This window comes from Massilia aquatica (genome assembly GCF_011682045.1).
GTDB classification, from domain to species: domain Bacteria; phylum Pseudomonadota; class Gammaproteobacteria; order Burkholderiales; family Burkholderiaceae_D; genus Telluria_A; species Telluria_A aquatica.
Window position 1 is genome coordinate 57,672 of record NZ_VVIW01000013.1, and the last position, 56,659, is coordinate 114,330.

54 protein-coding genes and 1 pseudogene (2 of these 55 only partly in view) are annotated in these 56,659 nt (G+C 64.8%); 23 read left to right on the plus strand and 32 right to left on the minus strand.

From position 1 onward, the window contains the following. Positions 1-803: the 3' portion of an alpha/beta fold hydrolase gene (locus F1609_RS20535; RefSeq protein WP_229421968.1), read on the plus strand. Its footprint begins 256 nt before the window's first position; only the last 803 of its 1,059 coding nucleotides appear in the window; its start codon lies beyond the left edge, outside the window; the stop codon is at positions 801-803. Positions 804-848: 45 nt separating this feature from the next. Beyond that, a complete protein-coding gene (locus tag F1609_RS20540) occupies positions 849-1,031 on the plus strand; it encodes a hypothetical protein (protein ID WP_166875558.1) in 183 nt (60 codons plus the stop codon). 42 nt (positions 1,032-1,073) lie between these two features. Here the strand turns inward: F1609_RS20540 and F1609_RS20545 are convergent, their stop codons facing one another. Together F1609_RS20545 and F1609_RS20550 are read right to left on the minus strand one after the other, a co-directional pair. Further along, complete coding sequence (locus tag F1609_RS20545; RefSeq protein ID WP_167078522.1) at positions 1,074-2,054, minus strand: chemotaxis protein; 981 nt, start codon at positions 2,052-2,054, stop codon at positions 1,074-1,076. 312 nt (positions 2,055-2,366) lie between these two features. Further along, complete coding sequence (locus F1609_RS20550; RefSeq protein ID WP_167078523.1) at positions 2,367-2,519, minus strand: hypothetical protein; 153 nt, start codon at positions 2,517-2,519, stop codon at positions 2,367-2,369. A gap of 36 nt (positions 2,520-2,555) precedes the next feature. Here F1609_RS20550 and F1609_RS20555 point away from each other — a divergent pair, with 36 nt between their 5' ends. Next, positions 2,556-4,397, plus strand: a complete 1,842-nt coding sequence (locus F1609_RS20555; RefSeq protein ID WP_167078524.1) for a sensor domain-containing phosphodiesterase — start codon at positions 2,556-2,558, stop codon at positions 4,395-4,397. On the opposite strand, the gene F1609_RS20560 is transcribed toward F1609_RS20555, so the two are convergent. After that, on the minus strand, positions 4,351-5,604 hold the full coding sequence (locus F1609_RS20560) for a PQQ-dependent sugar dehydrogenase (protein WP_167078525.1): 1,254 nt from the start codon (positions 5,602-5,604) through the stop codon (positions 4,351-4,353). The genes F1609_RS20555 and F1609_RS20560 overlap by 47 nt on opposite strands. Before the next feature lie 258 nt (positions 5,605-5,862). Here F1609_RS20560 and F1609_RS20565 point away from each other — a divergent pair, with 258 nt between their 5' ends. Beyond that, on the plus strand, positions 5,863-7,434 hold the full coding sequence (locus tag F1609_RS20565; protein ID WP_167078526.1) for an oleate hydratase: 1,572 nt from the start codon (positions 5,863-5,865) through the stop codon (positions 7,432-7,434). A 25-nt stretch (positions 7,435-7,459) separates the two neighbouring features. On the opposite strand, the gene F1609_RS20570 is transcribed toward F1609_RS20565, so the two are convergent. From F1609_RS20570 to F1609_RS20630, 13 genes are all read right to left on the minus strand, one after another. After that, on the minus strand, positions 7,460-7,945 hold the full coding sequence (locus F1609_RS20570) for a GNAT family N-acetyltransferase (RefSeq protein WP_229421969.1): 486 nt from the start codon (positions 7,943-7,945) through the stop codon (positions 7,460-7,462). A gap of 4 nt (positions 7,946-7,949) precedes the next feature. Further along, positions 7,950-8,279 carry a DHCW motif cupin fold protein gene (locus F1609_RS20575; RefSeq protein WP_167078527.1) on the minus strand — a complete coding sequence of 110 codons (330 nt, stop codon included), beginning with the start codon at positions 8,277-8,279 and terminating at the stop codon, positions 7,950-7,952. 142 nt (positions 8,280-8,421) lie between these two features. Next, positions 8,422-9,243 carry a Crp/Fnr family transcriptional regulator gene (locus tag F1609_RS20580; protein ID WP_370661650.1) on the minus strand — a complete coding sequence of 274 codons (822 nt, stop codon included), beginning with the start codon at positions 9,241-9,243 and terminating at the stop codon, positions 8,422-8,424. A 227-nt stretch (positions 9,244-9,470) separates the two neighbouring features. Further along, the gene (locus F1609_RS20585) at positions 9,471-9,848 is read right to left on the minus strand and encodes a DUF2195 family protein (protein ID WP_229421970.1); all 378 of its coding nucleotides are present in this window, start codon (positions 9,846-9,848) and stop codon (positions 9,471-9,473) included. Further along, entirely contained in the window at positions 9,841-10,362 is a 522-nt protein-coding gene (locus F1609_RS20590) for a tlde1 domain-containing protein (protein ID WP_167078529.1), read from the minus strand. Before F1609_RS20590 ends, F1609_RS20585 begins: the two co-directional genes overlap by 8 nt. Before the next feature lie 68 nt (positions 10,363-10,430). After that, the gene (locus tag F1609_RS20595; protein ID WP_167078530.1) at positions 10,431-10,901 is read right to left on the minus strand and encodes a hemerythrin domain-containing protein; all 471 of its coding nucleotides are present in this window, start codon (positions 10,899-10,901) and stop codon (positions 10,431-10,433) included. A gap of 128 nt (positions 10,902-11,029) precedes the next feature. Beyond that, positions 11,030-12,049: an AAA family ATPase gene (locus tag F1609_RS20600; protein WP_167078531.1), complete on the minus strand. Its 1,020-nt coding sequence runs from the start codon at positions 12,047-12,049 to the stop codon at positions 11,030-11,032. Continuing rightward, a complete protein-coding gene (pnuC, locus tag F1609_RS20605) occupies positions 12,046-12,609 on the minus strand; it encodes a nicotinamide riboside transporter PnuC (protein WP_167078532.1) in 564 nt (187 codons plus the stop codon). Before pnuC ends, F1609_RS20600 begins: the two co-directional genes overlap by 4 nt. After that, positions 12,606-13,532 carry an ADP-ribosylglycohydrolase family protein gene (locus F1609_RS20610; RefSeq protein WP_167078533.1) on the minus strand — a complete coding sequence of 309 codons (927 nt, stop codon included), beginning with the start codon at positions 13,530-13,532 and terminating at the stop codon, positions 12,606-12,608. Before F1609_RS20610 ends, pnuC begins: the two co-directional genes overlap by 4 nt. Next, entirely contained in the window at positions 13,529-14,587 is a 1,059-nt protein-coding gene (locus tag F1609_RS20615) for a bifunctional nicotinamide-nucleotide adenylyltransferase/Nudix hydroxylase (RefSeq protein ID WP_167078534.1), read from the minus strand. Before F1609_RS20615 ends, F1609_RS20610 begins: the two co-directional genes overlap by 4 nt. Positions 14,588-14,592: 5 nt before the next feature. Next, positions 14,593-16,290, minus strand: coding sequence for an NAD+ synthase (locus F1609_RS20620; RefSeq protein WP_167078535.1), 1,698 nt, complete (start codon positions 16,288-16,290; stop codon positions 14,593-14,595). A 33-nt stretch (positions 16,291-16,323) separates the two neighbouring features. Continuing rightward, positions 16,324-17,514: a nicotinate phosphoribosyltransferase gene (gene pncB, locus F1609_RS20625; RefSeq protein WP_167078536.1), complete on the minus strand. Its 1,191-nt coding sequence runs from the start codon at positions 17,512-17,514 to the stop codon at positions 16,324-16,326. A gap of 39 nt (positions 17,515-17,553) precedes the next feature. After that, positions 17,554-18,423 (minus strand): cysteine hydrolase family protein, encoded by an 870-nt coding sequence (locus tag F1609_RS20630; RefSeq protein WP_167078537.1) that lies wholly within the window; start codon positions 18,421-18,423, stop codon positions 17,554-17,556. Between the two features lie 165 nt (positions 18,424-18,588). On the opposite strand from F1609_RS20630, the gene F1609_RS20635 reads away from it, so the two are divergent. The 7 genes and pseudogenes from F1609_RS20635 (at position 18,589) to F1609_RS20660 (ending at position 23,626) form a co-directional block, all read left to right on the plus strand. Next, complete coding sequence (locus tag F1609_RS20635) at positions 18,589-19,254, plus strand: NUDIX hydrolase (protein WP_167078538.1); 666 nt, start codon at positions 18,589-18,591, stop codon at positions 19,252-19,254. Positions 19,255-19,388: 134 nt separating this feature from the next. After that, on the plus strand, positions 19,389-19,940 hold the full coding sequence (locus F1609_RS20640; RefSeq protein ID WP_167078539.1) for an RNA 2'-phosphotransferase: 552 nt from the start codon (positions 19,389-19,391) through the stop codon (positions 19,938-19,940). A gap of 319 nt (positions 19,941-20,259) precedes the next feature. Continuing rightward, entirely contained in the window at positions 20,260-21,852 is a 1,593-nt protein-coding gene (locus F1609_RS20645) for a GGDEF domain-containing protein (protein ID WP_167078540.1), read from the plus strand. Positions 21,853-21,932: 80 nt separating this feature from the next. Then, the gene (locus F1609_RS35385) at positions 21,933-22,088 is read left to right on the plus strand and encodes a GNAT family protein (RefSeq protein ID WP_167078541.1); all 156 of its coding nucleotides are present in this window, start codon (positions 21,933-21,935) and stop codon (positions 22,086-22,088) included. Positions 22,089-22,097: 9 nt separating this feature from the next. Continuing rightward, positions 22,098-22,268 (plus strand): annotated as a pseudogene (locus F1609_RS35390) (GNAT family N-acetyltransferase); the annotation flags it as partial. Positions 22,269-22,460: 192 nt separating this feature from the next. Then, complete coding sequence (locus tag F1609_RS34700; RefSeq protein WP_229421972.1) at positions 22,461-23,102, plus strand: TetR/AcrR family transcriptional regulator; 642 nt, start codon at positions 22,461-22,463, stop codon at positions 23,100-23,102. Further along, complete coding sequence (locus F1609_RS20660; protein WP_167078543.1) at positions 23,099-23,626, plus strand: hypothetical protein; 528 nt, start codon at positions 23,099-23,101, stop codon at positions 23,624-23,626. Before F1609_RS34700 ends, F1609_RS20660 begins: the two co-directional genes overlap by 4 nt. A gap of 22 nt (positions 23,627-23,648) precedes the next feature. On the opposite strand, the gene F1609_RS20665 is transcribed toward F1609_RS20660, so the two are convergent. After that, on the minus strand, positions 23,649-24,908 hold the full coding sequence (locus F1609_RS20665) for a gliding motility protein GldB-related protein (RefSeq protein WP_167078544.1): 1,260 nt from the start codon (positions 24,906-24,908) through the stop codon (positions 23,649-23,651). Between the two features lie 97 nt (positions 24,909-25,005). Continuing rightward, entirely contained in the window at positions 25,006-25,575 is a 570-nt protein-coding gene (locus F1609_RS20670; protein ID WP_167078545.1) for a hypothetical protein, read from the minus strand. Positions 25,576-25,792: 217 nt separating this feature from the next. On the opposite strand from F1609_RS20670, the gene F1609_RS20675 reads away from it, so the two are divergent. The 5 genes from F1609_RS20675 to cphA all read left to right on the plus strand — a co-directional run bounded on the left by F1609_RS20675 (position 25,793) and on the right by cphA (position 32,739). Then, complete coding sequence (locus F1609_RS20675; protein ID WP_167078546.1) at positions 25,793-26,662, plus strand: isoaspartyl peptidase/L-asparaginase; 870 nt, start codon at positions 25,793-25,795, stop codon at positions 26,660-26,662. Positions 26,663-26,767: 105 nt separating this feature from the next. Next, positions 26,768-28,246, plus strand: coding sequence for an iron-containing redox enzyme family protein (locus F1609_RS20680; RefSeq protein ID WP_229421973.1), 1,479 nt, complete (start codon positions 26,768-26,770; stop codon positions 28,244-28,246). A 23-nt stretch (positions 28,247-28,269) separates the two neighbouring features. Next, positions 28,270-29,280 (plus strand): methyltransferase, encoded by a 1,011-nt coding sequence (locus tag F1609_RS20685; protein WP_167078547.1) that lies wholly within the window; start codon positions 28,270-28,272, stop codon positions 29,278-29,280. Continuing rightward, entirely contained in the window at positions 29,277-30,131 is an 855-nt protein-coding gene (locus F1609_RS20690) for a cyanophycinase (RefSeq protein WP_167078548.1), read from the plus strand. Before F1609_RS20685 ends, F1609_RS20690 begins: the two co-directional genes overlap by 4 nt. A gap of 16 nt (positions 30,132-30,147) precedes the next feature. Further along, on the plus strand, positions 30,148-32,739 hold the full coding sequence (gene cphA / locus F1609_RS20695) for a cyanophycin synthetase (RefSeq protein WP_167078549.1): 2,592 nt from the start codon (positions 30,148-30,150) through the stop codon (positions 32,737-32,739). Positions 32,740-32,758: 19 nt separating this feature from the next. On the opposite strand, the gene F1609_RS20700 is transcribed toward cphA, so the two are convergent. Continuing rightward, on the minus strand, positions 32,759-33,319 hold the full coding sequence (locus tag F1609_RS20700) for a DUF805 domain-containing protein (RefSeq protein ID WP_167078550.1): 561 nt from the start codon (positions 33,317-33,319) through the stop codon (positions 32,759-32,761). Positions 33,320-33,441: 122 nt separating this feature from the next. Then, on the minus strand, positions 33,442-34,554 hold the full coding sequence (locus tag F1609_RS20705; protein ID WP_370661651.1) for an ABC transporter substrate-binding protein: 1,113 nt from the start codon (positions 34,552-34,554) through the stop codon (positions 33,442-33,444). A gap of 221 nt (positions 34,555-34,775) precedes the next feature. Here F1609_RS20705 and F1609_RS20710 point away from each other — a divergent pair, with 221 nt between their 5' ends. Together F1609_RS20710 and F1609_RS20715 are read left to right on the plus strand one after the other, a co-directional pair. Continuing rightward, the gene (locus F1609_RS20710) at positions 34,776-36,203 is read left to right on the plus strand and encodes an RtcB family protein (protein WP_167078551.1); all 1,428 of its coding nucleotides are present in this window, start codon (positions 34,776-34,778) and stop codon (positions 36,201-36,203) included. Positions 36,204-36,311: 108 nt separating this feature from the next. Then, entirely contained in the window at positions 36,312-36,629 is a 318-nt protein-coding gene (locus tag F1609_RS20715; protein ID WP_167078552.1) for a hypothetical protein, read from the plus strand. A 33-nt stretch (positions 36,630-36,662) separates the two neighbouring features. Here the strand turns inward: F1609_RS20715 and F1609_RS20720 are convergent, their stop codons facing one another. The 6 genes from F1609_RS20720 to F1609_RS20745 all read right to left on the minus strand — a co-directional run bounded on the left by F1609_RS20720 (position 36,663) and on the right by F1609_RS20745 (position 42,493). Next, entirely contained in the window at positions 36,663-37,106 is a 444-nt protein-coding gene (locus F1609_RS20720) for an Hsp20/alpha crystallin family protein (protein WP_167078553.1), read from the minus strand. A gap of 205 nt (positions 37,107-37,311) precedes the next feature. Beyond that, positions 37,312-38,157 (minus strand): universal stress protein, encoded by an 846-nt coding sequence (locus F1609_RS20725; protein WP_167078554.1) that lies wholly within the window; start codon positions 38,155-38,157, stop codon positions 37,312-37,314. A gap of 115 nt (positions 38,158-38,272) precedes the next feature. Continuing rightward, entirely contained in the window at positions 38,273-40,555 is a 2,283-nt protein-coding gene (locus tag F1609_RS20730) for a xanthine dehydrogenase family protein molybdopterin-binding subunit (RefSeq protein WP_167078555.1), read from the minus strand. After that, entirely contained in the window at positions 40,552-41,580 is a 1,029-nt protein-coding gene (locus tag F1609_RS20735; RefSeq protein ID WP_167078556.1) for an FAD binding domain-containing protein, read from the minus strand. The genes F1609_RS20730 and F1609_RS20735 overlap by 4 nt, the downstream gene beginning before the upstream one ends. Next, positions 41,577-42,131: a (2Fe-2S)-binding protein gene (locus F1609_RS20740; protein ID WP_167078557.1), complete on the minus strand. Its 555-nt coding sequence runs from the start codon at positions 42,129-42,131 to the stop codon at positions 41,577-41,579. The genes F1609_RS20735 and F1609_RS20740 overlap by 4 nt, the downstream gene beginning before the upstream one ends. Positions 42,132-42,262: 131 nt before the next feature. Next, the gene (locus F1609_RS20745; protein ID WP_167078558.1) at positions 42,263-42,493 is read right to left on the minus strand and encodes a hypothetical protein; all 231 of its coding nucleotides are present in this window, start codon (positions 42,491-42,493) and stop codon (positions 42,263-42,265) included. A 223-nt stretch (positions 42,494-42,716) separates the two neighbouring features. On the opposite strand from F1609_RS20745, the gene F1609_RS20750 reads away from it, so the two are divergent. Continuing rightward, positions 42,717-43,082 (plus strand): hypothetical protein, encoded by a 366-nt coding sequence (locus F1609_RS20750; RefSeq protein WP_167078559.1) that lies wholly within the window; start codon positions 42,717-42,719, stop codon positions 43,080-43,082. Positions 43,083-43,093: 11 nt separating this feature from the next. On the opposite strand, the gene F1609_RS20755 is transcribed toward F1609_RS20750, so the two are convergent. Both F1609_RS20755 and F1609_RS20760 read right to left on the minus strand, forming a co-directional pair. Continuing rightward, positions 43,094-46,387, minus strand: a complete 3,294-nt coding sequence (locus tag F1609_RS20755) for an amidohydrolase family protein (protein WP_167078560.1) — start codon at positions 46,385-46,387, stop codon at positions 43,094-43,096. A 134-nt stretch (positions 46,388-46,521) separates the two neighbouring features. Then, the gene (locus tag F1609_RS20760) at positions 46,522-47,313 is read right to left on the minus strand and encodes a DUF4261 domain-containing protein (RefSeq protein ID WP_167078561.1); all 792 of its coding nucleotides are present in this window, start codon (positions 47,311-47,313) and stop codon (positions 46,522-46,524) included. Between the two features lie 326 nt (positions 47,314-47,639). Here F1609_RS20760 and F1609_RS20765 point away from each other — a divergent pair, with 326 nt between their 5' ends. After that, complete coding sequence (locus F1609_RS20765; RefSeq protein WP_167078562.1) at positions 47,640-48,047, plus strand: hypothetical protein; 408 nt, start codon at positions 47,640-47,642, stop codon at positions 48,045-48,047. Between the two features lie 78 nt (positions 48,048-48,125). On the opposite strand, the gene F1609_RS20770 is transcribed toward F1609_RS20765, so the two are convergent. The 4 genes from F1609_RS20770 to F1609_RS20785 are packed head-to-tail and all read right to left on the minus strand — an operon-like array spanning position 48,126 to position 52,477. Continuing rightward, positions 48,126-50,264 (minus strand): TonB-dependent receptor, encoded by a 2,139-nt coding sequence (locus tag F1609_RS20770; protein WP_167078563.1) that lies wholly within the window; start codon positions 50,262-50,264, stop codon positions 48,126-48,128. After that, positions 50,264-51,916, minus strand: a complete 1,653-nt coding sequence (locus F1609_RS20775) for a PepSY-associated TM helix domain-containing protein (protein WP_167078564.1) — start codon at positions 51,914-51,916, stop codon at positions 50,264-50,266. Before F1609_RS20775 ends, F1609_RS20770 begins: the two co-directional genes overlap by 1 nt. Further along, positions 51,913-52,218, minus strand: coding sequence for a hypothetical protein (locus tag F1609_RS20780; protein WP_167078565.1), 306 nt, complete (start codon positions 52,216-52,218; stop codon positions 51,913-51,915). The genes F1609_RS20775 and F1609_RS20780 overlap by 4 nt, the downstream gene beginning before the upstream one ends. Then, a complete protein-coding gene (locus F1609_RS20785) occupies positions 52,211-52,477 on the minus strand; it encodes a hypothetical protein (RefSeq protein ID WP_167078566.1) in 267 nt (88 codons plus the stop codon). Before F1609_RS20785 ends, F1609_RS20780 begins: the two co-directional genes overlap by 8 nt. 282 nt (positions 52,478-52,759) lie before the next feature. Between F1609_RS20785 and F1609_RS20790 the strand changes: the two genes are divergently transcribed. The 3 genes from F1609_RS20790 to F1609_RS20800 all read left to right on the plus strand — a co-directional run. Continuing rightward, positions 52,760-55,429: a sensor domain-containing diguanylate cyclase gene (locus F1609_RS20790; protein ID WP_187363085.1), complete on the plus strand. Its 2,670-nt coding sequence runs from the start codon at positions 52,760-52,762 to the stop codon at positions 55,427-55,429. A 519-nt stretch (positions 55,430-55,948) separates the two neighbouring features. Beyond that, positions 55,949-56,188, plus strand: a complete 240-nt coding sequence (locus tag F1609_RS20795; protein WP_229421974.1) for a flagellar biosynthetic protein FliQ — start codon at positions 55,949-55,951, stop codon at positions 56,186-56,188. A 10-nt stretch (positions 56,189-56,198) separates the two neighbouring features. Continuing rightward, positions 56,199-56,659: the 5' portion of a flagellar biosynthetic protein FliR gene (locus F1609_RS20800; RefSeq protein WP_167078568.1), read on the plus strand. Its footprint extends 301 nt past the window's final position; the window shows 461 of its 762 coding nt (coding positions 1-461); the start codon lies at positions 56,199-56,201; its stop codon lies off the right edge, out of view.

The following is a 56,659-nucleotide window of genomic DNA, read 5'->3' on the forward strand; positions in this document are numbered from 1 at the left end:
TGCATTCGGACGACTTTGCGCTCAGCGGCCTGCTCGACGCGGCGGCCGAATCGCATCGCGTGATCGTATTCGACCGCCCGGGCTTCGGCCACAGCGAGCGTCCCGCGGATACCGGCTGGACCCCGGAAGCGCAGGCGCGCCTGATCTATAAAGCCTTGCGCGCGCTGGGCGTGGAACGGCCGGTGATCGTCGGGCATTCCTGGGGCACCCTGGTGGCCCTGGCGCTGGCGCTGGACTACCCGCGCTACGTGCGTGCCATCACCCTGGTGTCCGGCTATTACTATCCGACCATGCGCCTCGACGCGCCGCTGGCGTCGGCGCCCGCCCTGCCGCTGCTGGGGCAGGTGTTAAGGCATACCGTGGCGCCGCTGCTCGGACGGCTGATGTGGCCGGCGCTGGCGCGGCGCATGTTCGGCCCGGCGCCGGTACCGGCGCGCTTCAATCAGTTTCCAGAATGGATGTCGCTGCGGCCGGCGCAACTGGGCGCCAGCGCGGCCGAAAGCGGCATGCTGGTTTCGGCGGCGGCGCGCCTGTCGCAGCGCTATGCCGAACTGCGCTTGCCGATCGCGGTACTGGCCGGTTGCGAAGACCGGGTTGTCAGCACCGAGGCGCATGCACGACGTTTTCACCACGATGTTCCCCACAGCGACTTGCAGCTCGAAGAAGGCTGCGGCCATATGCTCCATTACGCCCGTCCCGAGGCGATCATGGCCGCGGTGGCCAGGCTCGAAGTCGGGGCGCGGGCGGGCTACGCGCACATTCCCGCGTGGGCCAGACAAGATACGGGTGCGACGCTGCACTAGGCGGCGCACCGAACAGGTTTATTCACTGCCACAAGGAGATTCACCATGACCCAATCAACATCGACCGACACGCAAAACAAGCAATCCGGCAGCCCAGAAACCGAAGCGGACGTCAATTCGGCGGCCGGCAAGAAGGATGACAAGAGCAGCCACGATGCCAAAAGCCGCGTGAAGGCAGGCAGTGACGAAGGCGCCGGTGGTGGCGCCAAGCAGAAGCAAAACCACTAAGCGTAGCAAGTCCGGTTGCGCCAGCGGCGCAACCGGCACGCTTTAGCCGCGCTTTTGCGGCGTCGTATTTTTGGCCAGCGTCTTGCGCAGCAAGGCCGCCAGTTCGATCGGCACGAACTTGGCAATATACGCGTCGGCGCCCACGCCATTGACATGGTTCTCGTTGGCCGCGCCCGACAGCGACGAGTGAATGATCACGGGAATGGTCGAGAAACGGGCGTCCTGCTTGATATTGCGCGTCAAGGTAAACCCATCCATCTCCGGCATTTCCAGGTCGCTCAGCACCAGCGCCACCTTGTCGCGCGCCGTCTTGCCCTCTTTCTTGGCGGCGATATCGATCGCTTCCAGCTTGTCCCAGGCCTGCTTGCCGGAATTGGTCATCACGTACTTGGCGCCCATCGCCTGCAAGGCGTTTTCGATCAGCGCGCGCGCGATCACGGAGTCGTCCGCCGCCAGGATCACCTGCCCGTCGGGCAGGTTGAGCGGTGCACCCATGCTGTCGACATCCACATCCGGCTCGTCATTGCTATGCAGCTGGCGCAGAATCGATTCCACATCGAGCACCTGCGCCAGGCGCGTGTTCGGCACGTCGCCATCGACCTTGGCGATGCTGGTCACCAGCGCGCCGCTGGCGGTTTTGTCGCCCGGCAGCACGGAAGTCCATTCCAGGCGCACGATTTCTTCCACCGCTTCCACTGCGAAGGCTTGCGTGGTGCGGGCAAACTCGGTAATCAGCAACAGCTTGAGTCCGGCCGTCGGAATGCATCCCACCACCGCCGGGAGATTGATGACAGGAATAATCTGCTCTCGCAAATTTACAACACCCAACATATGCGGATGAGAATCCGCAATCGGCGTGACGTGCGGCATCGCGACGATTTCGCGAATCTTGAATACGTTGATCGCATACAGCTCGGAGTGGTTGCCCTCGGCATCGCCACCCAGGCGGAACAGGAGCAATTCCAGCTTGTTGAGACTGGTGAGATTGCTTCTTTCGTCGATATCCTGTTGAACGTTATTCATCTTTTCCTTTTCCCTGCGCCCGGCCTGACGGCGGCTGGCGGCAACGGCAACTGTATGAGCGCGTCGTGCTGCGACGGCGCGAACCTGGCGTTCTGATGCATCGGCGGGCTTGGGCCGACAGGCGGAGCTGGTCGATCCCGGGGGATGGGGGATCAGGGTGAGAGGTGAAGCATAAAAATGACGCATGAAGCGCGGGCACAGCGGCGCTCCCTTCCAATCAATTATACGTGTAAATATTCCTCCAGCATCATCGGCATTCACGCTAACCGAGCCGGTTTGTTGCGCCGTTCGTACGTTTAATGCCGCAAAGCATTAATTTTCTTTCGATGCTACAATTGTTCCACGAGCCATGACCCGCTCGTCCCTGGCCTGTGCGGCCTGACTGATGCTTTTCCCGATGCCCATTTCCTGCATCATTCCTTTGTTAACAGTGACGACGAGCGCGCCGAGCGAGATTGCGTTCACGATGGTGCCCAGCGCACGGGGCAAAAAGGCATGATTATGACGACCTGCAATGAACCTGACCGCCTGCTCGCGCTGCGCAAGCTGAACCTGCTCGACACCGCACCCACCGAAGCGTTCGACCGCATCACCCGCATGGCGGCGCGCGTGTTCGGCTTGCCGATCGCTGCCGTGTCGCTGACCGACAGCGACCGCCAGTGGTTCAAGTCGCGGGTCGGCGTCGTCCATACCTCGATTCCGCGCATCAAGGCGCCCTGCGCCACCGTGAGCGGCAGCGGCGACATGCTGGTGGTAAATGACCTGCAAGAAGACCCGTTCTTCCGCGACAGCCCCCTGGCCCACAGCGGCGTGCGTTTCTACGCGGGCGCGCCGTTGATCACCAGCGACGGCTTCAACCTCGGTGCCATGTGCGTGCTGGGCCTGGAGCCGCGCAGCATCAGCAGTACCGAGCGCGACGCGCTGACCGACCTGGCGGCCATGGTCATGTCGCAGATCGAGCTGCAGCACACCCTGGGCCGGGTCGATCCGCTCAGCGGCATGCCAAACCGCAAACAATTTATCGAAGACTACGCCGACCTGCAAATGGACCGCCCGCATGGCGAGCCGCGCGTGGCGGTGCTGGTCAACATGGCCAACCAGGAGCAGTTGAACAATGCGGCGCGGGTGATGGGCGCCTCGTACTTCGACGACCTGATGAACGAGGCGATCGTCTCGTACCGCGCCGTCATGGGCAGCGAGCACAAGGTGTACCAGCTGGCGGCGACCCAGTTCATCACCATCGCCCCGCCCGGCACCGATGATGGCGCCGGCGAAGGCAGCTACCGGGCGCGCCTGGCGCACTGGCTGGACAGCCGCGGCGCATGGAGCACCTCGCGCTTCGTGACCACGCCGGCGATCGGCATCGCGCCCTTCCTGCTGGGCCGCACCGATTGCCTGGACGTGCTGCGCATTGCCCAGAACGCCATGCAGGACGCGCACCAGACCGGCCAGTTGATCGGCAGCTATTCGTCCGCCCAGGATGACGCCTACCGCCGCCGCTTTACCCTGCTCAACGCCTTCGACGCGGCGCTGGCCGATACCAGCCAGCTGCGCCTGGTCTACCAGCCGCGCATCGACCTGGCCAGCGGCCGCTGCATCGGCGCCGAAGCCCTGCTGCGCTGGCGCCATCCGGAACTGGGCGACGTGCCGCCGGGCGAATTCATGCCGGTGGTGGAACAGACCTCGATGGTGCGCGCCGCCACCAGCTGGGTGATTCGCGAAGCGGTGCGCCAGCTGGCCGCCTGGCATGCGGCCGGCCTGCAGTTGCAGATGTCGGTCAACGTCTCGGCCGCCAACCTTCTCGAAGCCGATTTCGTCAGCACCGTGACGGCGCTGCTGAACCAGCACCGCATGGCGCCGGGCTGGCTGGAACTGGAAGTGACGGAGAGCGCGATCATGGAAAACCAGGGCACCGCGCTGGCCACCCTGGCCGCGCTCGACCAGGCCGGCGTGCGCCTGGCGATCGACGACTTCGGCACCGGTTACAGCAGCCTGTCGTATTTGCAGAGCATGCCGGCGCACGTGGTCAAGATCGACCAGAGTTTTGTGCGCAACATGGCCGGCGGCGAGCGCAACCGCACCCTGGTAAACACCATGATTTCACTTTCGCACGAGCTGGGCTTTCGCGTGGTGGCCGAAGGCATCGAAACCGATGATGTCCGGCAGTTGCTGCACGACCAGGGCTGCGACGAGGGCCAGGGTTATCTGTTCGCCCGCCCGCTCGCGCCCGACGACCTGTTCGCCTGGTGCGCCCGGGCCGAGGCCAGCGAAGCCGCCCCGCGCAAGCCGTGGGCGCCTATTTGCGCGGCGCTGCCATCCCTGGCGCCACATACTGCAGCCTGACAACCCGTCCGCTACGGTCCTCGACCAGGTAAATCGCCCCATCCGGGCCCTGCTTGACATCGACCGGCGCGCCGCCGGGCTGGTCTGGCTTGGCGCTCCAGTCGCCGATCAGTTCGATCGACTTGCCCAGCGGCGCACCCTGCGCATCCGGCAGCAGGGCCACCAGCCGGTGGCCGTGCGCGCGGTAGCCGTGGTAACCGACGATCAGGCTGTTCTTGTATTGGGCGGGGAACATGGTACCGGTATAAAAGGTCATGCCCAGCGGCGCGGCGTGGGCCGGCAGCAGGCGCAGCGGGGCGCGATAGGCGGCGCACCTGGCGTCCGGATACTCCGGGCTGGCTACGTTGTTGTCGTAGCAGTAAGGCCAGCCGTAGTTGGCCTTCGCTTCGATCAGGTTCAGCTCGTCGTGCGGCAAGTCGTTATCGTTCTTCAAGCCTTTGATGGCGGCCTGGATCGCGTCGCGCGAGTTTTCACCCTGCCATAACGCCTGGGTGGTCGGGTGCACCGCCAGCGCCATCGAATTACGCAGCCCGGTGGCATGCACTTCCCAGCGCTTGACGGTGCCGGCCGGCCATTGCATCGTGTACTTGCGCAGCACGCCCAGCGCGTTCGCCCCGGTCGTCTCAGGGCAGGGCTTGGCCGAGTCCGGCGCCTTGCCATCCTTGTCTTCGCAATGGTCGCTGCCCGAACCGACATTCACATACAGGTCGCCCCTGGCGTCGAAACGCATCGCGGTCAAGGGGTGGCGCCCGATGCCGGGCAGTCCCGGCGTGCCGGAGTTGCCGCCGATGACATCCTTGGCGGTGCCTTCCGGATCGCGCGGATCGAAGCGGAAAATGCGCTTGATCGCGCCCACGTACACCAGCCCGTCGGGACCGAGCACGATGCCGTTGGGGCGGTCGACTTTCTTCATCAAGAGGGTTTTCTGGAAGCCGCCGGCGCCCGGCTTTAACAGCCACACGCTGCCCTGGTTCTTTTGCCAGCCGCCCAGATCGACCACCAGCACGCTGCCGTCCGGCATCGGCTGCACCCCGCGCGCGAACTTGAATCCCTGGCCGATGATGCCCGCGCAAAAGCCCGCCGGCGTGGCCACGGCCAGGCGCGGCGCGCCGCCGCACGTGTCGGCGGCGGCGGCGCTGCCGCCCATCAGGTACAGGGCGGCGGCCAGCGCCGGGCGAAGGAGATTACGTGAGTCAAAAGTCGTCATGCTGCATCCAGTCAGAAAGGTGCTGGAATTATAGAGGATTGAATCCACGCGGCATTTCCATTCGCAATACTTGAACGCGCCCTCTATTATTGCTTTGGCAATTTTGATGTACATCAATTTTTTTCGGACGCGTGCATGCGATTCTGCATGCCTCCGGACGCATGCCGCGTCGCAACACCATGCATGATGCAAATGTCGTCCGGAACTGCCTGTCCGGATCGCACCGGACACCGATGCACCTTATTGGACGACCCCTATATGAATACCAACGTACACGCCCACCTGATTGGCGGCGGTATTGGCTCGCTCGCCGCAGCCGCCTTTATGATCCGCGACGGCAACGTTCCCGGCGCAAACATCCGCATCTATGAAGCGGCCCCCCTGCTCGGCGGCAGCCTGGACGGCGCCGGTTCGCCCGAGCACGGCTATTCGCTGCGCGGCGGGCGCATGCTCACCTTCGACAACTACGAGTGCACCTGGGACCTGTTCAAGTCGATTCCCTCGCTCACCGACGAAAACAAGAGCGTCTTCGACGAAACGGTCGACTTCAACGAACTGCACAAGTCCCATTCGCAGGCGCGCCTGGTCGACAAGCGCCGCGCCAAGGTGCCGGTGACGTCGATGGGGTTTTCGATGCACGACCGGGCCCAGCTGCTCAAGCTGAGCCTGGCCGACGAAGACACGCTCGGCGTCGATGCCATCAGCGACTGGCTCGACCCGTCGTTCTTCGAGACCGAATTCTGGTACATGTGGGCCACCACCTTCGCCTTCCAGCCATGGCACAGCGCGGTGGAATTCAAGCGCTACCTGCATCGCTTCATGCTGGAGTTTTCGCGCATTGAAACCCTGGCCGGCGTGCGCCGCACGGTCTACAACCAGTACGATTCGCTGGTGCGTCCCTTGCAGGAATGGCTGCAAAGCCAGGGCGTGCAATTCATCCTCGATTGCAAGGTGACCGACATCAAGCACGCCACGGTCGATGCCAAGTTCGTCGTCACCGGCCTCGACTGCCTGCGTGGCGGCAACAGCGAGCACGTGGATGTGCCTGCCGGCGACCTGGTGTTCTTCCAGAACGGCTCGATGACCGATGCGTCGAGCCTGGGCAGCATGACCAGCGCCCCGGAAAAACTCGACAAGACCGACAGCTGCGGCTGGACCTTGTGGGAAAAGCTGGCTGCCGCCCAGCCTGGCTTTGGCAATCCGGCCGCGTTCAACAGCAGCATTGCGGAATCGTACTGGGAGTCGTTCACGGTGACCTTGCAGGATCCGGCTTTCTTCGACAAGATGCAGCAGTTCAGCGGCAATGAAGCCGGTACCGGCGGCCTGGTCACGTTCAAGGATTCGAACTGGTTCATGTCGATCGTGCTGGCGCACCAGCCGCACTTCGCCAACCAGCCGGCCGGCGTGCAAGTGTTCTGGGGCTATGCGCTGTCGCCGGACCGGATCGGCAATTTTGTCGCCAAGCCGATGTCGGACTGCACCGGCGAAGAAATCCTGCGCGAGCTGTGCGGCCATCTGCGCTTCGATCTCGATGTGGTGGAAACGGCCAATTGCATCCCTTGCCGCATGCCCTACATCACCAGCATGTTCATGCCGCGCGCGCACAGCGACCGTCCGCTGCCGGTACCGAAGGAATCGAAGAACCTGGCGTTTATCAGCCAGTTCGTCGAAGTTGCCGATGATGTGGTGTTCACGGTGGAGTATTCGGTGCGCGCCGCGCAGATGGCGGTGTACCAACTGCTCGATATCAAGCGCGAAGTGCCGCCGATCAAGCAGCACGATCACGCATTGAGCACGCAGTTCGAGGCGCTGTTCAAGGCCTTGAAGTAATCGGCAACTGGCGTAAAGCGACCTGTCACTTTACGCCAGTCAGGAATTTTTCCATTTCCACGCAGTCCAGCGCAACCCCGCTCGGATGCGCATACACCGCATTGCGCAGCGCGACAAATCCGGCAGCCCGATAAAACACCACTGCATTGAGCGAGGCCGACAGATGCAAGCGCTTGCAGCCACGCGCCATCGCCATGCGCTCCAGCGCGGCCAGCATCGTTTTTCCAATTCCTCGTCCGCCTGCCGCAGGATCGACAAATACCGCGTCCACCTCGCCCGTTGCGATATCAAGAATTGCATATCCCAGCATCGCGCCCTGCTCTTCCGCGATCACGGCGCCACAGCTGTGCAGCAGTGCGGGATACGAGCGCGGCACCGGCGAGGCGGACCACGGCTCAATCACCTCGGACGGATAATGGCCGGGACAACCGTGCCGGATGGCGCGCGTGCGCAGCGCCCACATGGCGTCGATATCGGGCAGCGTGGCCGTCCGCAATGTCGGCATGGCCATCTCCTCAATCGACGATGAACAGCTTGGCGCCGAGGCGCGTGCTGGAACGATGCGCTTCGGCGTGATCGGCCACCTGGTAACTGACGCCCGGCGTGAGCACGAATGTGCGGCCGTCGGCCAGCTCGGTGTCGAGCTGGCCATCCAGGCATAACAGGATATGGCCCTTGCTGCACCAGTGATCGGCCAGATAGCCAGCGCTGTATTCGACCATGCGCACACGGACGGCGCCAAACTGGCGCGTCTGCCACCAGGCCATGCCGGTCTGGCCGGGATGCCCGGTGCGTTCCACGCCCGGCCACTCGGTAATGCCAAAGGGAATATCGGAGATGTTCATGCACATGCCTTTTTATCTACCAGGACGGCATAAAATAGCATGGCATCGGCAATTGCGCCCGGGCCGGCCCCGCAAGGGGCAGGCCGGCGTGTGAGGATGGCAGTGCGGGCGGTGATGTGCTGCCCGCGCCGCCAGGTAACTATTAAGCGTTGCTCCAGGCGGTAGCGTGCATCTGCTCGAAACCGATCTTGCCGGCGCGGTAGCAGGTGCCGGCGCACTCTTCCAGGCCGGCGCGGTCGATGATGGCGACGGTGCCGCGGCGATATTGAATCAGGCCGTCCGCTTGCAGCTTACGCGCGGTCATGGTGATGGTTTCGCGGCGCACACCCAGCATCGTGGCCATGGTGTCTTGCGTGACCTTGATTTCGTCCGACAGCGAACGGTCGAGGCGGTCCAGCAGCCAGCGGCACAGTTTCTGTTCAATGGTGCAGTGACGGCCGCCGACGACGTTTTGCGCTAGCTGGGCGAACATGGCGAAGGTGTAGCGCATCAGCAGCTGGGCCATGGCGCCGCCGGAAGCGACCAGTTCGCGCAGCACGCTGCTTTTGAGGCGGTAAGCGTAACCGGCGGTTTGCACCACGGCGCTGCAGGTAGCGCGTTCGGCTTCGTACATCGCCACGCCCAGCACGCCTTCGCGGCCGACCACGCCGATTTCGGTGGTGGCGCCGTCTTCCATGACATACATCAGCGAGACGATGGCGTTGGTCGGAAAGTAGGCGTAGTCGAACTTGCTGCCGAAGTCATACAGATGCTTGCCGGCCGCCATTGGCACCAGTTCCAGGTGCGGGAACAGGGCTTCCAGGTCGGTGCGGGACAAGGCACGCAACAATTCGTTCTGCTGGGCGCCGGCGACGCTGATCATCGGCTTGGCGGCGGCCGGCTTGGCAGCGGCGGCGCCCAAGGCGATGGTGCGGATAGCGTTGGTGGCGTTGCTGTTCGAATCGATATTTTGCGTGCGGTACATGGTATGCCTCTGTGTTGTTAGGTTCAACTCATCAATGGCTCTACTGTAAGGCTTGGTATCAAACGCAACCATCGGACCAGTGGATGGCTTCCTGTAGGCATCAACAATGACGCTTTGTCATCTAAGTCCTACGCGGCGTAAGACTGAAACGCGGGCCGGACGGGCGTCCGGCAATGAATGGGGGCGAACAGCCGGCTAGACGATGAATGCTTACCCCATGAAAATACCTACAGGGGACCGGCGCAGGACAATGTCACCTGCACCTTCCTGTTCGCGACCAGAGCCGGATCGGACGCCAGCACAAATGTTCTCGCGCCGCCAATGTCAAGCCCAATCAATCCGCTCTGCAATATTTGCCTCACTCCGCCCACCTCGACACTGCTGGTATAGCTTGCCAGGGCCGAGAGACATCTGCAATCGGCGATGGTTTTGCTCAACTTAATATCTGTGTTTGCCAACACCAGATTCGATTGCGTCGAGATTTTTACTGCCGTGATCGCGGCGCAGGCGCGCAAATCATTCTGAAACGTCACTTCACCAGCATGCGCGCTGCTAACAGCGGCGACACCGCTTAAGGCTGCCAGTATTATGCGTAATTTATTCAAGGGTTCCCCCATTCGTCACCCGATTGCCAACGTACTTCACTTTCAGAATGAAATAATTACGGGAACGGCTGCTTTTCGCCCGCGATTGCAACGCCGCGAAGAAACTTGTCTCAACTTCGATGCAACCGTGGCTGTAGCCCTTGGTTGAATCGTGCAGATAGAAACCAGATCTTTCGGTCGCGCAAGCGTTGCGCGTCGCGGGGTCAGCCGCTATCATCATTGCCCGGTTTCTTCCCCAGTTCGCCCAATACTTTTCGCAACTTCCGGCCTGCGCCCCACGTGGAATTGTCTGGACGCCCCATCCCGGTATCAAGGCGCATTTTCCCGTACCGTCATCTTGTGCTGCGCCACGATCGGTGAAAAGCACCTTGTAGACTCCCTCAGGAACAGGCCCTTTATCCTTGACACATTGGTCCTTTGGCACCTGATTATCAGGAAGCCCACTCGTCGCTTTGAATCTACCGGAACCATTCCACGTCAAGACCTGCCCATCAAACTCCATATCGACAACCATAAACACTCTCCTTATTCAAGCCATGCGGTATGTACATTTTAACACCTCATGTAGTAGAATTGAAATGTTTATATTTTTACATTATGCAGCGCGATGTCAACCGTCTGGCGGTACGCCATCATGCGCGCGCCGAGCGCCATCAGGTCCAGCTTGCTCTTGCGCAGGCGCGGGAACATCGTCTCTTCCTCCTCGCGCGCGTGGCGTGTTACCTGGTCCCACAGCACTTTGACCGTGGCGTCGAACAATTCGTTCTCCGGCTCCATGACGCGGATGCGCTCGATCAGTTCGCACGCACTGGCATGTTCGACGATGGACTGGGCGATCAACTCGCCTTCCTTGAGGACGGTGCGCACCGCCGGATAGAAAATGTCCTTCTCCAGCGCGGCGTGCACCGTCAACGCATCGCAGATGTCGGTCGCGATGCGCCTCTTGCTCTCTGTTGAGCGCGCACTGAGGCCGCGAAATTGTTCGAACAGCGCGGTCACTTCCTCGTGCTCGATAATCAGGATGTCGATGGCGTTGTCGTGCATGGATTCCATGGCGGGCTCCGGAGTAGGCTCAATTTTCCAAAATGATACCAAAAGTAAGGCCAAGGACCGAGCAGAATCGCCGCACTGCGTGGCGATATTTGCAACAATGGTGGAGTTTGCCCGGCCCGCGCCGTCGCTCAGGCGGCGTCAAGCAAGGCCAGCGCCTGGCTCAGGCGCTGCGCCAGCGGGCCGTGCACCAGCGTCCAGGGCAGGCCACGGCGCGCCAGTTCGCCTACGTACCAAGCGTGCTGGCGCTGGCGGAAGCCATCGTCGCGGCGCGTCCCATCCTGGACAAAGGCAAAGTCCGGGGCGCACAGCAGCGTCACATCGTAAGGCTGCGCCGCGAGCGCCACCAGGGCCGGATCGGCCTGGCCGAACATCTCCATGCTGTAAAACATGGTTGTCAGCGGACTGGTGTCGCACACCAGGGCGCGCGTGGCGCGCGGCAGCAGCGCCGCTTCGCGCGCCAGCTGGGCGCGGCCGATGGCAAGCATGTCGCCGAACACCAGCGCGCCATCCTTCTCGACCCACAGTTCGCGCCCGAACTCCGGCGCCCACACGCTGCCGAGCTCCTGCGCCAGCGCGGCGGCGAGCGTGGTCTTGCCGCTCGATTCGCCCCCGAGCACGCACACCTTGCGCACGAAGCTGGCATACACCAGCGGATGCAGAAAGGCGCGCATGGCGTGCGGATCGGCGCGGATCGCCGTGCCGGACACCGGCACCAGCGTGCGCGCACGGTCCACCGGGACATGCGCTACCTGTGGGCCCGGCCCGCGCCGCGCATCGAAAAACGCGCTCAGCGCCAGCGCGAAGCCGTCGCCATAGTCTTCACTGGTAAATACCGCGTCCACCGTCACGCCCAGCACGTCCAGGCACAGCGATGCGCAGAAATCGCGCTGCAGCGCATCCGGCGCGTCGTTGCCGGGCACACTGCCGGCGTCCAGCACCAGCAGGCGCACCTGCGGGTACAGCGCGCGCAGCCACGCCTCGCGCACTGCCGGGCCGCAGCCGGCGAATTCGGGCCGGGTGTAGCTGATGACGACCACCTCCTCGCAGGCGGCCAGCGCGCTGTCGATCACCAGCATGTGGCCACGGTGCAGCGGGCAGAATTTGCCGACCACGAGGCCGCGCCGCCACTGCTTGACAGGCGCGTTCATGCCGCCTTGCGCGCCAGCCGGCGCCACCACAGCCACGAGACGATCGCGTTGACCCAGTAGCAGGCGTACAAAAAGGCCGTCAGGTACAGGCCGCGGCTGGCGTACAGCGGCACGGCGACTGTGTTTACCAGGATCCAGAAGGCCCAGTTCTCGACCTTGCGCCGCATCAGCAGCAACTGCGCCACGATGCTGAACACCAGCACCGCCGAATCGATGAACGGCGCGTAGGCATTGGTAAAGTAGTGCAGCAGCGCGCCGTAGGCGGCGGTGGCGGCCACGCCGGCCGGCACCAGCCAGGCCAGCGACGTCACGCTGGCGTGGGTAATCGGCAGTTCCGCGCCTTGCGCGCCACGGCGCCATTGCAGCCATCCGACGACGCCGGAAACGATGAAAAAGCCTTGCAGCGCCACGTCCGCATACAGATTCGACTGATAGAACAAGACGGTGAACAAGGCGCAGCCGACGATGCCGGTCCACCAGGTATGCACGCTGTTGCGCCCCGCCAGCAGGATGCAGGCGGTGGCGCCCACGTTGGCCGCGATTTCAAGGGGACCGATCACGCCATGCGCTCGCGGTTCACAGCATGAAACCGGTCGTACAGGCGGCAGGCCATGTCGTCGATCTCGGCGCGCATGGTGATCTGGTCCAGCCAGCGTGCAGGAATGGCGTCCACGCCGTACCAGGCGCCGGCGATCTGGCCGGTGATGGCGGCGGTGGTGTCGGCGTCGTCGCCCAGGTTGGTCGCGCGCAGGACCGCCGCTTCGACACTGTCGGTATGGAAGAAGCACCACAGCGCCGCTTCCAGCGAATCGACGGCGTAGCCGGTGCCCTGGATAGCACTGTCGGTCTTGTCGAGAAAGGCGCCGCCGGCCAGCGCCGCCAGTTTGGGTTCGGTCGGCATGAAGCCCGCGTTGGCCAGCAGCGCGCTTTTGGGCTGGCCGTCGAGCGCCGCGCTCAGGATGCCGGCAAACAGCTGGCAAGCCTGCACCGCTTCCGGCGCGCCGTGGGTGGTGCGCGAGCTGTCGGCCGCATGCTGCAATACGCCGGCGCGGTCGGGATACGCGAACAGCACCGCCGGAACGAGCCGCATCAGCGAGCCGTTGCCGGCGCTGCGCGGATTGGTCGAGCCGCTGTAGGGATTACCAGTGACGGCAAAGCGCGACAAGGCATCCTGCACCGTCATGCCGATGTCGAAACAGGCACCGGTCGAACTCAGGTAACCCCACTGGTGCCAGTTGCGGTAGCGGTTGATCTGGTCGAGCGGGTCGAATTCGCCCTTGGTCAGCAAACTCTCGGCCAGGCACAGCGCCATGGAGGTGTCGTCGGTCCACTGCCCGGGCTTGAGCATGAACGGCCCGCCCCCAAGCATGTCGGTGACCGGCGCGAACGAGCCGCGCGGCGAAAACTCCACGGTGGTGCCGACGGCGTCGCCGCAGGCCAGTCCCAGCAAGCTGCCCCGGTAGCGGTCGCGTAGGGCCGTCATGCGCCTTGCTCGCTCAGCGACAGGAACGAGTCGAGAATGTGGAAGTGGTCTTCGAAAAACTGGTCTTCCATGCCGGCCAGCTCCACGATCGGAATCCAGGCCGCATGCGAAGCGTCGTCGGATGCTTCCACCGGCGGCAGGTTCTCGGTTTGCAGGTCGAAAAAATGGGCGTGGGTGATGGTGCGGCCACGCTGGCTGCGGTCCGGATGATCGAACACCTTGACGTCGACCAGCATCCCTTCGAGTGTGGTGCCGAGCAGGGCCAGCTTGGTTTCTTCGGCCAGTTCGCGAATGGCGGCGTGCAGCAGGCGCTCGCGCTGTTCCACAAAGCCGCCCGGCACGGCCCACTGCCCTTTGCCGGGAAACCCGCCACGGCGGATCAGGAGCACATTGCCGCCGCTGACCACCACCGCGTCGGCGGTGGTGAAGATCGGCGCATACGGCGCGCTTTTCCAGGCCGTTTTGTAGGCCACGATGCGGCGGTGTTCCTCGACCAGCGCGGCGTAGTGCGGCAGCAGCGCCCAGGCTTTCAGGTACTGGCGCACCGCGTGCGGCACCATGTCGTCGAGCACGCTGAGCGAGATGTCGAGGTCTTCGGCTTCGAAGAACACGCGCCGCACGCAGGTGGCGTCGATCGCGCGTTCCGATTCGACGACGATGTTTTCCCATTTCGGGAAGTGATTCAGGTAGTAGCTCGACGCATCCTTGAAGTGGCCCACCAGCGCCACGTGCGCGGCATCAGGTGCGCTTTGGGCGACCGCCTTGCGCACCGCCGCCGCCCACAGGGTGTCGTCGTAGTAGTCGCGCACGGCGACAAAACTGACGCGGGCGCGGTCTTCCTCGGTCAGGGTGGCGCCGATCATCGCGGCGCGTTCTTCCCAGGTGAACGGGTTCTTTGCGTTACGCGCCTGGAACGAGGAGCCCAGCACCAGCACCACGTGCGGCGCGCTCACCAGCGCGCGCTGGAGCAGGACCACGTGGCCGCGGTGAAAAGGCTGGAAGCGGCCGATCAGGACGGCGACGTCGGAGGCGGTTTGGTTGGTTTGTGTGTTCATGGGGTTTAATAGTAAGCGGCAATCGGCAATTGACGGCCGCTGCCAAAGGCGCGCGAACGCACCCGGATAATCGGAGGCGCCTGGCGCCGTTTGTATTCGTTACGCGCGACCATGCCGTGGATGCGCTTGACCAGCTCCGCGCCGGCGGCGTCGGCCAACAGGCCGGCCACGAACTGCTCGGCCAGCGCCGCTTCTTCCAAAGGCAGGCGGCGGCCTTCGATGTGCCACTTGAGGATCTCGTCGAGCACCTCGTATTCGGGCAGGCTGTCGGTATCCTGCTGGCCAGGCGCCAGTTCGGCCGACGGCGGCTTGGTGAGCACCGCGCCGGGAATCAGTTCGCGTCCGGCGCGTTGGTTCACATGGCGCGACAAGGCGTACACCTCGGTTTTATACAGGTCGCCAAGCAGGCCAAGGCCGCCGTTGGTGTCGCCGTACAAGGTGCAGTAGCCGACCGAAATTTCACTCTTGTTGCCGGTCGTGAGCAGCAAGGTGCCGGACGCATTCGAGTACGCCATCAGGATGGTGCCGCGCACGCGCGCTTGCAGGTTTTCAAGCGGCAGGCCTTGCAGGGGCCGGTCGAACGCACCGTCAAAGCCCACGCTGTACTGCCGCACCAGGTCCAGGATCGGGTGCGTGTAGAGCGTAATGCCAAGGTTGTTGCAGAGCGCGACCGAGTCGCTGACCGAGCCTTCGCTCGAAAACGCCGACGGCATGGTTACCGCGATCACGTTCTCCGGCCCCAGCGCATCGACCGCCAGCGCCAGCGTGAGCGCCGAATCGATGCCGCCCGAGGAACCGGCCACCACTTTGGTAAAGCCGCAGCGGCGCGCGTAATCCTGCAAGCCGAGCACGATCTGGCGGCGCGCGAATTCGGCCACCGGCAAACCGCCGGCACCTGGTGCGGCCAGGGCAAAGCCGTCGGCGGCGGAAAAGCGCCCCTGCGCAAAGCCGATCACCTGGAAGTCTTCGCAAAAGCGCTCGGCTTCGAACACGATGCCCTGCGAGGGCGACACCGCGAACGAGGCGCCGTCGTATACCAACTGGTCCTGGCCGCCGACCTGGTTGACGTACAGGATCGGCAGCTCGTTGTGCTCCGACGCCGTGCGAAACAGGGTGTGGCGCAGCTCCCGCTTGCCGATGTCGGACGGGCTGGCGTTGATGCTCACCACCAGGTCGGGCCGCGCCTCGCGCAGGGCGGTGAAGGGATTGACCTTGTAGTCGCGCCCTTCGTGGTTCCAGCCGTCTTCGCAGATCAGAAAGCCGACGCGCTGCTTACCGACTTGCAGCACGCAGGCCCCTTCCGGCCCCGGTTCGAAGTGGCGGCGGTCGTCGAACACGCCGTAGGTCGGCAGCAGCTGCTTGTAGTACTCGGCGACGATCTGGCCGTCGCGGATCGCCAGCAAGGCGTTGAACAGCGGTTTGCCGGGGCCGTCGTTGGCGCGCACGGCGCCCACCACCGAGACCAGCCCTGGCAAGGCGCGTGACGCATCCAGCACGCGCTCCAGGCCTGCGGCCATGCGCGCCAGGAATGCGGGCTCTTCCAGCAGGTCGCCCGGATAGTAGCCGCACAGGGCCAGCTCGGTGAAGACGGCCAGGTCGGCGCCCTGCCCGGCGGCGCGCTGCATGGCTGCGATGATGGCGCCGCTGTTGCCGTCGATATCCCCGACGGTCGGGTTCAATTGGGCGATGGCGATTTTAAGCATCGGGTTCTTTCGATTCGTTCGATTGTCCGCTTCTCAGGCGGAAGGGTGATTGAACACCTGGCGCAGGTAAGCCAGGAAGGTCTCGTCCTTGCACAGCGTCTTGCCCTGGGAGTCGGACAGCTTGGCCACCGGCTGGCCGTTGCAGCTCATGAGCTTCATGACGATATTGAGCGGCGTGAGGCCGACATCGTTCGACAGGTTGGTGCCGATGCCGAAACCGGTCATGGTGCGGTCGGCGAAATGGCGGTACAGCGAAAACGCGGTCGGCAGATCGAGGCCGTCGGAGAACACCAGGCGGCGCGTATGCGCGTCCAGACGCAGCCTGGCGTAGTGCGCCAGCGCCTTTTCGCCCCACACCACCGGATCGCCCGAATCGTGGCGCAGCCCGTCGAACAGTTTGGCGAAATACAGGTCGAAGTCGGCCAAAAACGCATCCATGCCCACCACGTCGGTCAGCGCGGTACCTAGATCGCCGCGGTATTCCTGCACCCAGTCTTCCAGCGCGGCCTTCTGGAAGTCGCGCAGGCGCACCCCGAACGACTGGAAGCTTTGCAGGTATTCGTGGGCCATGGTCCCGATCGGCACCAGCTTGTATTTCATCGCGAAATACACGTTCGAGGTGCCCTTGAACCAGGTGGGCACTTCGCGCGCCAGGGTGGCGACGACTTCCTCGTGCCAGGCGCCGGAAAAACGGCGGCGCACGCCGAAGTCGAAAAACTCGAACGGATGGCGCTTGGCCGGCTCGCTGGCCAGTTCGCGCAGCAGGGCGATCTTCGCTTGCAGGCGCTTGCGCCCTTCGGCCAACGCCGCCTCCTGGTCGAAACGGCGGAAATACAGCTCGTTGACGATGTACAGGACGTAGATTTCGAAGCCCATCACGTGCACCTGCGGCCCGGTGGCGCGGATCTGCAGTTCGTCGCCATCGGTTTCCACGCTCAGGAAATGGCGCTGGAAGCGGAACACGGTCAGGAAATCGGCAAAGTCGCTCTTGATGAAGCGCAGGCTGCGCAGGTAGGCGATTTCTTCCGCCTTGAACGAGAGCGAACACAAATGATCGAGTTCGCGTTCCACGTCGGCCTTCAGTTCGGCCAGCGGATAGGCCGGCACGTTGCGGCAGGTGAAGGCATATTCGGCCTGGGCGGCCGGATGGCGGTGCAACAGGGCCTGCCACATCGTGAATTTATACAGGTCGGTTTCGAGCAGGCTATGGACAATCGGTGTCATATGGTTCGCGTCGGCGCGCGTCAAAAGAGGAATGAAAGGTTAGCGGCGCGCATTGGCAAGCAGCTCGGGCACAATATCAGCCGCCTGCGCAATCTGCAGGCCACGCGCGCGCATATCGCGTACAAAGTCGTCGTACTGGGCGTCAAAGCCGGTCACGGGGCTCATGCAGTCGGTCAGCAGGACCAGCTGCGCGAGCTGCGTCTGGTCCCAGTTGGCGACGATATGCTCGGTGGTGGCGCGCACGCAGTGGCTGCCCGCTTCGCCGGTGATATATACCTGGTCGGCGCCGCGCAGCAGCGCCAGGAACGCCTGGTTGACCTGGGTGCTGTCGTCGTCGGCGTCGGGCACCTCGGCCTGCACCGCCGAATAGTGCTCGGTCCACGGATTGCTGCCCTTGCTGATCTTGCTGACCATGCCCAGCGCGCTATCTTCCCACGCGTTATAGGCGGCGCGCACGTCGGCATGCACGTTGTGGCCCCACGAGCCGATCTCGCAGTGCACCGGCCAGGCCATCAGGGTGTAGCGCCCGGCCGCTTCCAGCGCGTCCAGGTAGGCCAGCACGCGCGGCAGCGCAGTCGCTTTGCGCGGCAGGTATTTACCCTGGCGCACGTCTTGCGCCGTGATTTGCGTGAACGGCTTGATCGCGCCCTGCCCGGCATCCATCCAGAACGAACTGTGCGCGACGTCGAAGCGGTGGTGCGAATCGAGCGTGATGCTGATCGCGGACAGGCCGTCCCGGCCCTGGTCAATCAGACCGGCCACGCGCAGCATGTCGGCGTGCGCGCCGCTCACCGGCAGCGCCGGTGCCGGCGCGGCGTTGTCGCCCACCGGCGCCGGCAGATAGGCGGCCGGCAAATCGCAGAAATCGTTTTGCGGATCAATCACGAGCAGGTGCAGGTTGCGTTTCATTTGCTTGTCCTTTTGGATACAGTACGACAAGCATAAGCTACTTAATTTACTTTTGCAACTAACTATGCAATAATTTGTTCAGCCGCGGGCCGGCTTGACTATATAGAAGGAGTAAGGCATGGCGTTGAAGTTGATTTTTAGAAACCTCCAGTTGGCGCGCACGGCATGAGCGCAGTCATCTGCACCGTCGACATTGTGCTGCTCACCCTGCTCGGGGACGAACTGGCCGCCGTGCTGTTACGGCGCGAAAACGCGCCATTCCAGGGCGCGCTGGCCATTCCCGGCGGCTACGTGCACCCGGAAGACGACTTGAGCGCCCACGATGCCGCCATGCGCGTGATCAAGACCAAAACCGGCATCGTCGCGCCCTACCTCGAACAACTGGCCACGTTCTCGGGCGCCAAACGCGATCCGCGCGGCTGGTCGGTGTCGGTGACGCACTACGCGCTGGTGCCGCATGCACTGCTGGCGGCGCGCAAGGACGAGGCGGTGCATATTATTCCCCTGTCGCAGCTGGGCGCCTTGCCGTTCGACCACAACGCGATCATCGCCACCGCGCTCGAACGCCTGCGCAACAAGAGCCAGTATTCTTCCCTGCCCTGCTTCCTGGCGGGCGACACCTTCACCTTGCCGCAATTGCAACGGTTATATGAACTGCTGCTCGGCGACACGCTCAACAAAGTCAGTTTTCGCCGTAAAATGAGCGAGATGGATATACTCGACCCGGTCGACGGCCAGTTCGAAGCGGCCGGCGCGCATAGGCCAGCCCAGCTGTACCGCATGAAAGCGGCGCTGAAAAAAACCCTGACCGTGCTCGAACGCGGCCTGTGACCCCCGTCCACGCCCACCCTGTTTGCATTCCATGCAACAGGCATTGCCGCATTATCTTGCCATCCTTATATTAACGTCACGTATAATGACGCCTCCTGAACAACCATAAAAACAGAAAAGCACCATCGAAATTGATGAAAGATTCCAATCAAACTGTCAAGGTCAGTAAATTCCTGTCCTTGATCCTGCGTCACAGCCCTGCCACCATCAAGCTCAAGCTCGACGAAAACGGCTGGGCCGACATCGACGAACTGCTCGCCGGCGCCGCCAGCCATGGCACCAGAATCAACCGCAAGCTGCTCGACGACGTCGTTGCCGACAACGATAAAAAACGCTTTTCCATCAGCGACGACGGCAAGCGCATCCGCGCCAACCAGGGCCACTCGGTCAAGGGCGTCGACCTCGAACTGATGCCGGTGACGCCGCCGCAAGTGCTGTACCACGGCACCGCCTCGCGCTTTAGCGCGTCGATCCGCGAAAAAGGCCTGATTCCCGGCACCCGTCACCATGTGCACCTGTCGGCCGATACCGCCACCGCCGTCAGCGTCGGCCAGCGCCACGGCATGCCGGTGGTGCTGACCATCGACGCCCTGGCGCTGCATGAGCAAGGCCAGCCGTTTTATCTTTCCGCCAACGGTGTCTGGCTGACCGGACCGGTCAACAAGCGCTTTATCGTCTTCCCTTGATTTTTCCAGACTGCAATTGAACGCGCGGGCGGGAGAATTGGCAAGGCATGCTTGGATTGGCTTTGTGAAACAACAGACAAGCATTCTTTGAATAAATATTTGATTCCAGTTCGCATTGGCTAAGGTAGAATGGCCGCTCTATTATTCAATCACCGCATGCATCCGGCCGCCCCTGGCCATGCTGCCTTGCGGGGCAACCACGATGTGAGTGCAGGCGCCATGTTGCGATCCGATCCACCCGTACTCCCTACGTGCGGATCCCTGCCCCACCCCGCGCCCGCGCGCCCCCAGATTCTTTTCGAACGCGACCTCCACCGTCATGAAAGCTGAAAAGCAGTTATCGCCCGTTACAGAACTCGATGGCAAAAAGCGGCCGCTGATCGCCATTGCCGCCTCGTTCCTGTTCTTTGTCTGTATTTCGCTGGTGGCGGTGCAGGGCTGGAGCATCTACAGCGCGCGCGAAACCCAGCTGGCGCAGAGCGCCGCGTCGACCGCCAACATGGCGCGCGCCCTGGCCGATCACGCCGACAGCACCATCGAACTGGTCGACACCATCCTGGACGGGGTCGTCGAAAGCGTCGAGCATGACGGCATCAGCCGCTACGGCGAGCGCCTGCACCTGCACCTGATCGACCATGTCAGCCGCACGCCCTCGCTGCAGGGCATGTTCATTTACGACGCCAAGGGCAACTGGGCGCTGCACTCGCTGCGCGATCCGGTTCCGGCGCTCAACAACGCCGACCGCGAATATTTCATCTATCACGCGACGCACAAGGACAAGCTGGCGCACGTCGGCGCACCGGTGCGCAGCCGTACCACCGATACCTGGGTGCTGCCGGTGTCGCGCCGCCTGGAAAACAAGGATGGCAGTTTTGCCGGCGTGGCCCTGGCCACGGTCCAGCTGAGCTTTTTCCGCACTTTCTATGACAGTTTCGACATCGGCGCGCATGGCAACATCACCATCGCCACCGACAAGGGCGCGCTGGTGATGCGCCGTCCTTATCGGCAAGAGCAGATCGGCGCCTCGATCGCCGCCGAACCCATGTTCAAGCAGTGGCGCGAGCGCGGCGCGCTCGGATCGGCCGCCATTCCGGTCGACGCCGACGCCGTCGACCGCATGTACAGCTTCCGCCAGCTGCGCCGCTATCCGCTGTTCGTGGCGGTGGGCCTGTCGACCGGCGAAACGCTGTCGAACTGGTGGGCCAACGCCTACCTGTCGACGGCGTGGGTGGTGATTTTGCTGCTGATCCTGTGCTGGATGGGCGTGCGCCTGTTCCGCCAGGTGACCTTGCGCGACGAACTCGAAGAACAGCTGCGCAACGCCCAGCTGGCGCTGGTGACCAAGAACCGCTCGCTCAAGCTGCTGGCGCGGAACGACGGCCTGACCGGGATCGCCAACCGGCGCCTGTTCGACGCCCGCCTCGACGCCGAATTCAACCGCGCCGTGCGCGACGGCACCTCGCTGGCGCTGGTGCTGCTCGACGTCGACTTCTTCAAGAAGTACAACGATCACTACGGCCACCCGGCCGGCGACGCCTGCCTGCAGTTCATCGGCCAGTGCATCCGCACCGGGCGGCGCCGCGCCGGCAACCTGGCCGCGCGCGTCGGCGGCGAAGAGTTTGCGATCCTGCTGCCCAACACCGACTTGTACGGCGCCATCGTGGTGGCCGAAGCGGTGCGCCGCTCGATTGCCACGGCCGGGCGCGAGCACGCGGCCAATCCGGCCGGCATCGTCACCATCAGCTGCGGCGTGCACGCGCTGGTGCCGGGCAAGGACATGGACAGCAAGCAGCTGGTCGAAGCGGCCGACAAGGCGCTGTACCTGGCCAAGTCGACCGGGCGTAACCGGGTGTGCCCGGATGCGCCGGCGGCGTCGTCGCGGCGCGAACGCGCCTCCGTGCTGGGCGACTGAGTCACGCGCTGCGACCGGCAAGCGATTGCAGTCCCATCGTACTACCCACGCTGCAAAGCCGACGGCTTGCTTTACGCGCGATGCGGGACGCCGATGCCCCGGGCATCCTTGCCATCTACAGCGATCCGCGCGTGATGCGCCAACCCGGCGAAGAACCGTTCCCGGATCTCCAGACCGTCGACATCATGCTCGCCAGCGTTCGCCGTCTTCTGGCCGACGGTACTTCGCTGGAGTGAGCGATTGCCTTGCGCGACAGCGACCAGATCATCGGCACCTGCGGGCTCCATTACTTCGATCAGCGGCAAGCGCAGGTCGGCTGCCTGTTGCGGCATTCGGCCTGGGGCCAGGGCTACATGACGCAAGCGATCGGCCTCTTGACGCACTACGCGGGCCACGTTCTGCGCCTGAATCGCCTGGTCGCGGACGTGGCGCCCGACAATGAACGGGCGCAAGGTCTTTTCAAGAAGCTCGGATACAGCGCAGCGGCGCCAGTGCGGCCTTCGAAGGGGCTGCATGGTGATGCCTCGCATAAAAGACCAGCAAATGCGCGCGATATGGGAGAATACGAGCAATTACTCGTATTGAAAACACGGATTCCAAGGACCCGCATGCGCCCTCTCCCCACGCCCCGCAAAGCGCCGCGCCAGGCACGTTCGCAACACATGGTCGAGCAGATTTTGCAGGCCACGGCCAGCATTCTGGAAGAACGCGGCTACGCCGGCATGAACACCAACGCGGTGGCCGCGCGCGCCGGGGTGAGCGTGGGCTCGGTGTACCAGTATTTCCCGAACAAGGATTCGCTGATCGCGGCGCTGCACCAACGCCATGGGGCGCACATGTACGCGGCCATCGACGCGGTGCTCGCCGGCGCCGCGGCGCGCACCCTGCGCGAACATCTGGCGGCCATGGTGCATGCCTGGCTGGCGGCGCACCAGGTCGAGCCGGAGCTGCACAAGGTGCTGGAAAAGGAATTTCCGTTTTTCGACGCGCCGACCCAGGACAGCCCGGCCGACAACAACTCCTTCCAGCGCATCCTGCGCATGCTCGAAGCGCACCGCGACGAAATCGGCCAGCCCGACCTGGACCTGGCCACCTGGGTGCTGCTGCGCATGATGGAGTCGCTGGTGCACGCCGCCGTGATGGATGCACCGGCGCGTTTTGCGCCAGCCGACATCGAACGCTGCATCGTCGATGCCTTGCACGGCTACCTGCGCGCCGGGCCGGCACAGGCTGGGGCACAGGACAAATGAACAAGCAACATTTGCTGATCAAGATCGTGCAAAATGCCCAGCGCCGGCATGTCAACCGGTTGCTGGCCGAAGACCTCAGCGAAGCCTTGCGACAATCGATCGCGCGGGCGATCTATTTTCCCGACTCCAGCGATATCCTTCAACAAGCCATGGCGATGCTTGGCGATGCACGTGCAAGCAAGCAGACCTTCTTCGTACCGGCCTACCATCTCATCGACGAGAAAGCGCTAGCGGCCATCGCAAACCTTCCGGACTTGCCTGCCGTGTTATGTTTTTTCCCCGCCTGCCATGCCAATCACGAGTACGTCAGTTCCGACTTGCCCGTCTTGGAAATAGCGCGCACCAGCGCCGCAGACTGGTACCGATTCAACGCATCAAGGAAAGATCAACTCTCCTTCTTCTTTTGCATCGCGCCGGATTTTTCGTGCGGCATGATCATGGACGTCTGTGCGGGCGATCCCATGACCTCCGGTTCCGACCACCCGATCTACGAACTGTACAGCTGGGACCTCGGGCCACGCTGAGCGGCAGCGCCAGCGCCGCCCATCAAGGCTGCGCGGCATACCCGCTCTCGGCCAGGAAGCGCTTGACATCCTTGACGTGCAAAATGTCGGCGATGGCCTGGCGCTTGTCCCTGGCCTGCTTGTAATACGCCTCGGTGATCCGGAACCCCATGAAGTAGCCCAGGTCGGCCGGGCGCTCGCCTTCCGGCGCGCCGCTGTACAGCCAGCGCTTGAAGTCGGTGCCATCCATCGCCGCCAGGAACTCCTTTTTCAGCTGCGCCTCATTGGCGTAGCCGTAGCGATAGATCGGCTCGTTGAACTTGCCCTTGGTCACCAGCGACGCGAGGAAATCGCACGACCCTTCCTTGATCGCATGACCGAGCAAGGTGTGCGGATCGAGCTGCTGCTGGAAATGCATCAGCTCATGCGCGACGATCGACGGCAGCTTGTCGATATCGGCCGTGCCCGACAGCAGCCAGGGGTCGAGTTCGCCTGTCGGCACGCCCGGGCCGCGTCCATACATCTCGGTGCCGATCAGCAAGCCGTCCGCCGACGCGGTACCGCCGGCGCTCAGGCGGCCGATCACAAAGTAAATATCGGGGAACATCGCCGCCGGATACAGCGCCTTGAAATGCCGCATTTCCTCGCGGATCACCGGCTCGAACGAGGCCGCGCGCAGCGTATTGGCGCGGATGGCACGGTAATAGGCCGCGTGCTTTCCCATGCGGCGAACCATGCTGGCGCCGCTGTTGATGCGCATGTGCACGAAGCCATGCAAACCGGCGCTGCCGGCATCGAGGTACTCGCGCTCGAGCAAGGCGGCCGGATCGGCCGCGCCGTCGAGCTTGTCGTACACGGTCCAGAAGCGCGCGATGTCGCTGGTGACGAAGCGGAAGTCTTCCGGGCTGGCATGGGCGGCGCGGTAGGCGCGGTCGTTGGCGCCGGCGCCGGCGACAATGCCGGCCCAGCGCGGGTCGGCGCGCAGCGAAACGAAATCGTCCTCCTGCTCCAGCTCATCGCGCAGGCGGAAGGCGCGTCTGGCGACGCCCTGCTCCAGGATCGCGAGCGCCTGCGCCTTCTGCCCGAGCCTGGCGGCCGTGGCCGCGTACTTATGGTCCATCGCCATGCTGGCGTAACCGCTGTCGGCCGCCTTGCGGTAGGCGTCGAGCGCGGCCTGCGGCTTGTTGTCGTCGCGCGCCACGTCGGCCGCACTGGCCCAGGCGCGTCCCGACGTCTGGCCGTGGGCCGGGCCGGCCAGCGCCGAGACAAGCATGACGGCATGGAGGAGCGCGATTGTTTTCATGAACGACCCTTGAGCTGAGAAGGCGTCCATTATGGCAATTCCTGCGCCATGCGGGAATTGTTATACGACAGCTTGCCAAATCAAGGGGGCAGGACGGCTAAACGGGACGCCCGTCCGGATCGGGGCCGATATCGTTCAGGCGGATCGTGCTCGCCAGTCCACGGCTCAGGTCGGCCAGCGTGTCGGCGTCGTCGAGGTTGAAGTGGATGTCGAGATCGTCATGGCTCATCACCCAGATGGTGCCGTAGAAGGCGCCGAACTGGCCGATCAGGGGCGTCACCAGCGCTTCGTTGATGTGGACATTGTTCTCCGCCATCCAATGGAAATACTGGTGCGGCTGGACGAACAGCTGGGTGCTGCGGTACGAAAAACACAGCCCGCACGGGCTGTTCGAACGCGGAAAACGCCGCCCTTCGTAGGGCGCCAGCGCGCCGGCGGTGGCGGCCCAGGTCAGTTCGTCGAGGTCATTATTGTCGAAAATGCTGATGCCGGCCGACTGGGCCGAACAGCGCAGCAGCGCTTCCTCGCAACGCGCGCGCAGGGCGTCGCGCAAGGTCACGCCATCCTGCGGCGCCACGCGCGGCATGCTGCGCAAAGGCGCATTGCCGGCACGCTTGCGTGGACGGGAACGGAGTTGATCTGTTGCAATAATTTCGGACAGTGACATTGACCACTCCGGTGAGAGGCCGCAAAGCGGCCATGTGGACAGAGTCTACGCCGAGTCGGGTGCGTTGTCAGTTCGCAAACATACACTACTTGTTATATCTTTAGATAAACCGACAGTTTCAACATCGGGCAATGCGGCGCAGGGTTAGGCACTTCACACTCGCGGCGCGCGCCGTCATCGATAATGTCAACCCTGATTGGCCTTTGCGGAGACCCCCATGCCTGCTCCAACCGCCATCGTCGTCCACGGCGGCGCCGGTACCTCGCGCGACAATGAAGATGGCTGCGCGCGCGCCGCCGGCCTGGCCCTGGCCGCCCTTGAACGCGGCGGCGACGCCCTCGACGCCGCCGTGGCGGCGGTCGTCTCGATGGAAGACGACGGCCGCTTCAACGCCGGCACCGGCTCGGTGCTGTGCCTGGACGGCCAGACCATCGAAATGGACGCCTCCGTCATGGATACCCACGGCCGCCTGGGCTGCGTCGCCTGCATCACGCAAGTACAAAATCCGGTGCTGGTGGCGCGCGCGGTGGCCGACAGCCCGCACTGGCTGCTGGCCGGCGACGGCGCCACCCGTTTTGCCCGCAATGGCGGCCACCCGCCCTACTGCCAGCCGACCGACAAAGCGCGCGCCGCTCATGCGCGCCTGATCGCGCAACTGGGCGACCGGCCGGAATTCGCGCGCCTGTGGAACTACCAACGCGCGCTCGAAGAGAGCGGCGAGCGCGCCTGCGACACGGTGGGCGCAGTGGTGCGCGGCGCCGACGGCCACTTCGCCGTTGCAAGCTCGACTGGCGGCTCGGCCCCGTCGCTGCTGGGGCGGGTGGGCGACACGCCGATCATCGGCAGCGGCTTTTACGCCGGCAGCGACGGCGCGGTGGCCGCGACCGGCATCGGCGAAAACATCGTGCGCCACCTGCTGGCCTACACCGTGTACCAGTGGATCGCCGCCGGCACGCCCATCGAGCAGGCTGTGCAGCGCGGCATCGACCTGTTCGACCCGGCGGTGGCGGTCGGCCTGATCGCGGTCGGCAAAAGCGGCCACGCGGCGGTCAGCAACCGCCCCATGCCGCGCGCCATGATTTGCTGACCCGCGTAATCGTTGTCCTACCCAAGCACAGCTTGGTCACCGATACGAGGCGCGCCGGGCGGCGACCATAATGAGGCCTCTCTAGAAACCTGATCGCCCGCACCCATGACCACCATGCAAAGCACCGTGTTCGCCACGCCGCACCTCGATGCCCCGCGCCAGAGCGCGCCCGCCACGACCAGCTGCCGCGCGCTGTACGACACCTTCTCCCAGGCCGACCTGGCCCCCGGCACCCATGCCGACGCCGAGGCCTATCTGGTCGGCCAGCTGGCGCGCGCCGCCGCCCATCCTTGCGACCTGCCCGACACCCCGGCCGGCCTGGATGGCTGGATCGCGCCGCGCGGGGCCGCCATCGGCGCCGAATACCAGCAATACCTGGCCGCGCGCCGCGATGGCGCCCCGCGCCGCTACTTCACCAGCAAGTCGCACGCGCTGTGCTTCCTGCGCTGCGTGGCCCCGACCAAACTGGTGGACGGCGCCTGGCTGTACAGCACCCTGCAACGCTGGCAGGAGAACGACTTCCGCCCGCTGGTCAAGACCTATGTCGAAGAACTGGGCGACGGCCTGCCCGACAAGAACCACGTCACCCTGTACCAGCGCCTGCTCGACAACCACGGCTGCGCCGACTGGGACGACCTGGGCGGCGCCCACTTCACCCAGGGCGCGCTGCAACTGGCGCTGGCCTACGCGGGCGACGCCTTCCTGCCCGAGATGATCGGCTATAACCTCGGCTACGAACAGCTGCCGCTGCACCTGCTCATCACCGCCTACGAATTGAACGAACTCGGCATCGACCCGTACTACTTCACCTTGCACATCACGGTCGACAATGGCTCGACCGGCCACGCGCGCGACGCGGTCGAGGCCCTGCAGCGGGTGATGGCGCGCGCCGCCAACCCGGCCGAATTCTACCGGCGCGTGCGCGAAGGCTACAAGCTCAATGAACTGGGCGAAAACACCGGTTCCGTGATCGCCTCCTTCGACCTGGAACAGGAACTGGTGCGCATCCTCGCGGCCAAGGCCGTGGTCGGGCAGAACATGCACAGCGATTATTGCCGCGTGGCCGGCAAGACCATCAACGCCTGGCTGGCCGATCCGGCGCAGATCCCGACCCTGCTGCGCGCGTTCGAAACCACCGGCTGGATCAAGCGCGGCGCCGCCCCGCACGAAAGCCGCTTCTGGGGCCTGCTGCAAGGCGACCATGCCGAGATGTTCGGGGTGTTCTCAAGCTACGAACAGCAAGTGCTGGCCGACTGGATCGCCTCGCCGGCGCAAGAAGGCGACGCTGCTGCGGCCACGCCGCGCGTGGCCTCGTTCCGCGCGCGCCAGCGCGCCCTGGCCCCAGCCCGCAACGCGGCGCCGAAAGTCCATGGCGCGCGCGCCCTGATCCGCTACCCGTACGCCGGCCGGGCCGGCGAACACGAGGCCGAAAACGACCAGTTGCGCAACCTCGAACAAGCCGTGGCGCTGGCGCCGTCGACCAGCGCCGCCATGAAACTCCTGATCGCGCACATGTCGCCGGCGCGCCACCACACCCCCACCGGCCTGATGGCAACGCGCATGTTCGTGCGCCTGCTCGGCTGAAACACTTTAACGACAGGACCCGCATGAGCGCCTCCATCATCTCCATCGACGGCCACCGGCTCGACCAGGCACCGCCGCTCGGCATTGCCAGCGACGAGCGCCGCGCCGCGCTATACGCGCTCGGCTGCGGCCTCAAGCAGCACGGCTACGCCTTCACCACCGTCACCCCGCTCACCCACAGCCGCGTCAACGCGCGCCTGGCAAATGGCTGGGCGCACGACCTGGCCGGCATTTTCGGCTGGAGCCGCGCCTTCAAGCCGGCCGTGGTCAACCCCACCCTCATGGACCTGCTGCACGAGGCCGAGGTGGTCAACCACGACAACGGCATGCTGCGCAGCGTGCTGCGCGCCTCGACGCTCGATGGTCAGCTGTACCTGCATTCGGCCTACCCGACCAATGCGGCCGACGCCGTGTTCTTCGGTCCCGATACTTACCGCTTCGTGCGCGCCCTGCGCACCTCGCTGGCGGCGCGCACCCTGCCGGTGCGGCGCGCGGCGGACATCGGCTGCGGCGCCGGTCCCGGCGCCATCACCGTTGCGCTGGCCCATCCGGACGCCAGCGTGTTCGCGGTCGACATCAACCCGGCCGCGCTGGTGCTCACCGACGTCAATGCGCGCATCGCCGCAGTAAGCAACCTGACGCCGGTCGACAGCAACCTGCTGGCCGGCGTGGACGGACAGTTCGACCTGATCGTCGCCAACCCGCCCTACCTGATCGACCGCGAACAGCGCGCCTACCGCCACGGCGGCGGCGAACTGGGCGCCGGCCTGTCGGTGGCGATTGTCGATGAAGCCATCAAGCGCCTCGCACCCGGCGGCACCTTGATGCTGTACACCGGCGCGGCCATCGTCGCCAGCGCCGACCCGTTCCGCCAGGCGGTCGAACCACGCCTGCGCGCGGCCGGTTTTCACTGGACCTACGACGAAATCGACCCCGACGTCTTTGGCGAAGAACTGGACGAAGCACCGTATGCCTACGCGGACCGGATCGCGGCGGTGTGGCTGTGCGCCACGCGCCCGGTTGGTGCCGCATGAGTGAACCCGCATACGAACAGCGCCGCGGCAGTCTCCTGATCATCGGCGGCGGCGAAGACCGCGAAGACGACATGCAGGTGCTGGAGCGCTTCGTCGCCCTGTGCGGCGGGCCGGACAAACGCATCGTGGTGCTCACCGCCGCCAGCCGCGTGCCCGAAAAAATGTGGGCCATCTACGACGCCGCCTTCGGCGGCATGGGGGTGGAACGCCGCAGCGAAGTGCGCGTAACCAGCCGCCTTGAAGCCAACGACACCGCCATGGCGGCCGACCTGGCGCAGGCGGACGGCATTTTCATTACCGGCGGCGACCAGAAACGGCTGCTGGCGCTGATCGGTGGAACCAGATTGGACGAGGCCCTGCACGCGGCCCTGGCGCGCGGCGCCTGCATCGCCGGCACCAGCGCGGGCGCGTCGGCCATGTCCGCGCACATGCTGGCCGACGGCAAAGCCGACCTGCATCCCGAAAAAGGCGCGGTCAGCCTGGGGGCCGGCATCGGCTTCGTGCAGCGCGTGGTCATCGACCAGCACTTCTCGCAGCGCCAGCGCCTGGCGCGCCTGCTGACGGTGGTGGCGCAGAACCCCTACCTGCTGGGCGTGGGCATCGACGAAGACACCGCGCTGCTGATCGAAGGCGGCGGCGGCATCGAAATCCTGGGCGCCGGCGCGGTCACCGTGATCGACGGGCGCCACATGGTCTCGAACGTGGCCGACATCCGCAACCGCGCCGTGCCCGAAATGGTGGACGTGCGGCTGCACCTGCTGCCGTCCGGTTCGCGCTACGGCGCGGATGGCGACAGCGCCACGCCGGCCGCGCTGGCCGACTTTTTACATATCGTTACCAACATCGCCTGATTATCTCCTGACTATCATGAACATCATCGAACAGCGCGTGCTGCGCGGCCCCAATCGCTGGTCCCGGCTGACCTGCCTGCAAACCATGATCGACAGCGGCGACTCGCCCGCCATCGAGCCCCGCTTCGGCGCCGCCTTGCTGGCGCAACTGCCCGGCATGGCCGGCCGGCGCAGCTGTACAACGCTGGCGCAGGCGGCCGAACAGGCGGCATTGGAACTGCAATCCATGGCCGGCACGCCGGTCGGCTTCGCCCTGACCAGCAAGGTCGATGCCACGCGCTGGCGCATCGTGGTGGCCTACCAGCGCGAGCAGGTCGCCGTCGAGGCCATGGCGCTGGCGCTCGATATGGTGCGGGCGGCCGCGCGCGGCGAGGCGCCCGACTGGACCGAACGCCTGGACGCACTGAAGGAAGTTGCGCAACGCGGCGCCATGGGCACCAGCACGGCGGCGGTGGTGAACGCGGCGCAGGTACGCGGCATTCCCACCGTGCGCCTGACCGACGAAGCGAATCTGTTCCAGCTGGGCTGGGGCAGCCGCCAGAAGCGCCTGCAGGCGACCGTCACCGGCGCCACGTCCACCATCGCGGTCGGCATTGCCAGCAACAAGCAATTGACCAAGACCCTGCTCGAACAAGGCGGCATTCCAGTGCCCAAGGGCGGCGTGGCCGCCAGCGCGGATGAAGCGGTGGCGCTGGCCGCGCGCCTGCGCTTCCCGGTCACCCTCAAGCCGCTCGACGGCAACCAGGGCAAGGGCGTCACCACCGAATGCGCCGATGCCGACAGCGTGCGCATCGCCTTCGAGTTCGCGCGCCAGTACGGGCGCCGCGTCATCGTCGAGCGCTTCATCGCCGGGCGCGACTACCGCCTGCTGGTCACCGGCGGCAAGCTCGCCGCCGCCTCGCTGCGGCGCCCGCCGTCGATCACCGGCGATGGCGCGGCCACCGTGCAGCAGCTGGTCGACCAGGAAAACCGCAATCCGGCGCGCGGCGAAGGCCACGCCAACATCCTCACGCGCCTGCGCCTCGATGAGCTGGCGCTGGCGCTGCTGGCCGAACAGGGGTTTGCGCTCGACTACGTGGTGCCGGACGGCGTCGAGGTGCAATTGCGCGGCAACGCCAACCTGTCCACCGGCGGCACCGCCGAAGACGTGACCGACCTGGTGCACCCGGCCACGCGCGAGATGTGCATCCGCGCCGCGCGGATCATCGGCCTGGACGTGGCCGGCATCGACGTCATTTGCAGCGACATTGCGCTGTGCCTGCGCGAGCAGCGCGGCGCCCTGATCGAAGTCAACGCCGCACCCGGCATCCGCATGCACGAATACCCGAGCCAGGGCCAGGCCCGCAACGCCGGCGACGCCATCGTCGACGCCATGTTCGGCCAGGGCGACGGCCGCATTCCCGTCATTGCGGTGACCGGCACCAACGGCAAGACCACCACCTCGCTGATGATCGCGCACGCCGCGCGCCTCGCGGGCATGTGCACGGGCGTGACCACCACCGAGGGCGTCTTCATCGACGGTCACCGGATCATCGACGGCGACTGCGCCGGCTACCATTCGGCGCGTACCCTCTTGACCACCCCGACGGTCGATATCGCGGTGCTGGAAACGGCGCGCGGTGGCATCCTCAAACGCGGGCTGGCGTTCGACCGCTGCACGGTGGCGGTGGTATTGAACGTGTCGGCCGACCACCTGGGTCTCGACGGCGTGGCGACGGTGGAGGAACTGGCGGGCGTGAAAGCCGTGGTGGCTAACGCCGCCTCGCGCGCGGTGGTGCTCAATGCCGACGACCGCCTGTGCGTGGCGATGAGCGCGCAGGTGCCGGCCGATGTGGAGCGCATTTTCTTTTCGATGGAGCCGGAAAACCCGGTCCTGCTGCGCCACCTCGATAACGGTGGCCGCGCCGCCTACTACCAGGACAATGCGCTGATCCTGGCCGATGGCTCGCGCAGGGCCGGATTGCTGCGCGCCGCGCGCATGCCGTCGAGCATGCAGGGCCACGCGCGCTACAACATCGCCAACGCGCTCGCCGCATCGGCCGCGCTGATGGGGGCCGACTTTACCCACGCGCAGATCGCGCTGGCCTTGTCGACCTTTGTGTCGGACGGCGCCAACAACCCGCTGCGCTCGAACATCTACAGCGCGCAGGGCGTGACCATCGTGGTCGACTACGCGCACAACCCGGCCGCCTACGCGGCCATGGCGTCGATGGCGCGGTCGCTCTCGGGCGGACGGCGCGTCGCGGTGCTCACCTGCCCCGGCGACCGGCGCGACGCCGACCTGCTCGACATCGGCCACACCTGCGCCGACGGTTTTGATGAACTGTTCGTGTACGAAGCCGATCCGCGCGGACGCGCCAGCGGCGAGACGGCGCAAAAAATCCTCGACGGCGCGCGCCGCGCCGGCAAGGAGGACCATCTGCTGCACGCCATCGTGCCGGTCAGCGATGCCTTTGCGGCGGCCATGGCCTGCTGCCGCCCGGGCGACGTGCTGCTGTTCGCCTGTGGATCAAGCGCCACCGCCCAGCGCGAAACGGCGCGCTACGTCGATTCTGTGCCTGCGGCCCCGGCGACAAGCCCGGGCCATGCGGCGACCGTGCCGCTCTGATAAGGCACCGGCGCCGCGTTCATTCGGCGTCGTCGAGCGTGGGCACGGCGTCGACGACGTACCCGGCGCGTTCGATCGCCGCCATGATCACGGCCTCTAATTGCTCGTGCGTGGACAGCGCGATCACGGCACACAGCGCGTACGCCAGCATCAGTGCGTAGGCCGACAGGACCACCTCTTTGGGATTTGCCTGCGGCGCCGGGCCGAAGCGGTTCAGGCCCGAGTCACCGGGTGCGAGCAGCAAGTACATTGCCAATCCGATGTTTAACACCGGCACCAGCAGCAGCGTCGACCATCCGGCAGCGCGGCCCAGATCGTACAAGCGGCGCTGCGCAACCAGCATGGCAACGCTGAGCGGGGTGGCCATGATGATCAGGTAGCCAATGGGTGAGTCCGAAGGCAGCAGCATGAACAGTCCCAACGCCGCCAGCAGCGCCAGCATGGGTACCACCGTTCCATAGACCAGGTAGCGCAGGCGTCCGATGCGTCCGCGCATGGCGAGCATGGCGGGCTGGTAAGTGCCGGCGTCCGCCGCTGGCGCATTGATGGGGTTTTGCGGGGCGGTGTAAGGATTATCCAATGGGCGCTCCGGAGAGTTGGATCAAGTTGAAGGAACGCGCCAGCATATTGGCAATCGCAATTGCGATTGTAACAATTTGACGCCAACCTGGCTTGTCTCAACTCACCGCAATGCGCCCGCCATCAGTACATCAGGCGGCCATCCCGCTTGAACAAGGCGATATCGACGAATTCCGACATGGTGCTCTTGCGGTCGGACGACTGGATCGTCATGCCGCCGATGTCGATCGGGGTGCGGGCTGCGGCGATGGTCTGCAAACCGCCCTTGCCGGCCGCCTCCATCTGAATTACTTTCACCAAGGTCTTGGCGACCGCGAACCCTTCGAGCGTGATGGACGACACTGGCTCGTCGCGGAACTTCTTCATCATGTCGATATGCTCCGATTGCAGTACCGAGGCGGTGCTGCCCGGATTGGGCACGACCTGCGAAAACACGGTCCACTCGGTGGCGCGCGCGCCGGCGATCTCGCTCAAGGTGGCCAGGTTGATCAGCGAGGTGCCGGCCACGAAGGTGCTGGCGTCATGCTTGCGGAAGGCCTTGAGGAACTGTGAGGCGCCGATGGTATCGGCGATCATCAACACCACCTTGGCGCCGGACGCGCTTAACTGCCTGGCGTCGGCGTCCATGTTCGGCGACACCCGCACCGTGCCGGACAAGATCATGCCGCGCTTGCGCAATTCGTCGGCCACCATCTTGTAGGTCTTCTGGTTCTGCGCCGTGTCCTGCAACACGATGCCGACTTTTTTCAGTCCCAGCTTGTCAAAATAGCCGAGGATGAACTGGCATTCGTGCTCCATGCTGGGACGCCAGAAAATCACACGCCCGCGCGGCGCCGCAAAGGCATCGGTCAGCGGCGCAAACAGCACGTGGCGCGATTCGGCAAACGCCGGCGCCGCCAGGATGGCCTGGGTCGACTCGGGGCCGATGGCGCCCAGCAGGTAGCCAACCTTGTCCTGCTGGATCAGCGAGGCGGCCAGCCTGGCCGAATCGGCCGCCACGCCGCGGTCGTCGCGCACGGTGTAGACGATCTTCTTGCCATTGATGCCGCCCTTGACGTTGATGCTGTCGAAATAGGTGGTGATGCCGGCCACGTAATCGCGGCCGATGGCGCCGTTCGGACCGGACAGGTCAATGGCGTGGCCGACCACGATTTGCGCGGCGGCGGTGGCGCTGGTGGCCAGCAGGGTGACACAAACGCTCATGGCCAGCCACAGGGCACGGATACAGGACTTCACGGTTAACTCTCGGGGATGAAAAGCGCGATCGTACAGACCGGGTATGACAGGGTGATGACGCGGTGCAACAATGATTCCTTTTTCATCTCAGCAATATCGAAAATGCCACATCGCTGCGTTTTATTGGTATAATCCGCGTTCTTCGTTGTATTGGCTGCTGCCTCTGAAGAAACCGCCTTTTCGAAGGTGCGTTTTTCTTCGTCTACAGAAAGCAGCCAAACATGAGCACTACCGTATCGGCCAAACGACTGGCCAAAGCCCTCGCCTCCCACAATATCTTCGCCGAACGCGAAGGCAATATCCTGCGCGTGCAATCGACCGTGCATGCGGACGTCCGCGCCGAAATCCTGCTGCCCGAGAGCCTGCCGCTCGAAGCGAAAGCGGTCAGCCAGTTGCTGGCGTTCGCCGGCATGCGCCACCCGCTCGGCGGGCACGTGTGCCGCGCCTGCGCTACGCCCGACTTCCATCCCGGCGCGCCGGTACCGGTGGGCAGCATCCTGGTCACCAACCATGACTTCGTGGTGCCCGAATCGATCGGGCGCGACATCAACTGCGGCATGCGCCTGCACGTGATCGACGTGCCGCTCGAGCGCTTTTTGGCGCACAAGGAGCGCCTGGTGGCGCTGCTCAAGGGCGACCTGCTGGAAGCGGCCCGCAACGTGCCGACCACCCCTGCCGCCATGACGGCCCTGTTTGCCGACGGCCTGGGCGCCTTCTGGCGCGCCATGCGCCACACGCGCGAAGGTTTGTTCGAAAAAATCGACTTCGCCCAGGTCGAAGCGGAGACGGCGCGCCTGTTTTCCGCCTCGCACGTCAAAGGCAACCCGGCGTACGCACCCGAAGCGCTGCAGGATACCCGCCGTGGCCTGCTGCGCGATCCGGGCCTGGCCACGCTCGGCGCCGGCAACCACTTCTGCGAGTTCCAATACGTGGCGCAGGTGCTCGACCGCCACCGTGCCTTTGCGCTGGGCGTGCGCCCGGGCCAGCTGGCGCTGATGGTGCACACCGGCTCGCGCGACGTCGGCTCGTACATCGGCACGCGCTGGATGGACCGCGCCAAAGCCGAATGGCCGGCCGGCGTCAAGCATCCCGAGTCGGGCCTGTATGGCCTGTGCGGGCCGCTGGCGGCCGAGTACCTGACGGCGATGCACGCCGCCGCCCACTACGCCGACGCCAACCGCGCCCTGATCGTGGAACTGGTGCGCCTGCGCATCCGCCAGGTGTTCGGCGACCAGGCGATGCCGCTGGTGTGCGACGTGCCGCACAATATCGTGCTCAGTGAAGCGGGCGGGAATGTGCACCGCAAGGGCGCCACGCCCGCCCATGCCGGGCAGCCCTTGTTGATACCAGGCTCGATGGGCGACGACTCCTATTTGCTCGACGGACTCGGACACGAGCGCTGGGCCAGTTCGGCCAGCCATGGCGCGGGACGGGCCGTCTCGCGCATGGAGATGGCGTGGAAGTCGAAGCACGATGGCCAGCCCGGCGGGCAGCGGCCGTTCGAGTGCATTACCTTGCGCGAGGAACGCCGCATCGAAGAGGCGCCCGGGGCCTACAAGCCGATCGGGCCGGTCATCACGTCCCAGGTCGAGGAAGGCCTGGCGCGGCCGATCGCGCGTTTTTCGCCGCTGCTGACGTTCAAGGCGTGAGGGCACTGGGGCGGCATGCGGGCGCGCGGAGTCCCAGGGCCCGTCATAACAGGGACGGCAAATTTGCTACACTAGAATTTTCTGTCTCTAACTCTACAATACCGGTTCATGAAAATAGCGCTTTTGTTAGTCCTCGTCGCCGTGATCGTCGGCGGCGTGCTGTTCACCAGGGTGTACAAGGAGAACCGCCGCAGTATCGATTGCGGCATGCAGGCCAGTACCGTCGCCGGCATTGCGCTTCGTCGCGACAAGGGCGCCACGCGCGACGAGGTTCGTGCAGCGATGAGCGGGACGGATCTTAAAAACCGTTCTTCGGCGCAGATCGAATCCATGCTCGATGCCGTCTACGTGCACGGCATCGGCAAATCGTTCGAAGAAATACGCAACATCGCCTGGGAGCAGTGCGACAAGCATCCGGAGCGTTGACAGCGCGCCGGCGACTGTGCGCCCTGCCGCCTGCTACCGGACGGTCAGGCGTTTGGCGCCGCCACCCGGCTTCTTGGGCAAGGTCAGCTCCAGCACGCCGTCACGGCAGGTTGCCGTCGCGTTTTCGTCATCCACGCTCTGGGGCAAGGTGAAGCTGCGGTACTGTTGGCCGTGGAAGCGCTCGCGCCACATGCTGCTGCCTTGCTTGTGCTCCTGCTCCCCGGTGACATCGGCGCTGATGGTCACTTCGTTACCGTCGATCGACACCTTGACGTCGTCCTTGTTTACGCCCGGCATATCGGCCCGCACCACGAAGGCCTGGTCGGTTTCGCTGACATCCATGCGGATATGTTCGCTGTCGAATGCGCGCAAGGGACGCATCAGGTCGAAGGCGTTGAACAGGCTGTCGATATTGCGGAAAGGGTCCATCCGGCTGAGCGGGGTGCCGGGGTCGAAACGGGTGAGATTGTTGGCCATTGCGTTCTCCTTCGGTTGGTTTGCTTGGATTGCGGATTGGCGGCCGCACGTTGAAGGCCGCCATGCCGCGCCAGGAATCCGATCATAAGGCGCTCGATAGCGGTACTTTCTGACGCAGGTCAAATGCGCGCCAATTCCTCGCGCGCCGGATTGGTGGCAGCGCAAGACGCCGGTGCTGGCCATGTGAGCCGGGCGGCAGCGGACATCAGGCAGCCATGAACACCGGCAGCGTCATCGACTTGAGCACGGTGCGGGTGGCGCCGCCGAGCAGCAGTTCGCGCAGGCGCGAGTGGCCGTAGCATCCCATGACCAGCAAGTCGGCGCCGCGTTCGGCGGCCAGCGCCAGCAAGGTGGCGCCGGCGTCGCCCTCGTCGTCGCGCAGCACCAGTTCGGCCCGCACGCCGTGGCGCGCCAGGGCCTGGCCGATGGCCGTGACCGGACGCAGACTGGCGCCGCCCCCGCTCTGGAGCGACCCGGCGTCGAGGATCGCCACATCGACCGCGCCGGCGCGGCGCAGCAGCGGCAAGGCGAAGCGCATGGCGCGCCCCGCTTCGCGGCTGCCGTTCCAGCCGAGCAGGATGCGCCGGATCGGCCAGGCCGGCGCCTGCGCGTGCGGCACCAGCAGCACCGGCGCCCCGCTGGCCTTGGCCACGTCGGCCGCCAGCCCGGGCGATGGCAGCGATGCGCCGCGCACCGCATCGGCCTGGCCCAGCACGCACAGGTCGCAGTAGCGCGCCAGCGCGCTCAGACTGAAGCGCGGTTCTTCGTCGACGGCGCGCCGCTCGTAGCCGGCCAGCGCGAAGCCGGCCGCGACGCGTTCGAACTGGTCGAGCGCGGCCGCGGTGCGTTCGCGCAGCGTCTCGAGCACCGGCGCGATGGAGGGACTGAGGTTATTCATGACCACGCTCTCGCGCAGGAAACGCGAGACGTCGCTGCTGGCCAGTCCGATAAGATGGGCCTGCTCCACCTGCGCCAGCTCGGCCGCATAGGCGTAGCAGGCGCCGGCGTTGGGTTCGTCGCCGACATGCACGACGATCGTCTTGTAGCTCATGATTGCCCTCCCCTGATCCAGCCTGACTGTATGACGCCGGTCAGATCAAGGTTTGAGGCGAATCAAGGTGCGCATCCGAACCAATCGGCGCGCGTGGTGACGCGCGCCGTGCGGCTTACGGCGCCATGACTTTATCGGGCGTCATCGGGGTGCTGCGCACGCGCCGGCCGGTAGCGTGGAAAATCGCGTTGCAGACCGCCGCCGCCACGCCGACCTGGCCGATTTCGCCCACGCCCTTGGCGCCGAGGCGGCTGACGATGCGATCATCCTCCTCCACGAACAGCACGTCGATATCGTGGATGTCGGCGTTGACCGACACATGATATTCGCCCAGGTTGTGGTTCATGAAGCGGCCCAGCCGGTCGTCGGACTGGGTTTCTTCGTGCAGCGCCTGGCCGATGCCCCACACTACCCCGCCGACAATCTGGCTGCGCGCCGCCTTGGCGTTGATGATGCGCCCGGCCGCGATGGCGCTCACCACGCGCGTGACGCGCACCGTGCCGAATGCTTCGTCGACCCGCACCTCGACGAACACCGCCGAGTGGGTGGCGCGCAGGTACTTCTGCTGCTTGAGCATATTCGGCAGCATCATGTACTTTTCTTCGATGCGCGCGGCGCAGGCGGACGCCAGGATCGCCTGCAAGGTCACGCCATGCGCCGGTTGCGCGATCAGGCGCAGGCCGCCGCCGGCAAATTCGGCCTCCTCGAAACCGGCGCTGGCAAACGGCGAATCGGGCATCTTGCGGGCCAGCTTGAACAAGCTCTTTTTCAGCTTTTCGCACACGCCCTGCACGGCCGAGCCGACCGTGGCCACGTGCGACGATCCGCCTTCGATCGGCGCGACCGGCAGGGTCGAGTCGCCCAGCTGGAAGCGCACGCGTTCCAGCGGCATGCCCATGGCGTCGGCGGCGATGATGCACATGGCGGTGTAGGTGCCGGTGCCGATGTCGGTGGCGGCGCTGGAGACGACCAGGTTGCCATCGGCGTGCAGCACGGCGCTGGCGCGCGCGAACATCTGCATCGCATCCCACATGCCGGTGGCCATGCCCCAGCCGATCAATTCGTGGCCTTCGCGCATGGAGCGCGCTTCGAGCGGGCGCTTGGCCCAGCCGAAACGCGCCGCGCCCTGCTGGTAGCAGGCGCGCAGCTCCTTGGTCGAATACGGCAGGCCGTCGGTGGGATCGATGTCGGCGTAGTTATGCAGGCGTAGCGCCAGCGGGTCCATTTTCAGTTCGTACGACAGTTCATCCATCGCCACTTCGAGCGCGTGCACGCCGTGCGCCGCGCCGGGGGCGCGCATGTCCATCGGGCTGAAGCGGTCGAGGGCGACCAGCTTGTAGCCGAGGCGGATATGCTCGCAGGCGTAGAGCTGGCCCGACCAGTTGACCACCACTTCGACGTAATCCTCGTTGCGCGAGGTTTCGGCCAGCGCTTCGTGGATGATGGAGGTGAGCGTGCCGTCCGGACGCGCGGCCAGGCGCACGCGCTGGATGGTTTCGGGACGGTGCCCGAAGCTGAACATCTGCTGGCGCGTGAGCACCACCCGCACCGAGCGTTCCAGCTTGAGGGCGGCCATCACGGCCAGCGCCAGCTGGTACTGCGGACGCAGGCCGGAACCGAAGGCGCCGCCCACGTAGGGATTACGCACGGTGACCTTGTCCTTGGACAGGCCGAACACGTGCGACACATACCAGCGGCTGTTCTGCGAGCTCTGGGTCTTGTCGTAGATGGTCAGGTGGCCGTCGTCGCCGCGCACCACGGTCGAGGCGAACATTTCGAGCGGGTTGTGGTGCTCGACGCCGCTGTAATACTCGCCTTCCATCCGCACCACCGCCTTGTCCCACATTTCGTCGGCAAAGCCTTTCGGTTCGGGCGGCGGCGTGTAGCCGGCCTTGAGGCGGCTCGGCTTGTGGCTGCGCTCCATGTGCTCGACCAGACTGGTTTCGTGCTGTTCGACCTCGTACGTAACCCGCACCAGGGACGCCGCATAACGCGCCGCTTCGAACGTCTCGGCCACCACCAGCGCGACCGGCTGGCCGCTGCTGTGGATCTTGTCGTCGTAGAGCGGGCGGAATGGCGAGCCGCCGGGGGCGGTCATGTCCTTGTAGAACAAATCAAAAGAGCGCAGGCGCGGACGGTTCTCGTGCGTGATCACCTCGACCACGCCGGGCAAGGCCAGGGCTTGGGCGGGGTCGATCGAGGCGATGCGGCCTTTGGTGACGGTGCCGCTGACGACCACGCCGTACAGCAGAGCTTCAGCCGGGTGTTCGGCGGCGTAGCGCGCCTGGCCGGTGACCTTGTCGCGGCCATCGACGCGCGAGACGGCCATGCCGATGGTGACAGGGCCGGTGCCTTCATCGGCGACCGGGGTGCGCAGTGCGTCAATCAGATCGGTCACAGTGACTCCTTGGTGTCCGGTGCATGCATGTTGTCGATGGTGCCGGCGGCGGCCTGTTCGAGCGCGCGCACGACTGCGCGGCGCGCCATCGGAATCTTGAAATCGTTTTGGCCCTGGCTGCGGGCGCCGGCCAGCAGCAGGTCGGCGCAGGCCTCGAACATCGCGCCGTCGGGGCGTTTGCCGACCAATAGCACTTCCGCTTCGGGCACGCGCCATGGCTTGTGCGCCACGCTGCCCAGCGCCACGCGGGCGGCGCGCACGACGCCGTCGGGGCCGATATCGAGCGCGGCGGCGACCGACACCAGCGCAAACGCGTACGAAGCGCGGTCGCGGAACTTGAGGTAGGCCGAGTGGGCCGCATACTGCGCACCGGGCGGCAATTCGATGGCGGTAATCAGTTCACCGGGCTGCAAGGTGTTGTCGCGCTCGGGATTCTCGCCCGGCAGGCGGTGGAAGTCGGCAAAGTCGATTTTCCGTTCACCCTGTTCCGAGCGCACGTGCACTACCGCGTCCAGCGCCGCCAGCGCCACGCACATGTCGGACGGGTGGGTGGCGATGCAATGCTCGCTGGCGCCGAGGATGGCATGCTGGCGCGTCAGGCCGCCGATGGCCGAACAGCCGCTGCCCGGTGCGCGCTTGTTGCACGCGACGGCGGTATCGTAAAAATAGTGGCAGCGCGTGCGTTGCAGCAGGTTGCCGCCGTCGGTGGCCATGTTGCGGATCTGCGGCGAGGCGCCGGCCAGGATCGCCGCCGACAGCAATGGGTAGCGCGTGCGCACCAGCCGGTGGTAGGCGGTATCGGCATTGCGCGCGGTGGCGCCGAGCAGCAGGCCGCCCTGCGCCGTGGCCTCGATGGCGCCGAGCGGCAGGCTGTTGATGTCGACCAGGGTCGCGGGGCGCACCACGCCCTCTTTCATCAGATCGACCAGGTTGGTGCCGCCGGCGATGAAGGCGGCGTTGGCGCCGCCGATCTGGCGCAGCGCCTCGGCAGGCGCTTGCGGCGCGTGGAAGGTGATCGGATTCATGCGGGCACCGTGCCGGGAATGTACGGGCGGTCCGGATTGTCCTTGTGTTCGGCCAGGCCCATCACCTCGGTGACGGCGGCCACGATCTGCGGGTAGGCGCCGCAGCGGCAGACGTTGCCGCTCATGAGTTCGCGCACCTCGGCCACCGTGCGCGCTTCGCCTTCGCGCATCAGGCCGATGGCCGAACAGAGCTGGCCGGGGGTGCAGTAGCCGCACTGGAAGGCGTCGTGGTCGAGGAAGGCTTGCTGCAGCGGATGCAATGTGGGGCCATCGGCCAGGCCTTCGACGGTGACGATCTCCTTACCGTTCTGCATGACCGCCAGGGTCAGGCAGGAATTGATGCGCTTGCCGCCGGCCAGCACGGTGCAGGCGCCGCACTGGCCATGGTCGCAGCCCTTCTTGGTGCCGGTCAGGCCCGCGCGCTCGCGCAGCAGGTCGAGCAGGGTGACCCAGGCTTCAACCTCGACCTGGTGCTGCTCGCCATTGATGCGCAGGCTGATGGGATAGGTGGTGGCGGCCGGCGCGTGCGCGGCCTTGATATGGGCGTCCATGGAGTCTCGACTCTGCTTGTGTGGGCGTTAACTTTATCCATAAAGCACGTTCTAATCTGTTAGCGAACGAACGTTCGTAACAATCGGTATTTTATTTATGTGTCGCGCAAGTCACAGAAAAGCGGAGGAGTTCAACCGCAGCCTGGCTTGACGCTGTTGTTTTGATGGAACTGCTCCCAATCGGTCAGGCGCCGGTTCGAGGCGCCCAGCAGCACGCGCTCGACCACGGCCGGCGGAATGTCCGATGCGCGGAAGTACGCCAGCGCCACCTGGCGGCTCAGGGTGCGGTCGTAGGTGACGCCAAGATCGACCAGGAGCGACAAACCGCTGTTGTCGCATTGGCGACGATCGGGAGCATTCAATTGGTGAGCCTTTCTGGTCGGATTTGCCTACCCTTTTTTACAATAGCCGAGATTTATCAAGTCCACAAATAGCGCTTTGCTATTGATGATTTTCCAATCGGAAATTCACACAAGTTTTCATGACACCATTCACTCTGTTGCTCACACTACCGCTGCTTAACTGTGTTGGCGGACTTCATGCGGCAATGATAAATTGACTACTTTTAGTAACTGAGGAGGCGTGATGGAACGCTATGAACGCCACTTCGTGTCGCAGCGGATTGGCAGGGCCATTGGCGCGGTGGAGTTTGCCGGGAATGGGATGGGCGTGGTCGAAATCACGGTGCCGGAGGGGCCGGCACGCATGCTGTTTTCGTTCACATTAAGCGGCGCGCCGGACCAGCATGCGCTGACGCCGGCGCTGGCTGAAGTGCTGCTGCGAACGGCGATATCGCAGGTGCACAAGGAAATACTGAAGCCGCCGCCGGGGGGCGCCGACGACAACCGGTGCCTGTCGAACGTGTGCCCGCCCTGGATTGGCGACCTGGAGGTGATGCCGTATGGCGGCGCCACCTCCGGCTACGCCGCCCAGGCAAAGCGGGAGCCGTAGGCGGCAAGCCGTCAGTGGCCGTGGCGGCCGTCGCCGTGGCTGTGGCTGGCCGCCTCCACCGGCGCGCTGGCCCCGTTCACGCCTTCGAAGAAGAAGGGTTTGCGTGCCTTGGGCGTGGCGCCGACCTCGTTCATGGTCGCCGTCTCGTACACGCGCCCGCCGATCATCACGTGCGTGACGCGGTCGGAGCTGCGGATATCCTTGACCACGTCGCCGTCGATGATCGACAGGTCGGCGAGTTTACCCACTTCGAGCGAGCCGACATCCTTGTCCAGCCCCAGATAGCGGGCGCCGTTGAGGGTGGCCGAGCGGATCGCTTCGAGCGGCGTCATGCCGCCCTGGACCAGCGACCACATTTCCCAGTGCGCGCCCAGCCCTTCGCGCTGGCCGTGCGCGCCGATGTTGACCGGCACGCCCACGCGCTGCAAGGCGGTCGCCGTGCGCGCCACGCGCAGCACATTGAAGTCTTCTTCCGGCGCCGTCTCGCGGCGGATCGAGCGCGGCTCGAGCACCGCGCGCGGCACGTAGCGCGACAGGATCGGATGGCGCCAGACATCGGTGCGCGCATACCAGTAATGCTCGCCATCGAGGCCGCCGTACGACACCACCAGGGTCGGCGTGTAGCCCACTTTGGTCTGCGACCAGAGCTGCTTGACGTCGTCGTAGGCGTCTTCCACCGGAATCGAATGCTCGACGCCGGTGTGGCCGTCCACCACCATCGTCATATTGTGCTGGAACAGCGAACCGCCTTCGGGCACCACCATCATGCCGCTCTGGCGCGCCGCTTCCAGGATTTGCTGGCGCTGTTCGCGGCGCGGCTGGTTATAGCTCTTGACGCTGGTCGCCCCGCCCGCTTTCAGGCGCCGCACATGGGTGAGCGCGTCGTCCAGGCTGTCGACCGGGGCGGCGAAGTTGCCCTTGGCGCCGTACAAAATCGTGCCGGTCGAATAGATGCGCGGGGCCACCAGTTGACCGGTGCGCTGCATTTCGCTGTGGGTGAAGATGGTGCCGGTATCGTTGGACGGGTCGTGCACGGTGGTCACGCCGAAGGCCAGGCCGGCGTAATCGACCCAGCTTTGCTGCGGCACGATGCCCTCTTCGCCCATGGCGCCGTGCCAGTGCGCGTCGACCAGGCCGGGGATGACGCTTTTTCCCGTGGCGTCGATGCGCGTGGCGCCGGCAGGCACGGCAACCTCGGCCGCCGTGCCGATGGCGGCGATGCGCTGGTCCTTGATGACGATGCGGCCGTTCTCGATGACTTCGTCGCCTTTCATGGTCACGATGCGCGCGCCGTCGATGACGACGGTGGCGCGCGGCGAGCTTGATTGCGCACGGAAGCCGATCTTCACCCCCGGCTGGGCCGCCAGCGCGCTCAAGCGCAGCTTTTCCTTTTTGGCATCCGGGTCGCTCGGTGCGAAGGCGTTTTTGAGCTCGCGCGTGAACAGCTGCTCGCCCAGCGAATAATGCAGCGCGCCGCTGTCGCCCGACCAGTGCAGGTAGTCGCCGGCATCAAGGTCGAGCTGGCGCACCGGCAGGGCGTCGGTCTTTTCGCCGATGGTGATGACCTTGCCGGCCATCGGCAGCGGCGCCACCCAGGTGTGGAAGCGCTCGCCGTAGGCCAGCCAGGCGCCATCCGGCGAGAGGCTGAAATTGGTCACGAACTCGCCCTTGACGATCGCGTGCTCCTCGTGTTTGTCGAGGCGGATGCGCACCAGCGAGGTGGTGGTATCGACTTCGTTGGCGGTGACGCTGCGCGTGACGTACACATGATTGCTGTCGGCGGCGTACTGCGGCGCGCGCCCGTCGTCGGTGACCAGCACCGGCTTGCCCTTGCCATCGCTGGCGACCTTGTACACGCCGGTGTCGAGCCCGTGCCATGGGCTGAGCAGGAAGCGCCCCTGTCCCTTGACGTAGACCACATCCTTGCCGTCGGGCGAGAATGCCGGCTCGATGTACTTGCCGGGTGTGCTAGTGAGAACGGTTTCCTTGCCGCTTTTCAGGTCGATGGTGCGGATCGAACCGAGTTTTTCGTCATCCCAGGTGGCGAACACGATGCGCTGGCCGTCGCGCGAGAACTTGGGGAAGTATTCGAAATGGTCGCCCTGGCGCGACAGGCGGCGCGGCTCGCCGTTGGGCAGGTCGCGCACATACAGGTGGCCGAGCGCCGAGTAGACCACCTTGTTGCCTTGCGGCGCCACGTTGACCCAGCGCAGCTGGCGCACGTCGAACTGCTCGGGCGAAACGGCGTGCGGGAAGCGCAGCGCTTCGCGCACCTCGCGCGTGTCCTTGACGTGGAACGGAATCTCCTTTGCGGATTTGGCGAAGGGATCGACCCTCCAGATCTTGCCCTTGGCCCAGACCACGATCTCTTTGCTGCCCGGCATCCAGCTGAACGCGGGATACACGCCGTGGATGGCCCAGGCTTCCTGCAGATCGCGTTCCAGAGCGCTCCAGGCCGGCGTTTCGATGCCGGTGCTCAAGTCCTTGAGGAACAGGGTCGACTGGTTGCGCACGCGCCGCACGAAGGCCAGGTATTTGCCGTCCGGCGACGGGGTCGGCCGCACCGCACCGCCCGGGCCGCTGACAAAGGGCTTGGTCTTTTCTTCTTTCAGGTCGCGCCGGAAGATCTGGTAGATCTGCGCGTTGGAATTCTTGTTGTACTCGAAGGCCGTGCCGCCGGTGGTGTCCTGCGAGTAGTAGACGTAACGGCCGTCCGGCGAAAACGCGGGCTCGCCCAGATCCTTTTGCCAGTTCGGCTTTTCGTTCAGCTGGACCCCGCCGCCTTGCGTATGGAACATCCAGATTTCGCCGGAACCGAGCGAGCGCGTGCCGGAATAATGCTTGCGCGCGGCAATGTACTTGCCGTTCGGATGCCATACCGGGTTGTTCAGCAGGCGGAACTTTTCCTTGCTCACTTCGCGCGCGCCGCTGCCGTCGACGTTCATGATCCAGATGTTGTCGCCGCCGGCTGCGTCCGACATGTAGGCCAGTTGCTTGCCGTCCGGCGAAAAGCGCGCCTGCATTTCCCAGGCCATCGAGTGGGTCAGCGCTTTGGCTTCGCCGCCGGCGATGGGCAGCAGGTACAGGTCGCCCAGCAGGTCGAACACGATCTGCTTGCCGTCCGGGCTGACGTCGACGCTCATCCAGGTGCCGGTGCTGGTGTCGATCTTGACGGTGCTGGCCGGACCGGGAGGATTGTTGACGTCCCACTTTTTCTTGTCGGCGGCGGTGTCGTCGGCGGCGGTAACGCCGGACGCGGATGAGGCCAGGATGGCGGCCAGGACGGTGGCGCGAAGTGGGTGCATAAAACTCTGTAGAGAATGGGTTGACCGGACCGGCGGCGCGGGTAGCGCTGCCGGTGAGCAAGCGATTCTACGACGGGGATGGCGCCGCGGGCAAACGGCGGCGTTTCGTAAAGACGCGTGGATGCGACACGGTCTTACCAGGGCTTCCACCAGGCTTTTTTCGGCGGGACGGCTTCGTAGACGAGGCGCATGACCGTGCCCTCGATGCCGAAGGCGGACGGGCCGTAGACAACCCGGATTTTCTCGTCGGCGCTTTCGCCAAGGGTGTCGCCATCGCTGATGACCTGGCCATTTTCCAGCAGATAGCGCGCAATGCCTTCAAATCGATCGCGCAGCTCGGCCGGCGGCTCGGTGGCGTTCTGCGCTTCCAGTTCCATCAGCCCCAGTTCGGCCAGGCCGGTGGTGAACCCCGAACTGAAGGCGTCGACCTCGGTCCAGCCGACGCGGGAGTCGACCCAGATGGTCAACGGCGGGCCCATCGGCATGATGTCGGTGGCGAACTCGATGAACATGTCTTTGGGAACAATCAGCGCGGCATTGGTCCAGAACACGCCCGGCGTCCCAGGGGTCGTCGCCATCAGCGCTGCGGTAACTTGCGTGAGCACGGTGGACAGCGCCACGGGGTCGAGCTCGCCGCGCACGGTGACGATGGCGTGGTGCGTATGGCCTGGCAGGACGGATGCGGCATCGGGCCAGAGAATGCTGGTAGCGCATGGCCCTTCCAGGTCCGACCAGGGGACCGGGGCGGGCATCGTACCGATGACTACCTCTGCGCCAGCAACATTGAACGCCAGCGTGTTGTCGTCGGCGGAAACATCGGAAACAGGCGGCAGGTTCGGCCAGCTGGATGAAAGGAAGGTTTGCAGTGCATTGACGGCGTAAGCGGGCGCTTCGTTGAAAAGGATCATGGATATTTGCAGCGGCACGGCGGACTCCTTGTTTTTTGCGATGTTCAGTTTGCCAGCGCCCGGAGCCAATTGACGACACAGGGGGGGATATGGCTTAAACTGCCATATTAATTGATAGACACCGCCCCGTGAAGTCGGCGCCATGCTCGCGCAAGCGCGGGCATGAATCCACGCCAAGGAAAAACAGAAATGACATCCATAAATACCTCGTCTTCACCGGCGAGTGTCATTGATTCATCAAGCCAGAATATGAACGGTGTTGCGGCATCAAATCAGGATGATCAGAAGACACGCAAAGACCCGCCCTGCGCTGTATGTTGCGCACGTACTTCACGAGGCTGAACATGCAATTTCTATTTCGGATCGACGATATTTTTATGATTACAGGACGCGGATGCGTCCTTGTACCGGGCGTGCCATTCGCGTTTCCGGGCGTCATCTGCGGCGGGACCAGGATTGCCATCGTATCGCCTTCCGGAGAGCGCCTGGACACCGTCATCGCCGGATGCGAAATGATACATTGTGGTGCGCCCTCCAGCCACGCCCCGATTTGCCTGCCTCGCAATGTACACAAGGAGATGCTGGCGCTCGGCTCACGCGTTTACCTGGTGCAGAGTGGGGATCAGAAATCCGACCGACTGCAAGAACATGGCATTCATCGTTTAATTTCGTGTGACTATATTCCTCGCCACAGCATGGCTTTGTTCCGCGCCAGGGTCACGCAGCACCGAATTGGCAGACAAGAAATCTGATTGCCCATAAAAAAGCCCGCAATAAAGCGGGCCTTCTCATCCGGCACGCCTGCAAACAGGCATGCCAATCAGCGCAGCTTAGAAATCAAACGCCGCCGACAGCCTGATCGCGCGCGGCGCGCCCAGGTTCAGGCGCCCTGCTCCCCACGCGCTCTCGAAATACTCCTTGTCGGCCACGTTGGTGACGAAGGCGCGCAGCACCACCGGCATCGAACCGAAACGTGTCGCGTATTTGGCGCCCAGGTCGAGCGTGGTCCACGAGCCCAGTTTCAGGCTGCTATCCGCCGCCAGCCACTGCGAACCGGTGTAATTGATGCGCGAGCTCAGGTCCAGCCCCGGCACCGCCGCCAGTGCGTAATCGAGGCCGATATTGGCCGTCACGCGCGGCACGCCCAACTGCGCCTTGCCCTGGTTGATGCCCTTGTTGGTCTTGGTCTGCTCAGCCTTGGTGTACGCCACGCCACCGAGCAAGGTGATGTCGTTACCGGCCTTGCCGAAGACATTCCACTCCACGCCGCGGTTGCGCTGCTCGCCGTCAAGCAACATGCGGTTGTTCGATTCGATCAGCGCCGGTTTGCTGATCTGGAACACGCTCAGGGTTTGCGTCAGCGTATTCATGTTCCACTTCACGCCGGCCTCGAGCTGCTTGGACTTGTACGGCTTGAAGGTTTCGCCTTCGTTCGCGTACGGCGCCTTGACCGTGGTGCCGGCGCTCAGGCCTTCGACGTAGTTGGCGTACAGCGACACGTTCTCGCCCCACGGTTTATAGACCACGCCGGCCAGCGGGGTGACCGCCGTTTCTTCGTACTTGCTCAGCTTCTGCTCGACTTTCTGGGCGCGCAGGCCGAGCGTCAGTTGCAGCTTGCCGTCGGCGAACCAGATCGAATCGACTGCGCTGAGCGCCGTCATCACGTCGTCGTTGACCGGATTGTAGGTCGACGCATCTTTTGCGGCCGGCATGGTGATCGGGGTCGGGTTGTAGAGATTGCTGTTGATTACGGCAGTGCCGTTGGCGCGCCCGCCGCCTTCGTAGTTCATCACATTGGCCGCCACGGTCACCTTGTGCGCGATGGCGCCGGTGTTGAACTGGCCGCGCACGCCGATTTCGGCGGTGGTGGTTTCGTACTCGCCCCACGAGTTGTAGGCGGTGCCGGTGGCCTTGCCGCTGCTGCCGCCCGAAACGGGCAACACCGGACGCGTGCCGAAGATGAAGCCGTCGTACGAGTGCTTGGCCGTGCCGGCCGAAGCAAACGCGTTCCAGCCGGCGCCCAGTTCCACCTGGCCGCGCACGATCAGGCCCTGGGTTTCGGTGTTGCTGTACACATCTTCGCCGTAGAAGAAGTTGGTCGAGCCGTGCGGCGCCTTCGGCACGCTGGTCCAGCCGGTGATGATCGGCTGCATCGGCGCGCCCTTGCGCACCTTGTTGGCCAGCGAGTAGGCGTCCATTTCCACGTTCCAGCCCTTGCCCTGGTAATCCACGGCCACATGGCCGATTTCGCGGCGGCGGGTCTGGTGGTCCAGCCAGGTTTTGCCGCCCGACAGCACGCCGTTGACGCGCACGCCCAGCGCCTGGTCCTCGCCGAAGCGGCGCGCCACGTCGGCATGCACGCCCACGTTCGACTTGCTCGATACCGAGGTCGTCACGCGCGTGAGCGGCGTGGCGCCGGCGCGTTTCGGCACCAGGTTGATCGCCCCGCCCACGTCGCCCGCCGGCGGCAGGCCCATCATCATGGCGCCGGGGCCTTTCAGTACTTCGACCCGTTCGAACATCTCGGCCGGGGTATTCTGCTCAGGAGCCAGGCCGTAGGCGCCGTTGATCGCCATCGAACCCGAACTGACGCCGAAGCCGCGGATATTGAAGTTCTCGACCACGTGGCCTTCGTTGGTGGTGGTGCGCACCGACGGGTCGTTCTTGAGCACGGCGCCGATGGTCTGGGCTTGCTGGTCGGCGATGGTCAGCGCGGTGTAGGCGGTGATGTTGAACGGCGTGTCCATCACGCTCACGTTGCCAAGCACGCCGAGACGGGCGCCCTTGGCGACCTTGCCGCCGGCAGCGGCTGCCGGCAGGCTGTCCGGCGTTTCGGCGGCGGCCTTGACGGTGATTTCTTTCATGGTTTCGACAGGCGCCTGGGCCATGGCCGGCAGGGCCAGGGTGGCGATCATGGTCATGCAGGCCATGGGAATGGTACGGAAAGCACACACAGGGACAACTCGCATTACATTTGCTCCATTTGGTTAGATATTGTTTGATGAGAAGTGGTTTGATTCGAATTCGTTGGCGGGGACGGCATGGCCGCATCCAGCTCGCGCCACACGCTTTGCTGCTCGCCCGAGCGCGCGCGCCGGCGCACCCGCGCCGCCATCCACAGCAGGAGCGCGCCGCCGGCCAGCGACAGGCCGTCGATCCAGAGATAATCGCTGGCATACGGCTTGCCGACCGGCAGGCCGGGGAACATGCCCGCCAGCGCGCTGGTGAGCGGCACCGTCAGGGTCGCCAGGGCGGCGCAAAAGGTCAGGCGGTAACCGGCCCAGGCTGCGCCCTTTGCCAGCGCCGCCAGCAGAGCGAGCGCGAGCGCGCCGTTGAAGACGGCCAGGCCGATGCCCGCCATCTCCAGCCCCAGTCCAGCCTGCCAGCGCAGCGCCACCAGGCCCAGCGGCAGGCCGATGACGGCGCCCAGGCACAGGCCGACCGTCAGCGCGGCCACCACCCGCACGTGGCGCGGCTGGGCCAGCTTTGCTGCCAGCCGGCGGTTCTTGCGCAGGCGCGATTCGATCCACAGCAGGTTGCCGGTGTAGAACAGGATCGCGCCGAGCAAACCCATCACCACGTAGGCAAGACGCACCGGCACGCCGCCAAAGCTGCCGAAGTGCAGCGCAAAAATGGCGGACAGGCTCGCTTCCCAGTTGTTTTGCTGGTGCGGCAGCAGGCTGATGCCTTTGTTGAGCTGGCCGCTGGCGGGATTGAAGTTCATGAAGCCGGCGCGCGGTGCGCGCATGTGGCCGCTCCAGTCTTCGCCACCCATGTTCACTTGCGGCTTGGGGCTGTTCAGGCCGCGGTAAGTCAGTTCGGTCGGCGTGAAGCTGGCGGAAATGCTGCGCGCGCTGGCAAGCAGGGTCGATGGCGCCACCCAGTTCGCGCTCGCGCCCGGCACAGCCTTGCCCTTTGCGCGCGGCTCGGCCGCGGCCGGCTTGCCGATGGCGTGGATGGTGGCGTCCTGCGTGTCATACACCCAGTCGTGCAGGCAGAAGCCGGCCGTGGTCAGGGCAATGGCCAGGTGGAACGGCAGGCTGGTGATGCCGATCAGGTTGTGGGCGTCGAGCCAGAAGCGCTTGACGTTGGCGCCGATGCGCAGCACCAGCAAGTCCTTCACCAGCGAGGGCAGCAGGATCACTACGCCCGAGATGAGCGCCAGCGCGTACAGCAGCGCCACGAAGCCGATGATCGGCTCGGCCACGGCGTCGGCCAGCGGCAGGCCACCGTTGCGGTGTATCTGGTCGACAAAGTGGGCGGCCGGGCCGGTCTGCGCGGCGCTCGTTTGCAGGCGGCCGGCCGCGTCCAGCGTGACCTGCCAGCTTGCGCCCTGCTTGTCGGTATAGCGCATGCGGCCGTAGCCGGGCCGTTCGCGCTCCAGCACGAGCACGGCGCTGCCGATGGCCGGGTCGCGCGCGGCGAAAAAGGCGGCGGCGAGCGGGTCGAGCGGCGCGCTGGCGGCCTGCCGCGCCGTCGGCCGGGGGTCGGCCCAGCGCCCGATTTCGGGAGCGAACATGGTATGGGCGCCAGCGTAAAACGCGATGAACAGCATCACGCCGCTGAGAATGCCGACCCAGGTATGCACCACTTTGTAGGTACGCACGATCTCCGCCTTCATGCGCCGCTCCCGCCGCTGTGCATCAGGAGATAGCAGGCGAGCGCGGCAAGCGCGTTGGCCAGCGCCAGCCACAGCCAGCAGGCGCGTTTGCTGGGCAACAGGAACACCAGCGCGATGGCTGCGACCCAGAGCGGATACACCACCCACATCGTCAATTGCCCGACCACCGGGCCGGCCCCGAGAAAACGCATCAGCTGGTGCAGCACGCCGCTGAGGGCGACCGCGAGCGGATAGCCGAGCACCAGGGCCACCAGGCCGTTGTGCAGCAAAATGCGGTCGCGCCGGGTGCTGTCCTTAGCCATGCGAGCTCCCCGCACGCGCTTTGCGCACGGCGCGCAGCACGCCGACGGCCGGCAAGGCGATCATCCACACGGTCAGCGCGGTCAGGATGGCCGTAAACGTGCTCATGCTCGCGGCCAGCGCCACGACGGCCAGCACCAGCGGCGCCGCACCCAGGGTCCAGCCCAGCAGGGCGGGCAGGCGTGGCTCCGCCCTGGCCGTGCTGAAATTGCAGCAGGCCGCGGAGAGCAGCGTCAGGATCAAAGCAAGGACTGGCAACATACTGGCTTTCAACTCGCCCGTGGGACTGGGGAGACGGCCGCATCTTACTCCAGATAGAAATGATTCTCAATACGCTGGTTGAGTAAACCATATCTTTTTGAAGAAAATAGATTCTTTATAGAAATTTTGGTATAGTGATCGCAGCCGTTGTTGCGGCTCGGGCACAGGCCCAGATACCGCCTGCCGCTTCTCGCCCTTTCCAGAATGTTTCCCGGCCATGCTCCCGCCGATCCTTTGCTGTTGCAAAATACTGACGCCTGGCGTCAGCGACCGGGACGCCTCATGGACATTGCACTTACCGACTCCGCCGATCTGAAACGCGTGCGCGCGCTGAACGCCCTGTGCGTGCTCGACACGCCGCAGGAAGAGCGCTTCGACCGCCTCACCCGGCTCGCCTCGTCCGTTCTGGGGATGCCGATCGCGCTGGTGTCGCTGGTCGATACGCAGCGCCAGTGGTTCAAGTCGCGCATCGGGCTCGACGCCACCGAAACGCCGCGTTCGATCTCGTTTTGCACCCACGCGGTGGCGCAGCGCGAGATGCTGGTGGTGGAAGACGCGCTGCGCGATGCACGCTTTGCCGCCAATCCGCTGGTCACCGGCGCCCCCGACATTCGCTTCTACGCCGGCCAGCCGGTGTTCTCGCACGATGGCGAGGCGGTCGGCACCCTGTGCGTCATCGACTCCGCGCCGCGCAGCTTCGGCGAGGCGGCGCGCCAGATCCTGCGCGACTTCGCCGCCCTGGTCGAGGATGAACTGAACAAGGGCGCGCTGGTGGCCGCGCGCGTGCGCGCCGAACAGGCCCTGCATGCGCTCAACGAGGACCTTGAACACCGCATTGAGGAACGCACCCGCTCCCTGAGCGAGACCAACGAGACGCTCAAGCGCGAAATCCGCCAGCGCCTCGCCGTCGAAGAAACCCTGCGCGCCAACGAGGAGCGCATCCGCACCTTCATCGACTCCTCGTTCAGCGCCTTTGTCGGCACCGATGCCGACGGCATGGTGGTGGAGTGGAATCCGTCGGCCGAGCGCACCTTCGGCTGGAGCCGCGAGCAGGCATTGGGCCAGGAACTAGCCAGCCTGATCATCCCCGACGCCTACCGCGAGGCGCACCGCGCCGGCATGCGCCGCTTCGTGCGCCACGGCGTGGGCAACGTGATCAACACGCGCCTCGAAATGCCGGCGTGTACGCGCGACCATGGCGACATCACAGTTGAAATGACCATCAACGCCTTCAAGTCGGGCGGCGAGCTGTTTTTCGGCGCTTTCCTGCACGATGTGTCCGAGCGCATCCGCGCCAAGCTGGCCTTGCAGCAGAAGCAGCAATTGCTCGACACGGTGCTCGAGACACTCGATGTGGGCGTGGTCGCCTGCTCGGCAGACGGCGAGCTGACCCTGTTCAACCGCGCCGCGCGCGAATTCCACGGCCTGCCGCCGCAGGCGCTGCCGAGCGGTGACTGGGCCGCGCATTACAGCCTGTTTTCGGGCGACGGCGCCCACCCGATGGAAGAACACGAGGTACCGCTGATGCGCGCCCTGCACGGGGAGGCGATCAAGGACAGCGCCATGGTGATCGCACCGAAGGGGCGCAACCGGCGCTATATATTGGCCAGCGGCCGGCGCATGACCGGCCCCAACGGCGAGGCTCTGGGAGCGGTGGTGGCGATGAAGGACATCACGGAGCTCAACGAGTCGCAGCGCAGGCTCAGGGTGAACGAACAGCGCCTGCGCGCGATTACCGAAAACCTGCCGGCGCTGATTGGCCAGGTCGACAAGGCCGGCAACTTCACCTACCTCAATACCCTGGCGCTGCGCTTCTACGGGCGCGAAAAAAACCAGCTGATCGGCCAGCCGGTGCGCCAGGCCTACAGCGCGCCCGAGTTCGAACGCGTCGAGCAGTTCATGAAGCTGGCCTTGCAGGGCAAGCGCGTCACGTTCGAAGATGAACTGATGGTTGAGGGGCGCAGCTCGCATTACCACGCCTCGTACATCCCCGACATCGATGCCAGCGGCGCGGTGAACGGGTTTTTTGCGATGGCCTTCGACATCACCGCCAGGAAGCGCAGCGAAATCCGCCAGCGCGACAGCGAAGAGCGCCTGCGCACCGTCACCGACAACCTGCCGGCGCTCATCTCCTATCTCGACACCGACCTGCGCTACTGCTTCGCCAACGCCATGTACAAGCAGTGGTACGGGGTCGATCCGGCGGCGATGGTCGGCAAGAGCATCAGCGACGTCTTTCCCGCGCACTTCTGCGGCCAGCGCGAACAGCAGCTGCGGCGCTGCCTGGAAGGCCACACCGTGCAGATTGAACTCGAAGTCGAACACTCGGGGGACACCCGCATCCTGCAGTCGGTGTACATTCCGCACATGCGCGACGGCGTGGTACTGGGCGCCTACCTGCTTTCGACCGACGTGACGGCGGCGCGCCGGCACGAGGCCAACCTGAAGACCCTGGCCCATACCGACACCCTGACCGGCCTGCCGAACCGGCGCAGCTACGAAGCCGAACTGGAAGCGGCGCTGGGGCGCAGTGTGCGCAACCGCAGCGGCATGGCGCTGATGTTCCTCGATATCGACCGCTTCAAGCAGGTCAACGACACGCTCGGCCACGCCGGCGGCGACGAGGTGCTGCGCGAATTCGCCCGGCGCCTGCTGCGCACCGTGCGCAAGACCGACACCGTATCGCGCCTGGCGGGCGACGAATTCACCATCATTCTAGAAGGCGTGCGCTCGCCCGAGGAATGCGCCAGGATCGGCGCCAAGATCGTCGAGGCCATGGGGCCGCTGTTTTCGGTGGGCGAAATGGCGCGCCAGGTCTCGACCAGCATCGGCATCGCCTGGACCAACAGCGCGCAGCTGGACGCGCGCGCCTTGTCGACCCGGGCCGACGCCGCCCTGTACCAGGCCAAGGCGGCCGGACGCAATCAGTTCTGCGTGGGGGCGGGGCAATAAGACCCCCTGTCCAGTACCAAACCGGAGCATAGCCACCGCATCGCTCAGTTGTAAGCGCTTTCAGACAATTTGATATACAAGCCTGGCAAAAAAAGCGATCGGGCGTCCTGTGGACTTTTTATTTGACAGGATTAACGTCTGGGGCTGGACGGCATTTCGGCCACGCCTCCAAAAGTTGTCGATCCCCGCAACGTCGGGCAGTTAGCGCGCAACATACGGCTATAACGGTTATATGCAATATGAATAATTATTACTTATCCTACTTATCCAACCTGGAAATCGAATTCCGCCGTATCTAGAACAAACGTTTCTTATCCCATCAAAAAGCTTTTTCTAACAGTAAATTTGTCTGATATCTGTATTAAATTTGTCCAGAAGTTATTGACACAAATCAAACCAAGTCTTACTCTCCCTCCCTTCGGCAATATTATTGCAATTTAGAAATTCAGAATGCACGTCCCCGGACGTTTTTTCTAATCGGGAAAGCGGAAGATGGGATCGGATGTTGCACTAGCGCTTATGGCGCAAATTCTGTGGGGCGCGGTCATCATCAGCGCTCCCATCCTGCTCTGCACCCTGGTTATCGGCCTGGTCGTGAGCGTGCTCCAGGTCGTCACTCAGATCCAGGACATGTCGCTCACCTTCATTCCCAAACTCATCGGCACCGTGCTGGCGCTGGTGTTTTTCGGCCCCTGGATGCTGCGCAAGCTGATTCTGCTGGCCAGCGGCCTGATCTCGAACATCCCCAACTATTTCTGAGCTTTCCCCGATGACGTTCGACTTCAATCCGGCCTGGCTGATCGCCGTGCTGCTCTGCTCCCTGCGCCTGTCGGCCCTATTGCTGCTGACTCCGCTGCTGCAGGCGCTCGGCTTGCCTGTCCGGGTGCGCGTGTTGCTGATCCTCGCGCTCTCGGCCATGCTGGTGTCGGGCATGCGCCTGCTGCCGCCCCATCCGCCTTCCGACGTGCCGGCGCTGATCGGTGCCGGCATTAACGAACTCATGGTGGGCGCGCTGATGGCCTTCGGCATCTTTGCCGCCTTCGCCGCCTTTTCCTTCGCCGGCAATGCGCTCGACCTGCAGATCGGCTTTAACATCGCCAACGTATTCGATCCGGTCACGCGCGCCCAGGCGCCTTTACTGGCGTCCCTGCTGGCGATGCTGGCCGTGGCCCTGTTCTTCGGCATGGATGCGCACCACGCGCTACTGCGCGGCTTCGCGTACTCGCTCGA

Coding starts and splice junctions, on each gene's coding strand:
- F1609_RS20540 (WP_166875558.1), top strand. CDS start 849: ATGACCCAATCAACATCGACCGACACGCAAAACAAGCAATCCGGCAGC.
- F1609_RS20545 (WP_167078522.1), bottom strand. CDS start 2,054: ATGAATAACGTTCAACAGGATATCGACGAAAGAAGCAATCTCACCAGT.
- F1609_RS20555 (WP_167078524.1), top strand. CDS start 2,556: ATGACGACCTGCAATGAACCTGACCGCCTGCTCGCGCTGCGCAAGCTG.
- F1609_RS20560 (WP_167078525.1), bottom strand. CDS start 5,604: ATGACGACTTTTGACTCACGTAATCTCCTTCGCCCGGCGCTGGCCGCC.
- F1609_RS20565 (WP_167078526.1), top strand. CDS start 5,863: ATGAATACCAACGTACACGCCCACCTGATTGGCGGCGGTATTGGCTCG.
- F1609_RS20570 (WP_229421969.1), bottom strand. CDS start 7,945: ATGGCCATGCCGACATTGCGGACGGCCACGCTGCCCGATATCGACGCC.
- F1609_RS20575 (WP_167078527.1), bottom strand. CDS start 8,279: ATGAACATCTCCGATATTCCCTTTGGCATTACCGAGTGGCCGGGCGTG.
- F1609_RS20580 (WP_370661650.1), bottom strand. CDS start 9,243: ATGTACCGCACGCAAAATATCGATTCGAACAGCAACGCCACCAACGCT.
- F1609_RS20590 (WP_167078529.1), bottom strand. CDS start 10,362: ATGGTTGTCGATATGGAGTTTGATGGGCAGGTCTTGACGTGGAATGGT.
- F1609_RS20595 (WP_167078530.1), bottom strand. CDS start 10,901: ATGGAATCCATGCACGACAACGCCATCGACATCCTGATTATCGAGCAC.
- F1609_RS20600 (WP_167078531.1), bottom strand. CDS start 12,049: ATGAACGCGCCTGTCAAGCAGTGGCGGCGCGGCCTCGTGGTCGGCAAA.
- F1609_RS20610 (WP_167078533.1), bottom strand. CDS start 13,532: ATGACGGCCCTACGCGACCGCTACCGGGGCAGCTTGCTGGGACTGGCC.
- F1609_RS20615 (WP_167078534.1), bottom strand. CDS start 14,587: ATGAACACACAAACCAACCAAACCGCCTCCGACGTCGCCGTCCTGATC.
- F1609_RS20620 (WP_167078535.1), bottom strand. CDS start 16,290: ATGCTTAAAATCGCCATCGCCCAATTGAACCCGACCGTCGGGGATATC.
- pncB (WP_167078536.1), bottom strand. CDS start 17,514: ATGACACCGATTGTCCATAGCCTGCTCGAAACCGACCTGTATAAATTC.
- F1609_RS20630 (WP_167078537.1), bottom strand. CDS start 18,423: ATGAAACGCAACCTGCACCTGCTCGTGATTGATCCGCAAAACGATTTC.
- F1609_RS20635 (WP_167078538.1), top strand. CDS start 18,589: ATGAGCGCAGTCATCTGCACCGTCGACATTGTGCTGCTCACCCTGCTC.
- F1609_RS20640 (WP_167078539.1), top strand. CDS start 19,389: ATGAAAGATTCCAATCAAACTGTCAAGGTCAGTAAATTCCTGTCCTTG.
- F1609_RS20645 (WP_167078540.1), top strand. CDS start 20,260: ATGAAAGCTGAAAAGCAGTTATCGCCCGTTACAGAACTCGATGGCAAA.
- F1609_RS35385 (WP_167078541.1), top strand. CDS start 21,933: ATGCGGGACGCCGATGCCCCGGGCATCCTTGCCATCTACAGCGATCCG.
- F1609_RS34700 (WP_229421972.1), top strand. CDS start 22,461: ATGCGCCCTCTCCCCACGCCCCGCAAAGCGCCGCGCCAGGCACGTTCG.
- F1609_RS20660 (WP_167078543.1), top strand. CDS start 23,099: ATGAACAAGCAACATTTGCTGATCAAGATCGTGCAAAATGCCCAGCGC.
- F1609_RS20665 (WP_167078544.1), bottom strand. CDS start 24,908: ATGAAAACAATCGCGCTCCTCCATGCCGTCATGCTTGTCTCGGCGCTG.
- F1609_RS20670 (WP_167078545.1), bottom strand. CDS start 25,575: ATGTCACTGTCCGAAATTATTGCAACAGATCAACTCCGTTCCCGTCCA.
- F1609_RS20675 (WP_167078546.1), top strand. CDS start 25,793: ATGCCTGCTCCAACCGCCATCGTCGTCCACGGCGGCGCCGGTACCTCG.
- F1609_RS20680 (WP_229421973.1), top strand. CDS start 26,768: ATGACCACCATGCAAAGCACCGTGTTCGCCACGCCGCACCTCGATGCC.
- F1609_RS20685 (WP_167078547.1), top strand. CDS start 28,270: ATGAGCGCCTCCATCATCTCCATCGACGGCCACCGGCTCGACCAGGCA.
- F1609_RS20690 (WP_167078548.1), top strand. CDS start 29,277: ATGAGTGAACCCGCATACGAACAGCGCCGCGGCAGTCTCCTGATCATC.
- cphA (WP_167078549.1), top strand. CDS start 30,148: ATGAACATCATCGAACAGCGCGTGCTGCGCGGCCCCAATCGCTGGTCC.
- F1609_RS20710 (WP_167078551.1), top strand. CDS start 34,776: ATGAGCACTACCGTATCGGCCAAACGACTGGCCAAAGCCCTCGCCTCC.
- F1609_RS20715 (WP_167078552.1), top strand. CDS start 36,312: ATGAAAATAGCGCTTTTGTTAGTCCTCGTCGCCGTGATCGTCGGCGGC.
- F1609_RS20720 (WP_167078553.1), bottom strand. CDS start 37,106: ATGGCCAACAATCTCACCCGTTTCGACCCCGGCACCCCGCTCAGCCGG.
- F1609_RS20725 (WP_167078554.1), bottom strand. CDS start 38,157: ATGAGCTACAAGACGATCGTCGTGCATGTCGGCGACGAACCCAACGCC.
- F1609_RS20735 (WP_167078556.1), bottom strand. CDS start 41,580: ATGAATCCGATCACCTTCCACGCGCCGCAAGCGCCTGCCGAGGCGCTG.
- F1609_RS20740 (WP_167078557.1), bottom strand. CDS start 42,131: ATGGACGCCCATATCAAGGCCGCGCACGCGCCGGCCGCCACCACCTAT.
- F1609_RS20750 (WP_167078559.1), top strand. CDS start 42,717: ATGGAACGCTATGAACGCCACTTCGTGTCGCAGCGGATTGGCAGGGCC.
- F1609_RS20755 (WP_167078560.1), bottom strand. CDS start 46,387: ATGCACCCACTTCGCGCCACCGTCCTGGCCGCCATCCTGGCCTCATCC.
- F1609_RS20765 (WP_167078562.1), top strand. CDS start 47,640: ATGCAATTTCTATTTCGGATCGACGATATTTTTATGATTACAGGACGC.
- F1609_RS20770 (WP_167078563.1), bottom strand. CDS start 50,264: ATGCGAGTTGTCCCTGTGTGTGCTTTCCGTACCATTCCCATGGCCTGC.
- F1609_RS20775 (WP_167078564.1), bottom strand. CDS start 51,916: ATGAAGGCGGAGATCGTGCGTACCTACAAAGTGGTGCATACCTGGGTC.
- F1609_RS20780 (WP_167078565.1), bottom strand. CDS start 52,218: ATGGCTAAGGACAGCACCCGGCGCGACCGCATTTTGCTGCACAACGGC.
- F1609_RS20785 (WP_167078566.1), bottom strand. CDS start 52,477: ATGTTGCCAGTCCTTGCTTTGATCCTGACGCTGCTCTCCGCGGCCTGC.
- F1609_RS20790 (WP_187363085.1), top strand. CDS start 52,760: ATGGACATTGCACTTACCGACTCCGCCGATCTGAAACGCGTGCGCGCG.
- F1609_RS20795 (WP_229421974.1), top strand. CDS start 55,949: ATGGCGCAAATTCTGTGGGGCGCGGTCATCATCAGCGCTCCCATCCTG.